Source organism: Mucilaginibacter sp. NFR10 (assembly GCF_900100445.1).
GTDB classification, from domain to species: Bacteria; Bacteroidota; Bacteroidia; order Sphingobacteriales; family Sphingobacteriaceae; genus Mucilaginibacter; species Mucilaginibacter rubeus.
On sequence record NZ_FMTV01000006.1, the window covers coordinates 287383 to 345053 of the forward strand.

Sequence of the window (57671 nt, forward strand, 5' to 3'; positions counted from 1 at the left end):
CCGATAAACTTGATCCTAAAGTGGCGCTTATTACCGATACGATGAAAATCGGCAGCATTTCAAAACCTGATCTGTTTACCGGTGCCGATGGTAAAAAGAGCTACAAAATATTGATGCTTAAATCGGCCACAAATGCCCATAAAGCTAATTTAGAGCAGGATTTCCCTAAACTTAAGGAATATGCCTATAATGATAAGGTTAACAGAACTGTATCTCAATGGTTCGAAAAACGCCGCAAGGAAACTTTCATTAAAATTGATAAAGAATATCAGGCATATGATGTGTTGAAGAAATGGGTAAATACCAATCCCTCGCCTGTAATACCCGAAACCAAAACCAAATCATCATCTAAATAATTTATGCAACACAGCTCTGATGTAGAAGCCGCAAACGCTTTAAAACAGGCCTACCAGCAAATCCGCGCCGAAATAGGTAAGGTAATAGTAGGCCAGGATGAAGTGATAAAATTTGTGCTGATCTCTATTTTCAGTAACGGGCATTGTTTATTGGTTGGTGTGCCCGGGCTTGCAAAAACCCTGCTGGTGCAAACGGTATCGCAGGTGCTTGACCTTGACTTTAAAAGGATTCAGTTTACGCCCGACCTGATGCCTTCAGACATCATTGGCTCTGAAATATTAGGTGAAGACCGCAATTTTAAATTTATCCACGGGCCGGTTTTTTCAAACATTATCCTGGCCGATGAGATAAACCGTACACCGCCAAAAACGCAGGCAGCCCTGCTTGAGGCCATGCAGGAAAAAGCGGTTACCGCAGCCGGCGTAACACACAAACTTGCACAGCCTTTTTTTGTATTGGCTACCCAAAACCCTATTGAACAGGAAGGTACTTATCCATTGCCCGAAGCACAGCTGGACAGGTTTATGTTTAATGTAGCCCTCAACTATCCTTCATTTAAAGAGGAGCTGCTGGTTGTTAAGAACACCACCAGTATTACTAAAGCAGAAGTAAATAAAATATTAAACGCCCAGCAGATCATCTATTTTCAGCAACTGGTGCGCAATATCCCGGTTACCGATAATGTGATGGAGTACGCGGTGAAGCTGGTATCCAAAACCCGCCCAAACAGCGAGTTTGCCACACCACAAATTAACCGCTTGCTAAGCTGGGGCGCAGGACCACGAGCATCGCAGTTTTTAGTATTAGGTGCTAAATGCCACGCGGTACTTAACGGTAAATACTCGCCCGATATTGAAGATGTGCAGGCAGTGGCCAAACCTATTTTAAGCCACCGTATAGTGCGCAGTTATCATGCGGAAGCCGAAGGATTATCAGCAGCTGATATTATTGAGCAGTTGTTTTGATTTTAGTGATTAGAGGTTGGGGATCAGAGGTTTGGTTAGAAGTGGTTGAAGATTAGTTTTTAATAGTCGATAAAGTAAAAAGGCCTTGTAATTTATAGTTTACAAGGCCTTTCTATTACTTATTGCGCCCGCGTCCTTACGGGTAACCTGTTACCCTAATCTCTGATCTCCAGTCTCTAATCTCTCACAACAAACCTCTAATCTCTATTACTCATTCTCAATAGGTGAGAAAATCTCAAGAAGGATATTCCATTTTTTTGTTTTGTCAATTTCCCAAACCCTTACATAATTGTAGTTTCCAACAACATTGCCTTTGGTAATGCGGGCGTGACCATAGGTATAAGCAAGGTCATTACTCGCGGCGCGGCCGCCATCGGTAGTTTCGGCAGTGATGCTGATGGCTTCGTTATTGATAAACTTCATCACCACATCGGTACCGGTCATTGGCGGAAAGCCGGGGAAATAATAGCGGCCTTCGGGGCTTAAAAATTCCTTATAGCTGGCCATGGCTGATAATGTTAACCCATGATTAAATGTTTTATCGGTACCAATAATAACATTTTTGGCGCCGAATGGATCCTTACTTGGGCCTGAACGGTGCGCCGGGTCGGGTTCTTTAAAATCGGTAACAACTTCTTCCTCAGCTTCAGGATGCTGGATACCAAGGTCGATGAGTAGCTTTAATTTACCGTCGGCGTTAGTACGCCAGATAGATACATAATCGCCAAACACTTTATCATCATCAGTTTTGCCGTTTTGATATATATAAGGGCCCGCGGTGAAAGCCAGGTCCCCATTGGCCGAGATCCGGGCAAATTTGGGCTGCCAGCTAAGCTTGCCGGCCTGTTTATCAATCTTACTATAAAAATCAACAATCTTTACTACATCGGGCTTAAATATGATGCCATCGGGATCGGCAACTGCCAGGAAACCATCTTTTATTCCTTTACGTTCAACTAACTTATCAAAAGCTTGTTCAACACTAACTACCTTGTTTACATTAACAGCGTCCTGCGCCAGGGCAAAAGCACTATAACCAATAAATGTAGCAGCTAATATTATTTTCTTCATATTTATATTCGGGTTTTAGGGAGCAATTTAGTAATAAATTTTAAGTCGGAAACGCAATAGTCAAAATGCATTATACAGCATAGCATAATTTAACAATTGCATTATTTTTGTTTTATCCTGAAACGAAGATATGGGCAAATAATTGCAGGGCGCGGGTTTGATCATATAAAATACACGTAAATATTTAAATTTACTTAATAATGAAGTTGAATAAAAAAACACTTAACTTCATAACCCAACTAATCTGTTTTTGTTTAAATCAATATAAATTGCTTTCATGAAAAAGTATATGCTATACTGCGTATTTGTACTTTTATTACTGTGTGTAAAGGCAAAAGCGCAATATCTCTCTGATTATACCGGCCGTCCATATTATCTTAAAACCAATGATGGCATACAAGGCAGCGCCCTCCTTACCGATAACTGGCTGAATGGCACTGTTTATTTCGTTAACGGCAAAACAGCTAATGCAATATTGAACTATAATATTTACGGGGATGAACTTTTGTTTAAGAGCCCCCGGGATTCATCGGTACAGGCCTTTGTTGACCCGGTGAAAGGTTTTTCAGTAAAAGGCATTGCGCTTGAAGAAAGTGACCAAACGGATATGAACTTTAGCAGCGGCTTCCCGGCTGTGGATGATCAAACCCCAAAAACTTTTTACCAGGTAGTGGGAGACGGGAAGGTAAAACTGCTCCGTTATTACAAGAAAAAAGTACTTGAGTCAACGGGTTTTGCTTCGCAGGTGACCACCAAAACCTTCACGCTGGCCAACAGCTATTACATTTTTGCCAATAACCAAATGACAAAGATCAGGCCGTCGCAAAAAACCATCCTAGCAGCAATGAGCGACAAGGGCGATAAAATGCAGGAGTATATCAAAACCAACAAAGTTAATTTTAAAAGCGATGCTGCCTTAGCTAAATTATTCAGCTACTACAACTCGCTTTAAAATCATGTCCTGTTATCAGGCTTTGCTCCAGGTGGTACCTTCTTTACTATCTTTTAGCTGGAAACCTATCTGTGATAAACCGTCACGGATCTTATCCGACGTGGCATAATCCTTATTTGCTTTAGCACCGCTGCGCAGATCGACGATAAAATTTAACACTTTTGGCAGATCGTCATTAGCTGCCTGCTCATTTTGTAAACCCAGTACTTCAACCACAAATAAATTCATAAGCGCGGTTAACTGTTCAAGGTTAGCGGCATCAATTTTCAATTTACCATCATATACCGAATTGATAATGCGCGATGCTTCAAAGAGCTCGGCAATTAAAACCGGGCTGTTAAAATCGTCGTTCATAGCGGCATAGCAACGCTCCATTAATGATGCTATTTCAACTTCGGTAGTGGCAGATGCTTTCAATCCGTCGGTTAGCAGGGTAAAGGCGTTCATAAGGCGTTTAAACCCTTTTTCGGATGCTTCCATAGCTTCATTGCCAAAATCAAGTGTACTACGGTAATGGGCCTGCAGCATGAAGAACCTTACCGTCATGGGGCTGTAGCCTTTGTTAAGTATCGAGTTTTCGCCGCTGAACAGTTCATGCGGTAAAAAGCTGTTGCCTAATGATTTAGACATTTTTTGGCCGTTTACCGTAAGCATATTGGTATGCACCCAGTAATTGGCCGGGTTGGTACCGCAGCAAGCTACGTTTTGGGCAATTTCATTGGTATGGTGCGTTGGCACAAGATCAATCCCGCCGCCATGAATGTCAAAGTGGCTGCCCAGGTATTTCTGGCTCATGGCCGAGCATTCCAGGTGCCAACCCGGAAAGCCCACACCCCATGGCGAAGGCCATTTCATCAGGTGTTCGGGCTTGGCTTTTATCCACAGGGCAAAATCAAGCTTGCCATGTTTTTCCTGCTGACCGCCAAGCGTACGGGTATTATTTAAAAGGTCTTCGAGATTACGGCCGCTTAATATGCCATAATCCTGGCTTTTGTTATATTTTTCAACATCAAAATAAATGGTACCATCCACCTCATAAGCATAGCCCCTGGCAAGTATTTCCTTCACCATTTCTATCTGCTCAATGATATGGCCGGTAGCTGTAGGTTCAATACTTGGGGGCAGGTTGTTCAGGATCCTCATCACATCCCTGAAGCCAACGGTGTATTTTTGCACTATCTCCATTGGCTCAAGCTGTGCAAGCTTGGCCTTTTTTGCAATTTTGTCTTCACCCTCGTCGCCGGCATCACCTTCAAGATGGCCCGCATCGGTCACATTACGTACGTAGCGTACCTTGTAGCCAATAGCTGTAAGGTACCTGAACATAAGATCGAAAGATATATAAGTACGGCAGTTGCCTAAGTGAACATCGCTATAAACAGTAGGCCCGCAAACATACATGCCAACATGCGGCGTGTTAATGGGCTTAAATAATTCTTTTTTACGGGTTAAAGTGTTGTAAACAAACAAATTTTGTTGCATGAGCGCAAACTTACGATTTTTTCAATTTTAAGTTACTGCCTGCCGGCTTTCAGGTTTATTTTTACAAACGAAGAGCAATGACCTATGTTAATTCAGTACGAGATCGCTGCGTAAAGGATAATGGTCTGACAGTTTTTTCTCGATCACCTTGTAGTTGAAAACTGAGAATTGCGGGCTGCTCATAATGTAATCTATCTGGTAATTGGGAAAGTCGCCGTTATATGTGCGCCCTAAGCCTGAACCTTTTTCGCGGAATGAGTTGTTTAAGCCTTTGGCCATTTGGTTAACCGCGAATGATGATGGGGTATCATTAAAATCACCGGCTATAATATAAGGATATGGACATTGGGCAGCATGCGCCTTTACTTTAAAAACCTGCTCGGCCCTTTTCATAAAAGCTATTTTAAGCTTGCTCCCCAGGCGCTTGGTTGATTTAATGTCGGTTTTTCCTTTTTTTGATACGCTGTCGATATATTTATAATCGTCCGGGTTAAAATTGATGGATTGCAGGTGGATATTATAATACCTAAAAATTTTATCCCCCTTTTTTATATCAGCATATAAGCACTGGTTACCAGATGTTCTGTCGGCCGCAAGGCGGATCATCCCTCTTGATAGAATAGGGAATTTCGAAAAGATAGCCATGCCAATGGCTTCACGGCTGTTAAAACTAAAGGGTTCAAAGTAAAAGTTATTGCTGCCTAATATTTTGTTGATCGAATCACGTGTTTCATACTGCCCTTTATTGCGGGTATAAAACTCCTGGAACCCTATCACATCCGGCTGCTCGCTATTGATGATCTCCAGGATTTCATGCTTGGTTGATATATCGTTATTGAAGCCAAAATGTTTAAAGTTATGCACGTTGTAGGTCATGACATGTACAACGTTGAGCCCGGGGGGCAGCGAAAAACTTGATTTAAATCTGAACCCGATATTGTTATTAAGTACTCCCCAGCCAATTAAAATACTGACCAGCGAAAATAAAAACTGCCAGCGCTTGCGCAGCAGCCAATACAGCATCATGATTATATTAACCAACAGTATAGGAGGATAGGCAAGGCCGAAGAAAGCGAATAACCAATACTTGCGCGGATCAACCGAGGGGGCTAAATATCCTATTAGTAAAGCAAAACAGAAAAACAGGTTTATCCATAACAACACCCTGCTAAAAATACTTTGCTTTTTTTTTATCATTTATTCCTGTTTGCTTGCACGCGATAAAATTTCCCGCTCCTGTTTGCTTAAGCTATTATAGCCCGATTGCGATATTTTGTCTAAAATACGGTCAACTTCTTCCTGGCGCGGGTAGTCGGATGCGTTTTTACCCATATTATTTGAAACCACTTTTAACCTGGGTTTCCGTTTAAACAGCCCGGCTATTCCGCCCACCCAATCATGGCCTTTTTGTAATTGCTTAATATACACAAATCCCATTAAAGCACCACCAAGGTGGGCTATTTCGCCGCCCGCGTTTGCACCAACTATACCCAAAAAATCAATAACCAGAATTACAAATACCAGCCATTTTAATTTTACCGGCCCAAATAAAATTAATGATATGGTGTAGTTGGGCAACAGGGTGGCCGTTGCCACAACAATGGCCATTACACTGGCCGATGCACCAACAATAGTACTGTTCTGTGCAGCGTTAGCACTGGTAAATGCAGGCAGCACGTTTAAGGCCAGCAGGTATAACAAAGCACCGGCCAGGCCGCCCATTAAGTATAAGCCTATAGTACGTTTATTACCAAGGTACTCTTCAAATATTTGTCCCATCCAATATAGCCAAAGCATATTGAACAGGATATGAAGTATACCTGCATGCATGAACATATAGGTTAAAGGCGTCCAAAAACGCTTCAGCAAATCGGGCAGGTATGCCGGCATGTTTAAATATTTATCGGCATAAAGTAAAATGATGCTTCCCCCAAAATGCGTTAGTAACTGTTCAACTATTGCCGAAATGTTTATCGCCAGAAAAACAATCACATTAATGCCGATAAGCAGGTTCAGCCTATTGCCGGAGCGCAGCATTTTGTAGTGGATATTTTGCCAAAGGGTGCTCATAATAAAGCTGTATTACAAAGATAACTACTGTTATTAATAAAAATTGTTTGGCCGTTGTAATCGCCAAATTTTAACCAGTAAAAACCCGATAAGCGCGCCGCCAATGTGTGCAAAATGCGCCACCGAATCTCCGGAAAATTGCTTTACCCCTAAAAATAATTCTATCACTACATATACCGGTATAATATATTTAGCCTTGATGGGTACGGGTATAAACAATATCATCAGTTCAAGATTTGGGAACAGCATGCCAAAGGCAATAAGCAATCCAAATATCGCTCCGGAAGCTCCAACTATAGGTGTAGTATAAATATCAAAAAGTTTTTGCGCATTTGCACCATAGTCTAAATAAGATGACTGAAGCAAGGGATGAGCAATGGTAAAACCGCCAGTTATACCATGCACCTCTATAGCCTGTACCGCAATTTGAAACAGAATTGCCCCTATTCCGCATAAAAAATAGAGGTTAAGAAATCTTTTTGAACCGATAGCATATTCCACAATAGGGCCAAAAGAAAACAAGGCAAACATGTTGAAGAAAATATGCTCCCAGCCACCATGTAAAAACATATAGGAAACGATCTGCCAAGGCTCGAAGTAAGGAGAGTTAAAGTAAAAGCCACCTAACCAATGTACTACGGTTGTTTCATAAAATTGCCTGAACAATACAAATGGCAAAAAGCATATTACATTTATGATCAACAGGTTTTTAACAACAGGTGTAAGATTAGCAAAAGGCGATTGATTGTATCCGTTCATATATAATTTAGCCTGGGGCTATTTTTCAAATCGTTCCATTAATTCGTTCATCGTAAAGGTACTGATTACGGGCTTACCATTCAATGCCTGGTTAGGTGACTCACAGGCAAAAAGCTGGTCGATAAGCTGGTTCATTTCCTCCAGGGATAGCTTGGTTCCTGATTTAATAGCGCCGTTACGGGCCAGTGACCTGGCCAGGTTATCCCGTTTATCTAATTTAAGGATGGCCATATTGTTTTTAAAACCTTCCAGTAAATGTTCTAAAAGCTCATGCTCGCCAACGTTGTTCAGTTCGGCCGGGATCCCCTCTACTACCACAGTGTTTTTTCCAAATTCGCGGATGTCAAAACCCAGCGACCGGATATCAGGCAAAAGCTCTTTCAATAACTCAAAATCGGCACCGTTTAGTGTTACCGATTGCGGAAATAAGCTTTGCTGGCTCACCCCCGAATGATTTTGCAGCTGCTGCAAAAAGCGTTCGTACAAAATACGCTCATGCGCGGCCTGCTGGTTAATGAGCATAAAGCCCGATTTTATTTGCGACAGGATAAACCGGTTATGAATCTGGAACAGTTGCCGCTCGCTTGGTTTACTTACATCCTGCTCATCAACCGCTATGGTTTTTTCCTCGTGGATCTCGTGCTGAAAAAGGGTTTCCTTTTTACTGATCTCATACAAAGTATCCCAGTTTTGTGGAATAGGGTCTTTTTTATAACCTCCGCTCTCCCTTAAAAATGGGTGCTCCTGCCTGGGTTTTTCTGCTTTATCGGCAAAGGGATTAAAGTTTGGATTGAAAGAAATAGTAGGGGCGATGATCTCCTCAAATGGTTTGGGGGTTATCAGGTGCTCGATACTGTTTTCCTGGTCAAAATCCAGGCTGGGCGTAATGTTATATCTGCCCAATGACCGCTTCACTGCCGACCGGATTATGGCATAAATAGCCTTTTCATCCTGGTATTTGATCTCAGTTTTGGTAGGGTGTACGTTGATATCAATTTTTGAAGGGTCGATATCGATGAACAACACATAAAACGGAAAACAATCATCCGGCAATAGTTCTTCAAACGCTGTTGTTACAGCATGATTAAGGTACGAATCGCGGATGAAGCGGTTGTTTACAAAAAAGAACTGCTCGCCGCGGGTTTTACGTGCAAACTCAGGCTTACCTACAAAGCCGCGGAGCTTAATAATGGTTGTATCTTCTTCAACCGGTACAAGCCGCTGGTTATAATTATTGCCAAACAGGTGTACTATCCTTTGTTTAAGCGTTGTGCCCGGCAAATGATAAACTTCCTGGCTATCATGGTGAAGGGTGAAAAAGATTTCGGGATGTGCTAAGGCCACACGTTGAAACTCGTCAATAATATGCCGCATCTCTACCGGGTTGCTCTTTAAAAAATTACGGCGGGCAGGGGTATTATAAAACAGGTTTTTTATAGAGATTGATGTGCCCGCGTTAGCAGCACATGGTTCCTGGCTTATCACTTCAGAGCCTTCAATAGTTATACAACTGCCCAGTTCGTCTTCATGGCGGCGGGTTTTCAGCTCTACCTGGGCAATAGCGGCGATAGACGCCATGGCTTCGCCCCTGAAACCCATGGTACGGATCGCGAACAGATCTTCGGCCTTGCGTATTTTTGAAGTTGCATGCCGCTCAAAGCACATGCGGGCGTCGGTAAGGCTCATCCCGCAGCCATTATCAATAACCTGGATCAGTGATTTACCCGCATCTTTAATAATAAGCTGGATCTTATCTGCACCTGCGTCAATAGCGTTCTCAACCAATTCCTTTACCGCAGAAGCCGGTCGCTGCACTACTTCGCCCGCGGCAATTTGGTTGGCAACGGCATCCGGTAAAAGCTGAATAATGTCTGACATCTAAAAAAAACTCCCTCCAATTTCTATTTCGATGCTAAATTAAATATTTGAAGGCATAACTTTATGATTTGATAGTTGTATATACTTTTGTGGTTTAATACAATTACAATAAACATACAATTACTTTATGAAGAGACTATTGCCCGCGCTGCTATTATTGGCAGCGGCCTGCAAACAAAAGGAATACAATGCCGATATGCTGGTAAAAAACGCGGTTGTGTACACCGTAGATAGCAATTTTACAACAGCAGGCGCATTTGTAGTAAGCGGAGGAAAGATACTTGCAGTAGGCAATGCCGATTCCCTTGAACAAAAATACAACGCCCGCGAAGTAGTTGACGCGCAGGGCGCCGCGGTTTATCCCGGCTTTATTGACGCCCACGCCCATTTTTATGAATATGGTATGGGCCTGCAGGAAGTAAACCTGGTAGGCACCCACAGCTGGCCCGAAATTATTGACTCGGTAAAAGCTTATGCCGAACGTAATACCGATGGCTGGATCATCGGTAATGGCTGGGACCAAAACGACTGGACTAATAAACATTTCCCCGATAAGGCAAAGCTGGATTCGCTGTTCCCGATGAGGCCGGTGATCCTTAGCCGCGTTGACGGGCACGCCGCAATAGCCAACCAGGCCGCACTGAACATTGCCGGTGTTAAACCGGGGCAAACCATTAATGGCGGCGAAATAGAAACCAGTAACGGGAAACTTACCGGCATTTTGGTTGATAACGCGGTAGGTATAGTTACCCGTAAAATTCCGGAACCTACAGCCGCTATTATAGATACAGCCTTGCTATCGGCACAAAAAAATTGTTTTGCCGCTGGCTTAACTACCGTTGATGATTGCGGGCTGCCTTATACAATGGTAAACACCATTGCCGAGCTGCAAAATAAAGGCGACCTGAAAATGCGCCTGTATGTGATGCTGGCCGACAGGCAGGAAAATTATGATTACCTGTTTAAGAAGGGAGTTGTTAAAACACCCCGGTTAAATGTAAGGGCTTTTAAAGTTTATGCCGATGGCGCCCTCGGTTCAAGAGGGGCCTGCCTGCTAAAACCTTATGCCGACTCGGCCAAATGGAGCGGCTTTTTACTGAGTAACCCAAAACATTTTGAAGAAATAGCTCCCAAAATAGCGGCCCGCGGTTTTCAGATGTGTACCCATGCCATCGGCGATTCGGCAGTGCGGGTAATGCTTAAGATTTATGCTGCTAACTTAAAAGGTAAAAACGACCTGAGGTGGCGTATCGAGCACGCGCAGATAGTATCACCGCAAGACCTGGACATGTTTGGTCAATACAGTATTGTTCCATCGGTACAGCCTACACACGCGACATCAGATATGTACTGGGCCGGTAAAAGACTGGGCCGCGAACGGCTTAAAACGGCTTATGCCTATAAACAATTGTTAAAGCAAAACGGTTGGATCCCTTTGGGTACCGATTTCCCGGTTGAGAACATTAATCCGCTTTATACGTTCTATGCAGCGGTTGAGCGCAAGGATTTGAAAGGTTTTCCGGAAGGTGGTTTTCAACCTGAAAACGCTCTGAGCCGGGTTGAAGCGTTAAAAGGTATGACCATATGGGCTGCCAAAGCCAATTTTGAAGAAAAGGAAAAAGGCAGCATCGAGCCTGGTAAATACGCCGACTTCGTGATACTGGATAAGGATATTATGAAGATAAAAGGCAGCGAGATCCCGGCAACCAAAGTGACAAAGACCTATATAAACGGAGTTAAAGTATATGATAAAAAATAAGTGGGGCCGTGTTCCTTTAGTACTATTAGGATTTGCTTTATTTAATACCGCTTGCGCGCAAAATCCGCCGTTAACAGGACAGGCCTTCATTGCCGAAGAAAGGTTGGTTGGCAACTCTACTGTGTTGCTTAACAATGCCTCATACCTGGTGCCGCTGCAAAAGCTGGAGGATTTGAAAATTGCCAGTGTACATTTCAATAACCAGTACGCCGCCGTTTTTGATAGCTTACTTAATAAATATGACAATGTACAGCTGTTTGATGGTGCCGCTTATTCGGGTAATAAAACGCTGGCCAATCTTACTTCCGACCTGAAGTTTTACAACACCATTATAGTACAGGTAAATGATGCCGATTTAAGCAATCCGGATGTGATTGACTTTATCAGCACCAATCAAAAAAACAAGAACATAATTGTCGCGGCTTTTGGCAGCGGTTCGCTATTGAGCAAGCTTGATGTTATAACCGCCCCCGTGATCTGGGCGGAACGGGTATCTCAGGTATCGGCCATGTACAGTGCCGAAGCAATATTTGGCGGGGTAAGTATCTCTCAAAAATTAGCAAAAAACTATAGTCCCGTTTATAAAACCGGGATGGGTTTTGCTACCGAGAAAACGAGACTGCAATATACTGTCCCTGAAGAAGCTGGCATAAATACTGCCAACCTGCAGGGAATAGATAAAATAGCACAGGAAGCCATCCGTGAGCATGCCACCCCCGGCTGCGTGGTGTTGGTTGCCAAAGATGGCAAGGTGATATTTAATAAAGCTTACGGTTATCATACCTATGATAATGTAATACCCGACAAGCTGACCGATATATTTGACCTTGCCTCCATGACCAAAGTATCGGCAACCACTATGGAAACCATGCAGCTTACCGACCAGGGTAAATTAAGCCTGGAGAAAACCCTTGGCGATTATATTCCCCTTGCCCGTAAAAGCAATAAAAACGATATCCGGATCCGCGAAGTGCTGCTGCACCAGGCGGGCCTGATCCCCGATATCCAGTCGTTTGAGAAGGTAAAGCCAACTGATCACAGTACAGATTCGTCTGCCGCTTACCCGACAAAAGTATCTGATCATTATTACCTGCGTAAAGACTATTACAAAGATGTAATGCTGCCCGACATGCTGAACTCGCCGCTGAAAACAAGGGGGCAGTACGTATATAGTGATGTAAGCATGCTATTTATGCAGGAGGTTGTTGAAAACATTACTGCCGTACCGCTCAACGTTTATGTACAGCAGCATTTTTATACCCCGCTGGGGATGCAAACCGCAGGCTTTTTACCCTTATACCGCTTTACGCCCGACAGGATAATCCCTACCGAAAACGATAAGGAGTACCGCATGTCATTACTGGATGGATATGTACATGACCCAACAGCGGCGCTTTTGGGCGGTGTTGCCGGGCATGCCGGTCTGTTTGGCAGTGCCAATGATGTGGCTATATTATACCAGATGGTTTTAAACAAGGGGAGTTATGGCGGTGCCCAATATTTTAAGCCGGAGGTTGTTGACCTGTTCACGTCCAAACAATCGCCGGTGAGCCGCCGCGGACTGGGTTTTGACCGCTGGGATCCGATAGCCGAAAGACATTATCCTTCAAAACTGGCATCAGACCAGGCTTTTGGACATACTGGTTTTACCGGCACCTGTATCTGGGTTGATCCTAAATATAACCTGGTATATGTATTCCTGTCAAACAGGGTGAACCCATCGGTAGCCAGCAAGCTGCTGAGCCTTAATATCAGGCCGAGGATTCAGGACGTGGTATATGAGGCTATAACTAAAGGGTTGTAAGGGAATTTCGAAATTAGGGATTTTGATTTCGGATTTGCCCCCTTATTTGCAGGGGCTGTATCGGGTTGTATTTTAGACAGATTTGACGGTTGAAATAAAAACGGGTATATTTGATATATGACAACATTAACCATACATCCTGCAGATGCAGATCAGGAAACTGCTATCCGGATTTTTTTGGATGCCCTGCATGTTGATTATAAAACGAGTGAAATAACGGATGATACTGCTTACTTGCTTTCTTCAGAAGCAAATGCTCAGCATCTGCAAAAATCAATTGAGCAAGAGCATCAAGGTAAAGTCACCAAACTTAACCTTGATGACATATGGAAACTATAAATTTTACTGACGAAGCGCTGGCTGATCTCGAATACTGGAAGAAGAGCGGAAATATCATTATTCTTAAACGGATTCGTCAATTGATGCAGGCAATACAAATTGATCCGTTCAAAGGTATCGGTAAACCTGAAGCACTAAAACACAACCTTTCGGGTGCATGGTCAAGACGCATTAACCAGGAACATCGTATTGTTTACAAAGTAGAAGACCATATTATAACAGTTTACTCACTTAGATTTCATTATACGAAATAATATCCCACATCTTGGGAGAGAAGTTATCCTGAAATAAAATACCTCTGGATTTTTATCATATAACTAAACTGGCTGATGGTCATCTTTTAAATAAAAACCCTAAATTTATTTAATTCCGAAATCGAATATCCGCAATCCCAAATCAGAACGATGCGCTATTTCACGATCCAGCCACCGGCCGAGTTGAAACCCTATGTAAGATTTTACTGGGTGCTTGAGCATGAGCTGGAGCCGGATCATTCGTCATATATTTATCGTTCTGTTGCTGATGCCTGTGCCGAATTGGTATTTCACTACCATTCATCGTTTAATGAATTGAAGGAGAAGAATGAGCAAAGCCCAAGCTTATCAGGCATTCAATTTCAAACTACACAATACCGCAGGTTTATAACAACCGAAAGCTTTGGCATTTTTGGCGCCTATATTTATCCTTTTGCCGTGCCTTATTTTTTTAATACCCCCAGCAGCCAAACCAGCAACCTCGCATTTGATTTCGATACGTTTTTAAGCCGGCCCGGCCGGGAGCTGGAAGAGCAGATCATGTTAGCCGGAAATAACTATAAACGAGCAGAGATATTGTCTCGTTTTTTAATTGTGCGCTTACGTCAAAATGTGTTAAAGGATGAACGGATGGCGATCGCTATCAGGGATGTGATCCACAATAAACAGTACAGAACAGTTGGCGAGCTGGCCGAGGCCTATAACTTGTCTTCACGGCAGTTCGACCGTAAATTTAAGGAGTCAGCGGGCTTTAGCCCTAAAACTTATATGCGGCTGGTGCGCCTTCAGGATGTTCTGACTCAATATAATGCAGATAAAACATTAACGCAGATAGCACTGGAATGCGGGTATTATGACCAGTCGCACTTTATTCATGATGTGAAGGAGTTTACAGGCTATCATCCGGGCTTTTATTTTTCAGGCAAGGCTGAGGGAACTGAATACCGGAACATATAATGTCCGGTTTTTACAATTTTGAGAACAGAGGGACAGCTAATTTTGAGAAAAAAACAAATTATGGCAACAATAAACATTCCCGAAAATTACCAGGCTGTAATGCCTTACCTCATTGTTAAAAATGGCGCTCTGTTTATCGGGTTTACCCAAAAGGTTTTTGGTGCAACGGAACAGTTTAAAACCATGCGCGATGAACACACCATTATGCACGCCGAGGTTAACATCAATGGCAGCACCATCATGTTTGCCGATTGTACCGATACTTATCAGCAGCAAAATGCAGGTATGTTTGTATATGTAGAAAACTGTGACGAAACTTACCAGAAGGCCATTGATAGCGGGGCCGAAAGCATTATGCCGCCGGCCGATCAACCATACGGCAGGAGCGCAGGGGTAAAAGATCCGTTCGGAAATACATGGTGGATTACTAACCCGTTATAAAAGGGTTTAGTCGCCCGTTAATTCATATATCTCAACAGATTGCATATCAGAGCTTAGTGCAATTACGCTATATAATGCCCCTTTTTGGGAAATACGGTAATACCATGAATCAGCTCTGTTTTGGATAAGGGTTATTTCCTGCGAATAATATTTATGCTCAAATGGATATAATTTAAAGATTCGTTTTCCATCGCTTTTATCTACCATAATATGAACATACCATTGGTAGTGGTCGTTCCTAACTGATTTTATTTTATAGTGATTGGTGTGTGTATACGCTCTAATCTGCTTGTCGTCAAACATAGAATATTCATAGTATATATAGCAGAATAGTGCAATGAAAAATAAAGCAAAACAGATCAAAAGGGCTTGAATCTTATTCATATTTAAGGCCAGGTTTAGTAGAGCACTAAAATATCAAATTGCTTTCTTTTAATTAATTTAATTTATGGAAATTACACAGCGCCTGCATCTTATCCGTAAAATCACAACATGAAAAATCTCTTGGCTGTTTTAGTGTGTTTATTTTATGGAATTACCGCTTTTGCCCAGGCAGTCCTACCTCAAACGCCACCGCCGCAAAGCAAATCAGCTCAACCTTTGCAGGCAAAGCCAGATACCGGCAAAGCTTTGTTAAACCCCAATCAAAGCCCCTCGTTTAAAGACACAACTAATACATATAAAAGCTACCAATCTAAGTCTCCCGCCGATTCCTTATACCGCCATTTACCTGATGCAAAGGAACGGCAGCCATTAATTATTGTTAACTCCAAAATCATTACCGGTCTTGGCCATATAAATCCAAATGATGTTACCTGGTTGACCGTTTTTAAAGACAAGGATGTTCCGGCAAACGTCGCCAACCTAAGCAGGTTTGGTATAATAATGATAACCCTTAAAAAAGGAGTGAAAATTGAAACAAATACTTTTGAAGATATAAAAAGGAGGTTTGGAGTAAGTGGTAATGTGAGGTTTGCTGTTGACGGCTATTTTGTTGACGATGAAAGTACGCTCATTTCAGCGCAGGACATCAACGAAATAAACCTAACCTGGAAAAAGAATAAAGATGGGTCGCCGGATGTAACGATCAACATATGGATGCTGGCGCCTGAAGCCCGCAAAGGCCCTGTTGCCGGAAGGCGCCCAACTGATAAACCCGGTGAAATTTATATAAGGGGATCGGCATCAAAATAATTTTATTTCGGATAAAATCTTTTCCTTTGCCCGTCGTCATACATTAATATATGTACGCTTTTATTTTAGCATTACACTCTCTTACACGCTGGTTTGTTTTGGCCAGCCTGCTTTTTGCCCTTTATCGCGCTTACAGCGGATGGCTTACTAACAAAAGCTATTCAAAATTCGACGACCGCGTACGGGTTATTACCACCAATATTGCCCATATCCAGCTAACTATTGGGCTCTGGCTGTATTTCATCAGTCCGATAGCCAATTACTTCATCAGCCATTTTAAAGAGGCGGTGCACGAGCGGCAGATCAGGTTTTTTGGCATGGAGCACGTTACCATGATGCTGATCGGCATTACGCTGATCACCATTGCCTCATCAAAAGCCAAACGAAAAACACTTGATAAGGACAAATTTAAAATCACGGCCATTTGGCTAACCATTGCCCTGCTGGTTATTTTAAGTTCCATCCCCTGGTCGTTTTCACCATTGATCAGCCGCCCGTTATTCAGGCCGTTTTAAAGCACAGGACTTTTAAAATGGAGAGGTCAGCTTATTTTAGGGCGAGCCACCTTACTCCGCAACGTCAATCACCAGCTTACCGTTCGTCTTACCATTCTCTAAGATCTCGTGGGCTTGATTGGCGGTAGCCAATGTAAATGTACGCTCATCCACCAGCGGAACAATTTTGCCGGCCTCAGCAAGTTTTGTAGCCTCCTGCATAATTTCACCATGATGTTTGCGGCCTCTACCGGTGAGCATCGGCATCAAAGTAAACACCCCGGAATATGTAGCTCCCCGGAATGATAAGGGCGCCAGCTTATGCTCACCCCAACCCAGGCAGCTTACCACATGACCGGTATAATAACGTACCGCATTAAATGATGCATCTAAAGTGGCTCCGCCCAGGGTATCATATACAATGTCAAACCCTTCGCCGTTAGTATAATTGTTCACATATTCGTCAACAGTTGAGGCACGATAATCGATAAAAGTAGCGCCAATGCTTTCAATATATTGTTGCTGGGCCGCGCTGCCGGTAGCATATACATCCGCGCCAAAGGCTTTCGCTACCTGAACCGCTAAATGGCCAACGCCTCCGGCACCACCATGTACCAGCACTTTTTGTCCCTCACGCACATTTGCTCTGTCTACGAGGCCTTCCCAGGCAGTAATAAAGTTAAGCGGCATCGAAGCCGCCTGTCTGAAACTTAAGTGAGATGGTTTAATGGCAAGCAGGTCTGCATCAAAGGCAGCATATTGCGCGTAAGTACCCAGTAGCCCACCAATACCACCGGCAAGGCCATACACTTCGTCGCCAGGTTTAAAAGTATTTACATCAGCACCAACTGCTTCAACTATGCCGGCAAAGTCCATCCCTAAAATGGCAGGTAAGGGCTGCCTGGCATGCCCCCCTTTACCTGTACGGATCTTATTATCCAATACGCTGACGCCACTGGCTATAATACGCACCAGTACCTGGCCTTTGGAGGCAATTGGGCGGTCAACTACGGTTATTGTGAAAGGCGCATTTGCTTCAGGAGCGATAAGGGCCTGCATTGTTGTATTTTGAGTTTCCATTGTGTTGTTGTTTAATTACAATACAAAATTATACAAGGAGGCGGCCATATTCCTTGTACAATCCCTCGTAACATTTGTACATTTACACTATGGTAAAAGATAATTTATACCAGCCTTTTGAAGTTGTTTTGCGCGAACCACTCAGCGCCTGTCCCCGCAGCGAACACTCACACAGCTTTTTCGAGTTTATTTATATCATAAGCGGCACCGGAAAGCAGTGCATAAACAAAAGCAAGTTTACCTATAAACCCGGTCACCTGTTTTTACTTACACCTGATGATTCACATTATTTTGAGATACTAACCGAAACACAGTTTCTGTTTATCCGTTTCAACCCACTTTACATTAAAGATCGCGGCCTTAGCAGCGAAACAGCCGAGCATCTCAATTTTCTGCTAAAAAACGCAGGCCAGGCACCGGGATGCATATTAAAAACCGATGAAGACAAAGCCGTTGTAAAACCCATTATGCAGGCCATCATCAGTGAAAAAGAAAAAAAAGGGCTTTACAGTAAAGCGCTCCTTCAGCAATATATCAATACGGTTATAGTAATCGCCGCTCGTAATGTGGCTATGAGCATGCCCGATGATGTTAGTGAGAACACCGAAGAAAAAACGCTTGATATCCTGCAATACATCCAGGCCAACATCTACTTCCCCGAAAAACTAAAAGCTAAAGTCATAGCCGATAAAGCCGGAATCTCTGAAAACTACCTTGGTCAGTATTTTAAAAAACATACCGGCGAAACTATGCAGCAGTATATCATCAATTACAAACTGAAGCTGATTGAGAACCGTTTACTGCACAGCAACATGCGTATGGTTGAAATTGCCAATGAGCTTGGTTTTAATGATGAAAGCCACCTGAACCGCATTTTTAAAAAATACAGAAGTATGAACCCTTCGGATTTTAGGAAAGCGGGAGGAGAATTGAATGCCCTTGTTTAATACGTTAAAGCCCGTCATTTTTATATTAACGCCCCGATAAACACAAGAATTATATTTTAAAAACCACCACGAATTGAAAATTTGGTTAAAATATCTTCAAAAATTTCAAAATAATTTGCTTTTTTATCAAAAACACTTCATAAATTACAATTCTGAAAGATAACTGATTGTCAATTTTTAATTTATTGTAATTTTTTCATGGAAGAATCAGCTTATTTTGACAAATACAGCCCAATTGATAATGTTTGGGACGAAATGTATGGCTTGGACGCTAATGTTCGGGAACATTACCGTAAAGTTATTGACTACATTTCGAAGGAATCGGCCGACGACCTGAACAAAAAGGAAGAGCTTGCCAAGCGCCTTTTCATGAGCCAGGGCATCACCTTTACCGTTTATAACAGCGGCGAAGGCATCGAAAAGATCTTTCCTTTTGATATTATCCCCCGTATCATCACTGCCGATGAATGGGCTTTTGTTGAGCGTGGCATCAAGCAGCGCCTTAACGCGCTTAATTTATTTCTGAAGGATATATACCATAATCAGTTTATTGTAAAGGACGGCATAGTACCTATTGATATTATTTATTCGTGTCCGCACTTTCTGCGCGAGATGTACCAGCTCCAGGTGCCTTATGATATTTATGTACATATTTCGGGCATCGACCTTATCCGTGATGAAGACGGCACTTTTTACGTGCTCGAAGATAACCTGCGCACCCCATCGGGCGTAAGCTATATGCTCGAGAACAGGGAGATCACCAAACGCTTATTTCCCGACCTGCTGCCGCAATGCAGTGTGCGCAGCGTTACCGAATATCCGTCAATACTATATAAAAACCTGCTGGCGCTTTCACCCCGGCAGATCCATAACCCAACTATTGTTTTACTTACGCCGGGTATTTATAATTCGGCCTATTTTGAGCATACCACGCTGGCCCGCCTGATGGGGGTTGAATTGGTAGAAGGACGCGACCTGGTAGTGAACAACCATAAAGTGTACATGAAAACCACCACCGGGCTGCAACAGGTTGATGTGATCTACCGCCGGGTGGACGATGAATTTCTTGACCCTCTGGTATTTAACCCGGCAAGTATGCTTGGCGTGGCAGGCCTTATGGGCGCTTACCGTAAAGGAAACGTAGCCATAGTAAATGCAACAGGCACCGGCGTAGCCGACGATAAGGCTGTTTATGCCTATGTACCGGATATGATCCGCTATTATCTGAACGAAGAACCCATACTCAAAAACGTACCAACACACCAGTTAGGCAATCCGGATGAACGCGAAATGGTATTTAAAAACCTCAATAAAATGGTGGTTAAAAAAACCAATGGCAGCGGCGGCTACGGGATGCTGATGGGACATGCGGCAAGCGAACAGGAAATAGATGAATATAAAAAGGAAATCCTGAAAGATCCGCGTAACTTCATAGCACAGCCAACCATCAGTCTTTCGGCGGCGCCTTGTTATATGCAGGGAGAACTGAAGCCACGCAGGGTTGATTTAAGGCCATATGCGCTGTACGGCCCCGATGGCATTGAAATAGTACCCGGCGGTTTAACCCGTGTGGCTTTAAAAGAAGGTTCACTGGTGGTAAACAGTTCGCAGGGTGGCGGCAGTAAGGACACGTGGGTGTTAGCCTGAGAGGTAAAAGGCTTTTAAATCAAAATAAAAAACAAGAAGGATGCGGAGCCAAGTAAATCCGAAATTGAACATCCTAATTCCGAAATTCAGATCATATGTTAAGCAGGGTTGCAGCAAGTTTTTATTGGTTAAGCCGTTACATTGAGCGCAGCGATGGTATGCTGCGGATGCTCAAAATTAATTATGCGTCATCGCAGGATACGGTGCAGGAATTTACCTGGGAACCCGTAATGCGGATCTTTGCCGGACTAAACGCCGGTGAAGCCGAAAAGCTGGACAACGACAGCCGGTCGGTTTTAAAGTATATGGTTACCGGGAAAAACAACCCTAATTCCATACTCAACATCATTACACTGGCGCGTGAAAATGCACGCGGCGTACAGGAGCACATTACCAAGGACCTTTGGCAATGCCTGAATGAATATTACCACACCGTAAAAGATCCGCGACTGGAACGCGCCCTGCACCGGGAAGACCCGATAGGGGTACTGGACGTGCTGATAAAACAAGTAATGCTTTATTACGGCACAGTGGAGATTACTATGGAGCGCGGCGAAGGCCGTGCATTTATGAACATTGGCAAATACCTGGAACGGGCCATCCAGTCGGTTGATATTTTGGATACTAAATTCAGCTCGATAAGCGACAACCCCGATCTGCTTACGGATACCACTTACTGGAAACACCTGCTGCTTTCATTGGGTGGGTACGAACTGTATTTAAAAACCTATCGTGAGGGGTTTGAGGCCGAAAATGTTTTGGAGCAGGTTGTTCTGAACAACGATTTTCCGCGCTCGGTTATTTATTCGGTAAATAATATTCAGCGTTATTTCGACAGATTGAAGAATGACAGCAATGCCGATGACTACAGGGAAATGTCGTTTCAGATAGGCCGGTTGCAAAGCCGCATAAAGTATAGTTCGGTAAAAAGTATCAAGCAGGAGGGCTTGCACTTGTTCCTCACCCAGATCAGGAGTGAGCTATACGGCATAGGCAATTCATTAAACCAGCATTACTTTGCTAATTCATGATCACAATTTGAAGATTTGAAAATGCCGGTCTATCTTTTCATTTTCAAATTTTCAAATCCTCAAATTAAAAAATTAAAACAATGCCTGAATTTAAGATCCAACATATCACCAAATACACCTATGAAGGCCCTGTTCGTGACAGTGCCAACCAAATCATCCTGTTCCCGATAAAAGATGAATACCAGGAAGTGGTAAAACAGGAGCTAAATATAACAGGCAGCCCGGTTGTTGATACTCATATCGATTACTATGGCAACGAGGTTGGCAGTTTCACCTACAGCAACCAGCATAATATGCTGGTTATAAACTCAAAGCTGGTTGTCATTACCCGACAGCGCCCCCTTCCGGTTAATGATATTTTTCCGGAGCAGCAATGGGAGGACCTTAAGCGGCTTCAATACATGGTGCCCTATATTGATTTTTTAAAGCAGGAATATTTTGAAGGCCTGCCCGAGCTACAGGAAATAGTTGAGCAGGAACGGCGTAAAGATGAAACGCCCTTTCAGATAGCACTTCGTTTTTGCGGCTGGGTTTATAAAAATTTTGAGTACATCAAAGGCGTTACCACTGTTGAAACTACACTGGATGAAGTATGGAAGCTTAAAGCCGGCGTTTGCCAGGATTTTGCCCATATATTAATGGTGATGCTCCGCCAGCTTAAAATACCATCCCGTTATGTAAGTGGTTATATCTGTACCCATAGCAGCGCTATGCGCGGCGAGGGAGCAACCCATGCCTGGGCCGAAGTGTATGTGCCCGACTATGGCTGGCTTGGCATCGACCCTACAAATAACTGTATTGCCAATGAAACCCACGTACGCCTGGCCGTGGGCCGCAATTTTTCAGATTGTTCGCCGGTTAAAGGTGTTTATAAAGGCGCCTACGGCCACAAGCTGGAAGTGTCAGTAATTGTTGACGATGCAGATACTATTGTTTTTGAGGATAAAACCCACGAATCGCCGGCTATGCACACGGTAGCCGAATTTCCTAAAAACAGCTATCAGCGATATATGGAGATCATTCAGCAGCAACAACAACAGCAACAGTAGATTAGTTGGCAGTGGCAGTTTTCAGTGGCAGTTGGCAGCGGAGAAATTGTTGTCACACCAACAACGGTATAGGGAATCTCTTATTCAGGTAAATCAACGTTCAGGCTTTGATAAAAAGCAACAAGGCCCGGTGCTATTACATGTACATCGTGCTGTTCTTCAATTAAACGGCGGGCGTTGAGGCCAATATTACGGCAAAATTCTTCGTCGGTAATACAGCGTTCAATGGCATCATAAAACTCCTGCCGGTTATTAGCAATAAGGATATTAGTGCCATTGGTAAAATTGATGCCTTCGGCACCTAATGAGGTAGAGATAATGCATTTTTCCATCGCCATACCCTCTACTATTTTAACCCGCATGCCACCACTTGAAAGCAAGGGCACTACCATAATAGCCTTACTATTCACAAACTCAGATGCATCGTCAACCTCACCCTGGATAAAGATCTTTCCCATCGCTTCATAATCATCAAAGCTATCGGGGATGTTATGTCCGGCAACATAAAATTTTACGCGCAGATCGCCCTCGGTAAGGTCTTTATAAAAATTCTCAATAAACCATTCAATCCCTTCCCGGTTGGGCATCCAATCTAACGAACCTAAAAAAAACAAACTTGGAAACTCCGTTTTATTATAGTCCGGCTTATAATCGGTCAGGGAAATACCTACCGGAAAAATATCAACCGGAATGGTAACACCGTAGGATAACAGCGTTTTTTTATCTTCATTGGTAAATACAGCAATGGCATCAAATTTATTAAGCTGCTGCAGTTCATAATCTTTCACCCGGCGGGCCAGCAAATGCAGGTACCACTTCTTAAACAGGTCGCTTTTTCGTTGTGCCAGCCTCATCCATACCTGGTGTTCAATATTATGCGACCGGTAAATCAACCTGGCTTTGGTATGCTTACGCATAGCGGCCAGGTAAGGCGTTACAAACAGGCCTTCAAACTGGATAACATCGTATGATGTCTGGCGCAATTCGCGTAGCAGGAGTTTTTCAAATTCGGCATTGTAATAACGATCAACGTCGTTTGATTTTTTGCTGAACAGATTGGTTATGGAATCAAGTACAGATATATTAATGTTAATGTCATATGATGTGTACCTGATCTTCTGCATTAGCTCATCTTCGTCTGTTTGTACACTACCATGATATCTTTTCCCGTTTAAAGCCACCAATGCAACTTCATGCCCAAGTGCAATCAGCCCTTTTATGGTATTGCAAACCACAATAGCGTAACCGCCATTCTGCGGAAATGGGACACGATGTGTTAAAATTAGGATCTTCAAACGGTGGATTTGGTTTTTAACAAAAATACCATCCTGAACGTGGTATTCAAAACTTCATTAAAAAATACTTAACTGCGGATCGGTAACCCTGAAAGTGCGGCGGTGATAGGGCGTAAAACCAATCTTCATTACGGTTTCGCGGTGCCTAATGGTTGGATAGCCTTTATTGGTATGCCATTCATATTCCGGGTGTTCGGCCGCTATTTGCATCATATAATCGTCGCGGTAGGTTTTGGCTAGGATAGATGCAGCCGCTATGCTGAAATATTTTCCATCGCCTTGTATAATACACTCATGTGGGATGTTCCGGTATTTTTTGAAGCGATTGCCGTCGATGATCAGAAACTGGGGTTCAAGATGTAATTTTTCGATGGCCCGGTGCATGGCCAGGAATGACGCGTTGAGAATATTGATCTCATCTATCTCCAGATTATCAACAGATGCTACGGCATAAGCCACCGCTTTTTCCTCAATTTCGGCCCGAAGCTGGTACCTTATCTCTTCAGTAACTTGCTTAGAATCGTTTAGCAGGTGATGATCAAAATCAGGCGGTAAAATAACTGCGGCGGCAAAAACAGGCCCGGCCAAACATCCGCGTCCCGCTTCATCGCATCCTGCTTCCAAAAATTCGTACTGGTACCTGGCTGATAACATCCGGCAAATATAATAAGAGTTGTAAACGTGTTAGTAAAACAATTAGTATGATGAGTTTTTCAACATGTGGTTAACGCATCCTTTGCTTAAAAAATTTTTAGCGTAAGCAGGGTAATATCATCAATAGGCTTGCTTTTATAAACGTTGCTCAAATAATCCAACAGCGCCTGGTTAAAATTATCGGGCGATAGCTCGCCATGCGCAAGCACAAAATCAAGTAATTTATCCTCATTCCATATTTTGGTGCTGGGCGATTCAAAATCCATGAGCCCATCTGTATAGTTAAAGATCAGGCTGCCGGGCTCCACATCAACTTCGCCCTCGTTTAAAAAAGGCAGATCTTCAAAAACCCCAATCATGGTGGTACCCAGTTTAAGTGGAATGGCCCCGCCTTCTGAATAAAGTATAGTTGGGTTGTGCCCTGCATTGATATAATTAAGCCGCCGTTTTTTTTGATTATATCGCGCAAGGAACAGGGTGATAAACCGTTCGCCTTTGGTATTGCTGAGCACGATCTTGTTTAAACGGTCAATAATATTGGTCAAATCATCCTCAACCGCCGCCCAGGCATGCAGGCTGGCCTGGAAATTGGCCATCAGCAAAGCAGCCGAAATACCCTTACCCGATACATCGGCAATACACCATAAAAACTCATGCTCATTAAGGCGGATAAAATCAAAATAATCACCGCCTATGTTTTGATGCGGAAGATACTTAGCCCCGATCTCCACACTGTCGTCTTTATGCTCACGCATGGGGATCAGCATATTCTGCACTTCTACGGCAAGCTCCATCTCGCGCAAAAAACGTTCTGATTGCAGCCGTTCGCGGAAAAGTTTTTTATTTTCAAGTGCCACAATGATCACGTTCATCAGCGTTTGGATGAAATTGAGATCATTATTAAGCATCTCGCCCGAGGTATTAAAATCGCCGATAAGGGCGTAGGCAAGTGCCTTGCTTTTGTGATATACCGGGATAAAGTAATTATATTTTTTAAGGACAGGGTCGCGGTGCCCGGCAATAGCTATAGGTGCTTTAACCTTACTCAGCTTTTTACACGCACGGGCCAGCACTACCGACGATTCAACGTCGCCGCCATACTTGGCTATACAGGCAAATTTATCATCTTTTTCAATCAAAAACCTGAGTTTACCTACCTGCAAATAGTTTTGCAGGATAACTTCCAGCATTTGAATGAGGATAGGAGTAGCGGTGTTTTTGTTTATGGCCCGCGTAATTTCCAATAAAGAATTTAATTCCGACTGCCGTTTGAGCAAAAGCCTGATCAATTCGTCTTCGCCGGAACCGTCGTCTATATTCAGCATATTGATATAAGTACGCTGACTAAAATAGAAGAAATAATTTTTAAATACGAGTACTTTGTGATTTTATATCAAAGGCATCGCGCAAGCCAACAGTAACCAGGTTAAAAGCATAAACCAGCAGCATAATTGCCATACCAGGAATGATAGCCAAAAAAGCCGAATCCATAACAATATAACCATAATGTTCCTTGATCATGCCGCCCCAGGTTGGCATAGGTGGTTGTGCACCAAAACCCAAAAAACTAAGGCCCGCCTCTAAAAGTATAGCTGAGGCAAAGTTTGAGGAGGCCAAAACCAGTATTGGCCCGGTTATGTTGGGCAAAATATGTTTAGCTATAATGCGCTTGTTGCTAAAACCCAATGCCCTTGCGGCCTCGATGTACTCCACCTGTTTAAGGCCCATTACCTGACCGCGCACCAGGCGCGCCACTTCAACCCACATGGAAAGGCCAACGGCTATAAATATTTGCCATAGTCCTTTACCCAACGCAAATGATATGGCTATCACCAGTAACAGGGCCGGCAGCGCCCATAAAATATTCATCAGCCAGCTTAATGAGGCATCAACCCATCCCCCCAAATAACCCGCTACCGCACCTACAGTTACGCCCAGCAGCATACTGATGATAACCGACATTAAACCAACAGCAAGCGAGATCCGTGTGCCCAGCAGCAGGCGGCTTAGCATATCCCGGCCATAACCATCAGTACCAAGTAAAAAGGTTTTAGCCCCGATATTCTCCTCCCGTAAGCGGGCTTCAAACTTTTGATAAACAGCCGGGATTGCAGGCAGGGCAACAATTTGGCCGTTATAATTAAAAGTAACCCTCCCGTTTTTATAAACCGGCTTTTGCCCGGTCATTACCTCAAAAATATTGTAGGCTTTTTTCTCGGGCTTATCTTCATCGCCAATATATCCGTTAACGTAAATAGAATCTTTAACGAAATGATACCCGGTAACGGGAACTTCTTTATAAAACGACGGCTGCCCATACAGCATCCTGCTGAACAAATTTACGGTATCAACAGCCTCCGCTTTCCTGAGCTTTAACATCATATAGGTTGAGCCTGGCTTTTTTATACTGAGCTGTATGACCATATTATTGGCCAGGGGCGTATCATCGGGCATAATGAGGTAGCCCAGTATCGCAACAAGCAGCGTAAGCAGGATAAATGCAAGCCCGCCTAAAGCAATTTTATTACGCTTAAAAACACGCCAGGTGCGTTTTGCTGGTGTAATTTTGGCCAATGTGTTAATAGTTCATGTGTACTGGCTAAATATCGCTTAAATAGGTGCAATTAGCAATAAGGACGGCTTTCTTTACATTTAGATAGCTGAAAGCTCAAAGCAGAAAGCTGAAGGCCGAAAGCATAAAGCTTACGAGCCTGGCATGACTAAATCCAGTACATCTGGTCTGCTTTGGTTAAGCCCCAATTTCAGCTTTATGCTTTTAGCCTTGAGTTTTTAGCTCATTTAACGATTCTGCCTTTCCAGGCATACTTCTTATTTTTTCCTAAAAAACCGATAATGACGAAATAAAGGATATTAAGCGGCAAAACAAAGCTTACGTACAGCAGCAGTTCGCGTCGTTTTAAGAAGTTCATGATCGGTGTCATGTATAACAAGTCTATCGCATATTTAATTCCGATAGTAAGCAAAAACAATTTCAGGAAACAGCTATCGAAAATACCCAGCACGGCGGTTAACAATAGCATAAAATTACACAGCCAGATACTAAGCGCAAAGGCAACCATTTTTTTATTTTTGTACTTGGTTGATTTTGATGCCCAGCGGCGCCGTTGTTGCATAAACTCTTTTAAATTAGGCTTTGCGTGGGTATATACAATTGCCTCGCGCCGTTTTAAAAAGGCTATCCTGCCGGGATAACGTTCTCCAACCTTGTGCAACAAAAGTTCATCATCGCCCGAGGCCAGGTCATCAATGCCGGTAAAACCGCCAACTTCATAAAATACATCTTTACGATAGGCAAAATTTGCCCCGTTGCAGGTGGCGGCAAAACCATGGCCTAAAAACGCGCCCCCCATGCCAATAAGCGATGAAAAATCAAGCGTTTGCATGCGCTCAAATACCGATTGCTCCTGGAAATAAGTTACCGGCGAAGAAATCATAACCAGGTCATGCTGCTCATAAAATCCAACTATAGTACGCAGCCATTGATTACCCATGCGGCAATCAGCATCTGTTGCTACCATTAAGTCGCCTGTTGAAAGCTTAATGGCTTCGGCTATCGCTTTCTTTTTATAGGAGTTAAGTGTTTCGCCAAGCCTAAGCTGCAACAGCTTTACGCCCTGTGCCGCATAGCTGCTGATGATAGCTGCGGTATTATCGGTTGAATGATCGTCAACAATAATGACCTCCACCAGGTGTTTGGGATAATCCTGGGCCAAAATATCTTCAATGGTAAGGTGAATCTTCTCTTCCTCATTACGGGCCGCAATAAGCACAGTAACTTTGGTGCTAAATGTTTGGGCAATAACCGGAGGGGTGGTGACCTTTGCCCAGCCTATCCGGAGATAGATGAGCAACAGCACATAAAGGCCCATGGAAAATAATGAAATAATACTAATCAGCGCGGTCAAAAGAATTTGAGTTTTAAAACAAAAAACGATCCTAAAATAGCAGGAATAAATAAATTAATAAGCCATATTGACGATACACCGGCTATTACGGCGATATTTTGATCGGTCACATACACAAACAGGTGCGAAGCAGTAAAGCCGCGTACACCAATATCAAAAAGATCAAGCGAAGGGATAGCTGATGATACCACGAAAAACAGCATCAGCATCAGCATCATCGGTACAACAACCATATGCGGCATCAACAACTGAAAAACCAGAAAATACTGCATTGAAAACGTGATATACCGCGCAATGCTAAAACCCATGATCTTGATAAGCTCGTGGGTGTGATACCGGCCCATTACTTCAAAAAAGCGGTGATATTTTTTGATGAACGGAACCCTGTCAAGCAAAGTAACCGCCCACTTGATATGAAAATAAAATATCAGCTGCATAGCTGCAATTACAACGCCGATAGCAACTACCCCCCAGGCCAGCAATAAATTGGCATGAATAAAATTGACTACGAACCAGATCATGGCTATTACGCCCAAAACATTGGTTACCGAACCCTGGCTAAATGAACCTACGCCCATGGCAAAAATACCCGGAATACGTTTGCGGGGGGGTAAAAACATCACACGTCCGCCATATTCGCCCAGCCTGTTTGGTGTGGTTACTGCCCATGTAAGGCCGCAAAAAACCGCCTCAACAGCTTCCCATAAAGAAATATTGATTAATGTTTTGGTTACATAGCGCCATTTAAGCGCTTCCAGAAACCAGTTTAAAAACATCAATATAACTACCAGTCCCATAACAATAACAACATGGGTAGTACTTATTTGCGATGCGAAATGTTCAAACTGCTTTAGGTCGTTATTCTTTTTGTTGAACTGCCGGTAAATAAACCACCCTGCAATTATCAATATACCGGCCTTAAGAAGATACGAAACAACCTTTTTAGCAGAACGTGTCAAGTAGATAAATTTTTATGCAATGTTACAAAAAAATGGGGCATGCCAAAGCTTGCCCCATACAACACGATACTGTTAATTTTGTTTACTTCAATCTTGCTTTTAAAAACACCAGCGTATTTGCATAAGCGTATTTGGTAGCATCGCTGTTATAAATAGGATTGCTCGGGTTTGCAAAACCATGGTCGGCATCATACTGGTGCAGATAAACCTTTTTTCCGGCGGCTTTCATATCAGCATCAAATTTGGCTACAACCTTAGGGTTAATCCACTGATCTTTATTGGCGAAGTTCCCCAGCACATCGGCGTTTAAGGTTTTTAGTTTATTTACATCCTGCTCGGGCATGCCATAATACATTACACAAGCTACCGCCTTTTTACCCGCAAGTAAGCTGGTTTGCAAACTCCACCCGCCGCCAAAGCACCAGCCAATAGTAGCGATATGTGCTTTGGGGCCGGCATATGCTATGGCTCCGTTTACTATAGCACGAGCCCTGTCGTCATTTACCGCCTGCATAAATTTCCCCGCGTCTTCGCGTGTGGCAGCTACCTTGCCGTCGTATAGGTCAAGGTCAATGATGTTGACGTTACCCAGGTCATTATAAAGCTTTTCTGATTCTTTTTTTACATAGTCATTAAGGCCCCACCATTCATGTATCACCAATAGATAATTGTTAGTAGGTTTTTTAGCTTTCATAAAAAATGCTGATGCCTGTTTCCCGTCGGATGTTTTGTAGGTGATGACCTCGCCTATACTGCTTTGAAAGCGGATTGGCAAAGGATTTTTGTGCGACATTTTGAACCGGGTATCAGAGGCCAGCATGGCAAACTGCTGTGTTGCCGATGGATTACTGCAGCAAACTATTTTGCGCTGCGCAGAAGTTATAGTGGCTATGCCGATAAATAATGTAAATAAGAGCAGTTTTTTCATAGGGTTCAATTTTATGTTAATTAACGCTGATGTGCGTTAAAACAATTACGTTGATAATATAGTTTTAGTTGCGGGGGTTAATGTGATTAACCGGCATAAATTTACGATAATGCATACACAATTACCTAAAATTTAATGCACGCCTGTTTATTATCCATTGAATCTTATGTGGGTAAAAGCACGTATATAATAATTATCAATATATATTAATATGCCTGTCCCGCCAATTCCTGATAATGAAATGGAAAGGCTTTTAAGCCTGTCGGAGTTTGATCTTGATTATACCGAACACAAAGACAGTTTTAAGGACCTGGCCAAGCTGGCAGCCAAGGTTGCCGGTACGGAGGTTTCGCTGGTTAACCTTATCGACTCCTATACCCAATGGAGCATCAGTGGCCATGGTTTAGAAATCGAACAAATGCCGCGTGAGGATTCGGTTTGTCAGTATACTATTATAGACGGAGAGTATTTTGAGGTTGAAGACTTACGGAATGACGAACGTTTCCGGGATAAATTTTATGTAACCGACGGACCCAAATTAAGATATTATTATGGCATACCGCTAAAGGTAGGCGACGATCATAATATCGGGGCCTTATGTGTGCTTGATAAAAACGTTAAAGAACTCACTCCCGAAAAGGTTGAACTTTTAAAGATCATTGCTAATGAAATACTAAGCAGGTTAAAAGATCTGAAAGTAATTAACAAATTAAAAAGTAAGCTTGCTGAAGCCGGCGAAATTCAAAAAAAGGTGGCTCATGATATCCGCGGGCCGTTAAGCGGGATCATCGGCCTCGCCCAGCTGATCAGCGAACAGGGAGAGGCAAACCAGATAGAAGAAGTGCTGGAGTTTACCAACCTGATCCATAAAAGCGGGCGGTCGATACTGGAGCTTGCAGATGAGATCCTGAGTGCTGATAAAAACGATCATAAACGCATATCCAATGGGGCGGAATTTAACCTGCTGGTATTTAAAGATAAAATTGAACGGCTTTTTATTCCACAAGCCCGCAATAAAAACATTTTGCTTACGGTTACAACCTCATCCGAATCGGAGCGGGTTCCCTTTGCCCGGAATAAACTATTACAAATAACGGGGAACCTCATCTCAAACGCCATAAAATTTACTCCGGCCGGCGGTTATGTTAATGCAGACCTGAGTCTCGAACTGAACGACCATACCCACATACTGCAAATCCAGGTGAAGGACAGTGGTGTTGGCATAGATGAAAAAGGTATCGAAAAAATACTGAAAGGCAATGCAGCGTCAACAGCAGGCACAACTGGCGAAGCCGGCTTTGGCTTTGGGCTGGCACTAGTAAAACATCTGATTGAAACCCTTAAAGGGACAATCAGTATCTACTCAAAACCTGGCGAAGGGACTGTATTTGAGGTAAGGCTGCCGCAAAAAATGCAATAATAAAAGAACCTGTCCGGAGGATAATAGGGCATAAAGATTTGCGTAGGCAAAAAAAATCCCTAAATAAGTTATTTTCCTGAAGGTAGATTATAGATGCAATGCTTAAGGTAAAATACCGGCCTAAAAGCCCGGTATTTTACCTTAGATTATATTTTTACCAGCTTTTGCCGCCGCCGCCACGGTTATCTCTTGAATAGCCGCCACCGCCACCGCGGTTGCCGCCACCGTAACCACCGCCGCCACGGTTACCACCACCGTAGCCACCGCCACTGCTTCTGCGGTCACCGCCTGGTTTTTTCTCTTCTGCCTGGCTTACTGCAATTGATCTACCTTTAACTTCAGAACCGTTTAGGCCGCTTATAGCTTGTTGTGCTGCCTCATCATCTGCCATTTCAATGAATCCGAACCCTTTGCTTCTTCCTGATTCCCTGTCAATAATAATTTTTACGGAGTTAACTTCACCATAAGCTTCGAAAAGCTGCTTTAAATCGGCTTCCCCTAAAGAAAAAGGAAGACTTCCTACGAATATGTTCATTAATATTTAGTTTTTAATGGGCATGCTTTGTTAATTACCCACGTTTTGTTAACATCAAATATAGTAATAGATATTTGATGATTACTGCATGTTTATGTGAATGAATGCTTTTATTTTAAAAAAAATTATTTTTTTGACCCTTTTGAGGAAATAAATGGTGAAAGCCAATCCATTAATACAAAGGCCAATCCGTTTTGTTTTGAAAATATAGTGTTTTCGTAAAATAAATATAGAAAGAATGGGCCGCCCGTATTTTTTTAATATTAAAGTAACATAAAGTTATTTTCCGAAGATAAATCGGTATTAAAAACCTAAACAACCGACTCAATTTTATAGCGTTTTCCATTTAGCGCAAACTCATCTCCGGCTTTTTTGCCGTTAAGTAAATTGCCTATTGGAGATGCGGGCGAAACCGCGAAAAATGTTTTGCCATTGAGTGTCAAAACACCGGCGCTAATGGCCAGGTAAAAATTGCCGTTATTGGTAATTATCACACTGCCGGATTCGGCATGCATCGATACCCCGGTGGTATTGATGCGGTTTAAAGCCACCAATAGTTTGTTGGCTTCATTTAGCTGCGCCATATTGCGGTTGGTTTCCTGCTGCATCATTTCACGCCCGGTTTCATATTTATCACCCGCGCTGCTTTTGGTATCATCGGTTGACGCCCTTTGGGCATCGGCTATGGCAAGTTCCGCGGCCTCCATGATTTTACGCACGTGATTAACACATAATTGATGTAATTCTTTCTTCAGATCGCCCATTTATGATATCAAACAAAAGACTAAAATAGGTGAAAAGATCAAATTTTATTGGCAAGAAAAACTGCTGTAAAATAAAAGCCCCCTTGCACTCGCTGCTTGGGGGCTTTAAACCTAAACCTTATCACTATTTGCAGGCGTTAACCTACAAAGTAGATAAACGTTACGAAGTGCAATAATGGTATGTATGCCTAATTAAAACTGACAAAATAATGATATTCGCACATTACAAGCCAGTCCTTAGTGTATATTAACAGCCTCATCTACAGCTTACCGGCAAAAAATTTAAGGGTTGAAATAATATGTTTTGCCCAGTATGACCACTCGTGTCCGCCCTGGTTTTCCTCATAAACATGAGGGATCTTTTCCTTATCCAGCTTTTTATGCAGGTCACGATTGTAGTTAATCAGCAGATCATTAATACCGCAATCAAACCGAACAGGCGGCAGTTGGGCCCTGTATTTTTTAAATGTTGCAAACACATCTTCGTCGGCCACAATATCCTGGGCATAGGTTTTTAAGGGCTCGCCGGCAAAAAGTTTGATTTGCGGCAAGCTTGTTATAGATGAGAGGCCCGAGATAGCTTTAAATTTATGCCCGTATTTTGCGCCGATCCTCAAAGCGCCAAATCCTCCCATAGAGAGGCCAGCTATAAACAGCGGTGAATTTTCTTTTGCACCCGGAATATTCTCCATTACAGCCGTAGGCACATCCTCGGCTATCCACTGTTCAAAATTAAAGCCGCTATGCGGCAAATAACCTGAGCCATCGCCCCAAAGCCCGTCTGACGGCATGGCTAATATCATTTTTGGCAATTCGCCTTTTTCAATCAGCTCATTAGTTTTTAAATGAACGCCCCCGCTCATGGCCCAGCTCCAGGCGCTGCCATACACCCCGTGCAGCAATATTACAATAGGTAAAACCTCGTTTTTATTGGCTCCGGGCGGAACGTATACACAAATATCACCCCGGCCCTTTAAATTGGGCGTTTTTACAGTTATAAACCGTAGCTGATTACTTTCATATTGCGGATTGGAAATTTCTGTTGTTTTAAATGGCATGAGCTTTTTTAGTCGAACACGATAACCCCTTTGGCATTCCTGCCTTTCAGCATGTCGTCAAAAGCTTTATCAAGTTCGTTTATAGAATATGTACGTGTAATCATTTCTTCAAGTAATAAGTGCCCGCTGGTATAATGTTGTACTATATCCGGAAAATCAATTTGCGGGCGGCACTTACCATAAAGCGGGTTAATGTAAATCTTATCCCATTCAAAAAGGCGCATATCAATGGTGATTTCCTGTTCAATTCCGCTTACCTGTATGGCCGTACCGGCATTGCGCACCATTGCTAAGGGGGCTGCACCTAATTCGGGTATGGCAGTGCATTCAAAAGCGTAATCTGCCCCGCGGCCACCGGTAAGTTTTTTTACTTCTTCGGCGGCTTTAAGCAGGCCTATATCATCTTTCGTGGCTAAAACAGTGTGTGTTGCACCAAACTTAACAGCCATTTCAAGCCGGGTGGGGTTAATATCAATAGCTATGATCATACCCGCGCCGGCAATTTTTGCACCTTGCATCACATTAAGGCCAACACCGCCGGTACCCAATACAACTGCTGATGAACCTGCTTTTAGCCTGGCTGCATTTACAACTGAGCCGTAGCCTGTCATCACCCCGCAGCTGATGATACTTGCAGCAGGGAATGACATGGTTTCCGATGTGTTTTTTACCACCGCCGACTCTTTTACCAAAGTATATCCGGCTATGGTACCAATATTAAACGACCTTAAAATGGGATCGCCATTAAGCGTTGTTCCGTCGAGACTGGCATGGCCCGGAGTGTAGCCATTGCCGCCGGCTGCAACCGGCGAGGCTACTTCACACAAATGCAGATTACCCTCCAGGCATTGAAAGCATTTGCCGCAATGCATGGCCCAGTTTAAGATCACCTTATCCCCGGGTAATACACTGCTAATATTTTTCCCAACCGAAACCACAATACCAGCGCCTTCATGCCCTATAATGAGCTGCTTTCCCCAGCTTAACGAGTCATGATCGGTATGGCAAAGTCCCGCCGCTTTTATTTTAACCAGCACTTCATCTTCTTTCGGTTCGTTCACCACAATATCCTGTACCGAAAAACCACCCTTTCCATTGGCAATACCCGCCTTGCATATTATAGCCATAATTGGGGGATATGTTAAACGCTTTTCATACGCCGTTAAACCAGTTGAGCAAATAATAGCAATCACGATAGCTTGCCATATTAACAGTGCTGAATGCAACAAAAATAGGTTAAGCTATGATTCTAAAACTTTAGCAAATTGTCCAAAAAGTAGCCTATATTATCCGCGCAGGCGCTTTTTATAGCATTTGACAATATTTTTAAAGGATCCCCGGATAAAATACACCAGTTTTTCACACCTGTAGTTATTGTTAATAATCAACTCTTTAGGTTACTTTAAACTCCAATTATAACAACCATGAAACTAAATAAGCTTATTATCCTGGGCCGTTTATTGTTCGGCTTAATTCCCTCCGGTGTTAAAGCCCAAACGGGTGCGCCGGGCAACAACGAAATTATTTACCATATATTCCAGCGAAGTTTTTACGATAGCAATGGCGATTATCACGGCGACCTGAATGGCATCCGCCAAAAACTTGATTATTTGCAGGAACTTGGCGTAACATCCATACTGCTTACACCGCTTTACGAATCTGCTTTTTATCATAATTACTTTGCCGTTGATTTTGAAAAGATCGACCCGAAATACGGCTCCCTTGCCGATTATCTCAAATTGATCAAAGACTTGCACCGCCGGGGCATGAAATTTTATATGGATATGGAAGCCCAGTATGTAACCCAAGATTCCCGCTGGTGGAAGGAGGCTTTCGGAAATCCAAAATCACCGTACAGCGATTATATTTTATGGGACGACAAGGACAACAAAAAGCCGTCAACCATAGTATATAACCTTACCGGGCTGACAGGTTACGACAGCGTATCCCGCAAAATAACTACCGCAAATCTTAACAGCGCGGCCTCAAAAGCTTACAACCTCAAACTGTTCAGCTACTGGATAGACCCCAACGGCGATGGCAAATTTGATGATGGGGTAGATGGTTTCCGGCTTGACCATATGATGGACGACCTGGATAATAAAGGCCGTCTTCCACATTTATTTGATACTTTCTGGAACCCTTTACTAACCAAGCTAAGAGCCATCAACCCTAAAATTAAAATAGTAGCCGAACAAGCCAATTGGTTTAGCCTTGGCACCGAATACTTGGAACACGGCAGTGTTGACCGGGTATTTGGGTTACGGCTGTGTTTTGCTATCCGGTCGTTTGACAAAAAACTGCTGTTGGCCAATGCCGATTCAACACTGGCCATGCTGCCGCCCGGTAAACAACAGGTAGTTTTTATTGAGAACCACGATGTGCCGAGGTTTAGCTATGCGGTTAAAGGCGATCTGGCTAAACTAAAAGCCGGCTGTGCATTTAACCTGTTAATGGGCGGCATTCCATCCATTTACTACGGGCAGGAGTTGGGCATGACCGGCACTACGACAAATTTTGGCGCTACCGATGCCAATGAAATTCCCGACAGGGAAGCTTTTGAATGGTACAAAAGCGATGCCGGCAAAGGTATGGCCCTGTGGTATAAACAAACCGGCCCCTGGAAAGATCAGTTTAATAACGATAAGCCTAATGATGGTATCTCCCTCGAAGAAGAAAAACAGGACCCAAACTCATTATGGAATTACTATAAACAGGTGATCGCTATCCGCAAAGCAAACCCGGCATTTGTTGATGGCAGCTATAAAACCATCAGCAATGATAATGACCATGTTTTTAGCTTTATAAGGAAGGGTGCCGGGCAAACAATATTGGTGGCAATAAACCTGTCGGATAAAGAAACAGGAGCGACTTTTGAAGCCGGAGGCAATCCGGTTAACATTATTGGCGATGTAAAACCGACATTGAAAGAAGGAAAGCTGGCGGTTAATTTGCCGGCGCTTGGGGTGGGAGCCTGGGAGTTGAGGTAAAAACTTGCGCTCGTTTGTAACGAGCGCAAGAATAGTTTTTTTAAGCCCTCCCCATGCGGGGAGGGTTTGGGTGGGGCTGCTTACATCGAAGCCGAAGCTTTCACATTTTCCATGCCGTAATGTTTCAGGATATCTTCAGGTACACCTGTCCACTTGCCGGGTTGGTTACCTGCGTAGCCAATATCTTTCACCCCGATTTCGCTGGTGAAAAAGCCTGAAGCGGTAAGATCACGCATGCGGTTGAAGAAAGCTACACCCTGGGCCATTTCTGGTTTGGCTTTTTTAGGGTAAGCGATCATATCAATTAGCTGGATCTGCTGATCTTTAGTGCAGTCGGTAAATGGCTTGCCGAAACGGTTAAGGCATTGCAAATCGAGCCAGCGTAAACCACCGCGCATCGGAGTTTGATGATCGGGCATATCTTTTACAATAAACTCAATAAAATCCGGCACCTTGGCATCAGATGCGCTGCCCGATTTTTCATCTTTTGGGATAATGATATCGGCCAGTACAGTGATGGTAGCCATTTCGGCAGCGGTAAAAAATTTATCAGCATGCAGTTTTTTATCCCGCTCAACCTCAAACGGCTGGCGACCAACTTCGTCACCGGCAGCTGCGGTAGTTGTTTCTTCTGCACCTTTTTTAGTATCGGTTTTACAGGCCTCCAGTAATAATCCTGCCGAAAGTGTTCCTAAGCCCAGGGCTTTAAGGGAGTCACGTCTGTTCATAAAATTGTTATGTTAGCTTGTTAAACGTTTAATTTTTTTCTTTCCTGAATAATGTATTCTGCAGTACGCATTGACAATGCAAGGATTGTCCATGTGGCGTTTTTATCACCCTGCTGCACAAATGGAGCAGCGTCAACCACAAACAGGTTTTTACAATCATGCGCCTGGCACCATTTATTTAAGGCCGATTTTTTAGGATCGTTACCCATACGGATAGTACCTACTTCGTGAATGATCTTACCCGGAGCTTCCAAACCGTAGTTGGTTTCAGGGCCTTGCGGCGGACCGTATATTGCACCGCCCATATTGTGCATAATTTCCTGGAAGGTTTCCTGCATGTGTTTGGCCTGTTTAATTTCATCAGGCGCCCATTTGTAATGGAAACGCAATACCGGGATCCCGTATTTATCAACTACGTTAGGATCAATTTCGCAATAGTTATCATAACGGGCAATAGCAGTACCACGACCGGCCATGCCAAATTGGGTACCATAAAAACGACGGTAGTCATCTTTCAATGATGCTCCGTAACCACCGGCCTCTTTCATTTTACCATCGCGGCCCGGCACTACACCGTTCATATTCTGGATACCACCGCTAAAACCATATGACGGCATGTGTAAGCCACCGCCATACTCAATGTGATAACCACGCGGAAAATCCAGCTTTTTATTATCTAACCACCATGGCGAGTAGATGTGCACACTGCCAACGCCGTCTTCATTGTAACGCTTGCGGTCCATCAACTGTGGAAGGAAACCACCGGCGCTTGAGCCTGTTGAGTCATGCAGATAATGCCCTACAACACCGCTGCTGTTAGCCAAACCGCCCGGATGCTGGGCCGATTTTGAGTTAAGCAGGATCCTGGCCGATTCGCCTGCGCTTGCACCAAGGATAACTGTTTTAGCGTTTACCTGGTACTCCTGCAAATCTTCTTTATTAACGTATGATACACCCACAGCCAGGCCTTCGGCATTAGTTATTACCTCGCGTACCATAGCATTGGTAATAACTTTTAAGTTACCGGTTTTAATAGCCGGGATTACCAAACATGACGATGCCGAGAAGTCACCATAAACTTTACAGCTGCGACCGCACTGCCCGCAGAAGAAACAAGCGCCACGGTCTTTATTACCCGGTAAAGCTTCTGTTAATACCGAACCACGGCCCGGGATAATTTTAACGCCAGCTTTTTGAGCACCTTTTACTATATAAAGCTCATTAAGTCTTGGTTTTGGCGGAGGTAAGAAGATGCCATCCGGCTCATTCTCCAAACCTTCTTTGGTTCCGTAAACACCTATCATACGGTCAACCTTATCATAGTATGGCTTAACATCATCATAGGTGATTGGCCAGTCGTCGGTAAGGCCGTCTTTGGCCTGGAAATCACGCGGGCCCATTCTTAAGGAGATCCGGCCCCAGTGATTGGTACGGCCACCCAGCATCCGCGAGCGGAACCAGAAAAACTCGGTTTTATCTTTGGTAGTGTAAGGTTCGCCGTCGATTTCCCAGCCGCCATAGGCCGCGTCAAAATCGCCGAAAGGACGGGTAGTACCGGCGCCGCGGCGTGGCGATTCCCACGGCCATTTCAACTGTTGTGAATCTTTAGCAGGGTCAAAGTAAGCACCGGCTTCAAGCATTAAAACTTTTATGCCGGCGTTGGCTAATACGTAACCGGCCATACCTCCGCCGGCACCCGAACCAACAATCACCACATCATAGGTGGCTGATGATTTTTTAATTTGCAGATCGCTCATATTATATTAAAGTATCCTTCTTTCTTATACGAAGAGAAATTACACATGCCAGGAGCATGTTAAAACACAATTTAAGTTATGGTATAAAGATATGAACAGGGCACTATATCCGTACCCTGTTCATAAAAAATATTAAAGCTCTTTCAGTTTAATGTTACGGTAGCTAACCAGGTGACCGTGATCCTGCAAAGCAATGTGGCCTTTAGGATATTGGGCAAAACCTTTCCAGTTTTTAAACTTGCTATCAGCTAATACTTTGTTCCATTCGTCGCTGCCCATTTTTACATCAACAATTTGGGTACCATTAAGCCAGAAAGTAAGCTGACCATCTTTTTTGCGCAATTTTACTTTGTTCCATTCGCCGGCCGGTTTGCATACATCTTTTGAAGGGGCAATCATATCATATAATGAGCCCGCAAGGTGGTTAGCTTTTTTGTTGTCGCTCGCATCTTTGTTATCAAGCACCTGCATTTCCATGCCGGTTAAGTAAGTTGCGTCAAATTGAGGGTCTTCATGCACCCCGAAAATAATACCGCTGTTACCCTCTTTGCTGATATTCCACTCTAAGGTAAGTTCGTAGTTTTCGTACTCGCCATCGGTAACCAGATCGCCATGGCCTTCTGCTGCCTGCGGATCGAGTTGCAAAGCACCGTCAACAACCTTCCAGCCCACAACTTCCTTTTTTAAGTAGGTGTGCCAGCCATTGGTGGTTTTCCCATCGAACAGTTTGGTTTGTGCCGATACCGACAGGCAAAAAGCCGGGATGGCCATCAGGCCAAGCATGATTTTTTTCATAAAATTATAGTTGTTTTTATAGTATCAGAACCGCCATTAAAATAGCGTTGGTTGGTTGCGGCGGCTCCTGTTGGTTTCATTGTTTTGCTTTGTACAAGGTATCTGACTTAAAAAGTATAAAACTGTTTAAGGGCATATTTTGATAAAACGTTTTAATTGCAAATTAAGTGAACATTTTTTTAGGTTGGGCTAAATATATTGGCTTTTTTTCAATGCTAAAACGATTATCGCAAAAATAAAGTATAAGCCCGCGAAAACCGAGGTAAAAGCTTGGTTACAATGGACAATTTATGTTAGATGGATAACATAGAGCGGCATCTGAATGTAACAAATAAGGTGTCCCAATTTTTTGATTCCCCACAAAAAAGTAAAAAACCGCGGCCGCTTTTTTTTTAAAAAAACAGTAATGTTCCATTTTTTGAGAGTGAAACAGCGGAACGCCTTTTTTGTGAAACACATTGATAATCAGCCACCTAAAAAACAAAGCGAAACAACATTAAGCAATTGATTATCAATAAGTAAAACCTAAAGGAATAATCAAAGGTGTTTCAAATGCAGAACAGGAGGCAGCGAATATTTCAGCGATTTTTTATCCGTTTTTTAAGTTTTTCCATATCAGCGGATTGAGCAATGCTAAGCACTGACAAAATAGCGCCACCATATTTTCAGATTGATATGTGTTGTTTTGCCCAAAGGGCAAAATAAGCCTGCGTTTAGCAAAACCCGATTGATAATCTTCGTTGATCAAGAAGTCACGGGTACCCGGCCTGCAAGCCAGCGCCATGTACTTGTGCCGGTTCGCGAAAAAAAATCGCGGTTAGAAATTTTCACACGAATTATTTTTCTCACTTAACACAATTAATCGAATTACACGAATTTCAAATTTATGCAAGTAAAAAATTCGTGTAATTCGATTAATTTGAAAAAATTAGTGTAAAAATTTCTTATTCGTTCGCCTCCCGACAGCATATATTTTTTAATGCAATTTTTCTGTGGCACACCCGCGCCGATTTGATAAATCTACCACAAAACAGCCAACAAGTGCCCATAATTTCCGGTTAATGTCACAAGATGCCGATTACCGATACATTTACTTAATGCTGACATATGCCCAATTGCAAAAAAACTTATAATAGGTAATATTGCGCCGTTGTGGTTAACCTTATCTTAACGCATAAGATTATCCATAAATAACTATAACCCAAGCATTATCGGTAATTAACACTTACTACATTGATCAATTTTTATTTTATAAAACCTGGTTTCAAGAAATCTGGTTTAACGTTTGCATTAAAAGCAATTTGCATACTTTTTATTTTTATTACTGTTGACAATTTGACGGCGACCGCGAATATCCGCACTATTACCCCGGCCGATACACTGTCCGACAGCGCACTGATGAAAAAGCGGCTGATCAACCAGGCATTCGATCACATTTACGAGCAAAACCTACGGGTATCCGAAGGGGGAAACGATTACTTTAACAAAATAAAAACCCAGCTCACCGCCGATCTGGCGCCGAACTTCGTTTTATTCAGCACGCCAAAGTCGCGTTTCTTTTTTGTGTTTACCCCAAGGGTGAAGATCCGCCTCCTGGCCTCACATGGCGCACCGGTAAAATCGCCAAGCTTTATGCCGGGCGGTACGGTGTATTTCAGGGTGAACGAGGACACTTACAATCCAAAGTTCTTTTCGTTCGGTTACTCGCATCATTCCAACGGCGTACGCGGACCATCACTTAATCCCGACGGCAGCTTTAACCGGGATAGCGGCAAGTTCACCACCAACTTTTATACTTTAACTTATTACAGCGGTAAACGCTTTGATAAAAAAGACCTGATCATCAACCGCTATGATAACCTGGGTTTAGAGGTCCATGCCGGTTTGTTTAACCTTGGCCTGTCCGAAGGCTTGAAGGATCATTATGGCTTTATCCGCATCAACGGCAGCCGCATGTATAATTTTGCCAAAGCCTATACCGACCCTATTGATAAAAACAAAAAAGTATACCAAAACTGGCAGCGCATCCGGTTCGACTTTACTTACATCGCCGATAAGTACGATAATTACTCGACTTTTGATTTTAAGAAGCGTTTAAATGTAAGCCTGAAATACTATTACCAGTTTCCGTTTATGCCTGATGCCGCCCTTATGGTTGGCGGAGGTTATCGCGGACAGGATGATTACAACCAGTTTTTTGAAGATAGCTATGGTTATGTTACCATTGGCTTTGCAACGAGCTTAAGCTTTCATACGCATAAGTAAAAAAACTAAGCCGCCGCTCGGCTCCAGCCGGGTGGCAACTATTTCCAGGCCTCTGGCCTGTACAACGGGCTTCGGCGGCTAGAGGCCGTTTGATAGTCAACACCCGGCAAGAGCCGGGCGTTAGCAAAGGGGGAAAAGAAAAGCGGTTCGCAGGCGAAACCGCTTTTCTTTTTTTAATCGCTGCCGCAAGCCTCCCGGCTTGTGGCCCGCATGCTTAGCAACAGGCATGCAAAGCAAACGCACAACACGCATAACCCTCTTTTTTGTACATTTGCCGCATGGCATCCATTAAACCATCAGTACCCAAAGGCACCCGCGATTTTTCACCCGCCGAAATGGTGAAACGCAATTATATTTTCGACACCATTAAATCTGTTTTCCGCAAATACGGCTATCAGCAGATAGAAACACCGACCATGGAAAACTCGTCAACCTTAATGGGGAAATATGGCGAAGAAGGGGATAGGCTGATTTTTAAAGTACTTAACAGCGGTGATTATCTGGCCAAGGTTGACGAACAAAAACTTATTGAACGCAATTCTAATTCTGTTGCGTCTGCTATCTCCGAAAAAGCCCTGCGCTATGACCTTACCGTGCCATTCGCGCGTTACGTAGTGCAACACCAAAACGAGATCACTTTTCCGTTCAAGCGTTTCCAGGTGCAGCCGGTTTGGCGTGCCGACAGGCCCCAGCGCGGCCGTTACCGTGAGTTTTACCAATGCGATGCCGATGTAGTTGGCTCTGATTCACTACTGAACGAAGCCGAGTTTATCATGATCTATGATGAAGCTTTAACCAAACTTGGCCTTAAAGATTTCAGCATAAAGATCAATAATAGAAAAATACTATCAGGAATTGCCCAAGTTATAGATAAAGCCGATAATATTATTGATTTAACTGTAGCCATAGATAAACTGGACAAGATAGGCCTTGATGGCGTAATTAAAGAACTCCTTGAAAAAGGTTTTACCGATGCCGATATCGACAAACTAAAACCCGTTATCCTGCTTGAAGGTGATAACACCGAAAAGCTGGCAAGTCTTCGTGAAGCATTAGCCCAGTCAGAGATCGGCCTAAAAGGCTGTGACGAAATAGAAACCGTTTTTGGCTATATAGATCGCTGTCCGCTGCAAACCGCCAAGTTGGAGTTGGACATTACCCTTGCCCGCGGCTTAAACTATTATACCGGCGCCATCTTCGAGGTAAAAACCAACGAAGTTAATATGGGCAGCATTGGCGGCGGCGGCAGGTATGACGACCTCACCGGCATGTTTGGCTTAAAAGGCCTTACCGGTGCAGGGATCTCCTTCGGGGCCGACAGGATCTATGACGTACTGGAAGAGCTAAACCTGTTCCCGGCCGGCAGCAATCAAACCACGCAGGTACTTATATGCAATTTCGATAAAGATGGCGAACTTTATAGTTTACCTCTATTACAGCGGCTCCGTCGCGATAATATCAACACCGAACCCTATCCGGCAGGCGCGAAAATTAAAAAGCAGATGGAGTACGCTAACAATAAGAACATCCCTTATGTGGTGGTTATCGGCGGCGATGAAATGCAAACCGGGCTATTGACATTTAAAGACATGGCAAGCGGGGTTCAGGAGAAATTGACGGCGGATGAGATCGCAGCAAAACTAAACCGGGATTAAACGGATTTTTTGGATTGGCGGGATTTGATTTGTACGCAGCTTATTTTCATTTCCTTTTATAGTTTAGTGCAAATGACAAATCCGGGGAAGACTTACGAAGTTTTGGAAACTTGGTAAGTCTGGATTCTACAACATATCATGGCACCAATTGAAGGATCGCGCGCAAAGCCCTACCCACCATGCTTCGACAGGCTACCCATGACATAATAAAAATCAAGGTCATGCTGAACTTGTTTCAGCATCCCACTCGCTAAGCGGCCATGCTAAGCAAAACGGCCACCTGTCCTATGGGGTGCCGAAATAAATTCGGCATGACGGCAGGTATATGTAATCTTTTCTACTCCTTTTTCTCTCCCTCATCCTTTTTCAAATGCCCTTCAAGCTGCGGGTTTTGAGGTGGAAGGGTTTTTACGCGGTGTTCAACCTCGGTTTGTTGAACATGAACGGCGTAATCTGCCGGCTCGATATGGCTCCCGCTGGCTTCGGCAAATACCTGGGTAAACTCGGCACCGATGTACAATATGGCCGATGTATAATAGATCCAAACCAATATCACAATAATAGAACCCGCCGCGCCATAGGCCGACCCTTGCGCTGTATATTGGATATAAAGGCTGATGAGATACTGCCCTATCATAAACAGGATAGCTGTAAATACCGCGCCGCTGCGCACATCGCGCCATTTGATTTTAACATCGGGCAAAAACTTAAATATGATGCCAAACAAGATAGTGATCACCACCAGGGTAATACCCAGGTTTAGCACCTGTACAAATACTTTCGTAAAAGAATCGATACCGGGAAAAAAATGCTGGACCTGATCCTTCAGGGCACTTATGATCAGGTTGATAATAAGCGATGCCAGCAATAGGAAGCCCAGGCTGATGATGAGCGAAAAGGACACAAATCGGTTTTTCAGCAATTGCATCCAGCCGCTTTTGGGCTTGGCTTTGACCCTCCAGATTATGTTAAGCGAATCCTGGATCTCGATAAAAATACTGCTCGCGCCCAATAAAAGCGTAACCACGCCAATAACAACTGCTATGCCCGATTTCCCGGATAGCGCAAGGTGCTTTAACGCATCCTGAATTTGTGCCGCCGGTGTTTTGCCAACATAACGGACAATTTCGGGGTACAACCGCTCGGTTGCGGCATCCTGTCCAAAAACCAGGCCGGCTACCGATATTACAATAATTAATAAAGGGGCAATTGAAAAAACGGTGTAATAAGCCAGCGAGGCACTTAATTTTAAGCCATTATCTTTTGAAAAGCCCGTGAACGATGCCAGCAGCACCTTCCATAGTTGTTTAAAGTATGCTTTGCTTAAAAACTTCATGCCTGTATTTTGTGGGTTAATGCTTATTCGTGAATGGTTAAGCAATATTGATGCCTTTTGTAGGGCTATTTAAATAAAAGTTGTGAGTTTTGGATGGGCTTAAAATATTTAGAGGGCCTGTACCGGAATATCCAGCAGCTCGTATTTTTCCCAGCCCGTAAAGTCATAATGCCACCATTCGGTTGAGATCACCCTGAAGCCATATTTGGCCATTATTGTTTTTAGTAATTCGCGGTTTGTAATTTGCTGCGGCGGTAAATCCATATAGTTTGCCCCGGCCTTACGGCTAAAGCTATCAAAGCCGGTTGGCATATCCAGTTCTTTGCCGGTTTTAATGTTGATAAGGGAAAGGTCAATAGCGCAACCACGGTTATGCTTTGAGCCTTTGCGCGGATCGGCTACAAAATTGGTATCGGGGGCCATTTCATAAAAATTAACGGTAACCGAATAGGGCCGGTAGGCATCATAAATTTTAATACCAAGTCCCTGCATTTTTAATTCGGCTTCAACCTGCTGAAGCGCTTTTACAACCGGGAGCCTTGCATAAGCTTTGGCCCTTGTGTACATGCGGCGATGCATGAAATTGTTGGTTGTAGCATACCGCAGATCTAAGATAATTTCGGGGATATATTTCTTTATTTCAACCAGCTGTTTATCCGGGTTTGCTTTAACCTGTAGTTTATAGCGGGCAATACCATAAATTTTTGTACTGTCGATATATTTATAATGCTGTGCATTAACGCGCAAAGTACACGCTACAAATATCAGCAATATCAAGTACCGGTGATTCATATTACCTGTTTACCTGTGCGATACGATCAGCAAATCGAGGTCTTTGCAGGGGATCGAGAAACGCTCGCCAATGTGTTTATTGGTAAGCTGGCCCTGGTAAATATAAACCGCGTTACGCACCCCTGATTTTTGCCAGATGAGGTTTTTGATGCCGCCCATATCACCAATATCAAGCAGTATCGGTGCAAAAATATTGGTGAGCGCATAGGTAGCGGTACGGGCTACACGAGATGCGATGTTAGGCACACAATAATGAATTACATCATATTTGCGAAAAACGGGGTGGGTATGATTGGTAACTTCGGATGTTTCAAAACAGCCGCCCTGGTCAATACTTACATCAATGATCACCGAGTCGCGTTTCATGCGGCTAACGGTAGCTTCAGAGATAATGCAGGGGCTGCGGCCATCTTCGGCACGGAGCGCACCTATGGCCACATCGCAGGTGGTGATGGCTTTTTCCAATACAATAGGTTGCACCACCGATGTAAAAACGCGGTTGCCAATATTGTTTTGCAGGCGGCGGAGTTTGTATATCGACGGATCGAATACCTTAACCTCGGCACCCAATGATATGGCGGTGCGTGCCGCGTATTCGCCCACGGTTCCGGCACCAAGAATCACGATTTCAGTTGGCGGAACGCCGGTTATGCCGCCCAACATCAGGCCTTTGCCCTCAAAAACATTGCTTAAATATTCGGCTGCTATAAGTATGGAAGTAGCGCCCACAATTTCGCTCATTGCCCTTACCACCGTAAGGGTATTGCCCTCATCACGCAAATGCTCAAAACTTAGCGCGGTGATCTTTTTGGCCATCAGCGCCTGAATGCTTTCGGCCTTGAGGGTAGCGATTTGCAGGGTAGAGATCAGGAGCTGCCCGGGCTTCATCAGCTCAATTTCATGCGTGGTAGGAGGGGCTATTTTGATAATGATATCGGCCTCGTAAACCTTTTTGGTATCATATACTATCTGCGCGCCTTGTTCACTGTAATCCTTATCCGAAAAATTGGCGGCCTGCCCGGCATTACTCTCCAGCATCACCTCGTGGCCGTTATTAACCAGCAACGCTACCGACAGCGGGGTTAAGGGCACACGGTTTTCCTGGAAGGAAACCTCTTTGGGAATGCCGATGTATAGCTTGTTTTTTTTGCTTTTTACCTCCAGCAACGACTCCTGGGGCTGCAACATTGCTTGCTTGGCAATATCCGAAAACCCGCTATATATCCCTGAACTCATGATGTGTTTTTTTTAAGGCTGTTGAAGATAAGAAAAAACGATGTATGATAAAACTAAATATTTTCCATGCTGATGCTGCGCGAGGTGCTGTCCAAAACCCGGATCCGGATGTTGGTGTAACGGTTGGGAAGCAAGTCTGGAATTTTTTCGGGCCACTCAATAAAGCAGTAGGCATCGCTGTAAAAATATTCCTCATAGCCCATATCCAATGCTTCTGTTTGATTTTTAAGACGATAGAAATCAAAATGAAAGATCCTGCTGTCGCGGCCGGTGTATTCGTTTACAATTGAAAACGTCGGACTGGTTGCTTGTTCTGTTACGCCGAGCTCTTCGCATAAAGCTTTGATGAGCGTTGTTTTGCCCGCCCCCATTTCGCCATAAAAAAGAAAAATTTTATTCCCCGCCGAGTTGGCCAGGATGGCTTCGGCAGCCTGCGGTAATTGAGATGTTGAATTTACAGATAGTTGCACGTGTTATAATGTTGTTCTATACCATGTCATTTTGCGAGCGCAGCGTGTCAACCGCATGCTATACAGGGCCGCTTTGCTTCCATGTAATTGCTTTATTTTATAATGACGAGATCGTAAATTATTGTTTATTAAATATATTTTTTGATCGATAGTAATATGGGCGTTGCCTGCGGCCCGTGCTATCCGCTCATACTGCACGGGCCTTAATCACAAGGCCGGTATCCGCTCCTATCACTAACGCGCCCCCGCACCTGATCGCTAAAATCCATTTTATACGCCATCACGGTTTTTTAGTAACCCGCCCAGTGGTTACCCGCCATGGCACCCTTTTAGTTGTTCAAAAATACTCAAAATCCCTAAATTATAAATTAGCCATCAGGGCTTTAAAAAAAGCCTCCTTAACCTCTATATGTGGGATATGCCCGCAATTATCAAACTCGATGAGTTTGCAGCCGGGGATTTTTCGAGCCGTTTCGGGCCCTAATATTTTATATTGGCCATGTTTGGCTTTTTCTTCGTCACTAAGCAGGGCCTTGCCTACTATGGTTTTATCCTCTTTGCCTGTAAACAACACGGTAGGCACTTTAATGAGCCCAAATTCGTAACAAACCGGCTGCTCGTAAATCATTTCAAAAGTGAGCGCGGCTACTTTGGCATAACGGGGAAAATCGGCACTTTTACTTACGCCGGCGCCAATCGCAACCCAATAATCGTATTCGGGTTTCCAGGTGGTGAAATATGATGTTTGATAATACTTCTTAACACTTTCGTAGCTGGTTTTCAATTCGGTTTTGTAATCGTCTTCGGCACTTGCATACGGAACAAATGTGCGGTAATCTTCCAGGCCGATCGGATCTTCAAGCAGCAATTTTTCAACCCTGCCGGGATACATGAGCGCAAACCGGGTGGCCAGCATCCCGCCCATGGAGTGGCCCATTAAAGTAACCTTTTGAACCCCTAAGCTATCCAGCAGGTTTTTGTTAAACCTTGCCAGTTGATGAAAGCTATAATGAATAAACGCTTTTGATGATTTGCCAAAGCCGATCTGGTCCGGCACAATCACCCGGTAGCCTTTGCTACTGAGCACGCGGATTACATCTGCCCAATAATAGCCGCCAAAGTTTTTGCCGTGAAAAAGCATTATTGTTTTGCCGTTGGGAGCAGCTGGTTTTACATCCATATAGGCCATGCGCAGATCCTGCCCTTCAACTTTTATGGGCATAAAGTTTACCGGGTAGGGGTATTTTACATTTTCGAGCGTAATAGAAAGCGTATCGGTTTGGGCATTTGCCGCGATGATCGTGGATATCAGGAGTAAAAGCATTAGTATTTTACGCATACAGAAAAATACAGAAGACAGAACTAAATGTTTGCCCCCCGGCCTGCCAAAGGGCGAGTTTGACCTGGTGATGACCAGGAAGGCGCAAGCAATCCCAACATAGGCAGCCGCACAATACATGCACCAGTCAGGCGAGGGGCAGGAAAATAAAAAAGTCCCGCCGGGTGGCAGGACTTTTTATATGAACATCATTAATGATTAATTGATGGACAATGGCAAATAAATACCGAAGGTAATATTGCGCCCCATGTTATAAATACCAAATTCCGGATCTTCCGAGCTTATCCGGCCGGGCTTGAGGCGGCTAAGCGCATCGTAGTACTTGATGTTGGCCAGGTTATTCCCCGACACATATAGTTTAACAGGCTGTTTGCCAAAGTTAACCGTTGTGCCCAGGCCTGCATTTAACAGCGTGTAGCCTTTGGTGCCGGTTTCAAAGGCGGAATCATAACGATACTGGTTAAAGAAGTTATCAATCCCTACCGAAATGTATGATTGTTTCAACCCTTTAATAGTTGGCTCAAAACGCAGCGTGTTTTTCAGCGTACCGGCGGGGATGAACGCCAGCGGCCTGTCGAGCGTGTTGTTACGGGCATAAGTGTAGCCAAAGGTATTTTCAAAATGGATGAAGCTTAACGGGTGCAGGGTAAAGTTACCTTCAACACCATACAGGTTAGCATTAACCTGGTTGTAACGGTACACATCAAACTGGCTCAGGCTGCCGCTTTCGTTTTCGGCCTGTGCTACATCCCCCTGTTTGTGCGACGCATAAATATAGTTGTGGATGTAGTTTTCATAGATCCCTAAACTGGCACTTACAATTTTGTCGTCGTATTGCAGGGTAGCGTCAACCTGGTAACTTCTTTCGGGCGCCAGGTTAGGATTGCCTATTTCATAGCGGAAAGTACCTTCATGTACACCGTTGGAGCCAAGTTCGGCCGGGTTTGGCGCACGGAAAGCCGAGCCGGCGTTGGCCTTGAAATTCAAATTGTCATTAAACTCATGCGTATAACCCAACGCTCCGCTTATGTTCGAAAATTTGTTGGTAAAAGGGGTAAATTTGGTTTCGCCATCCTCAACCAGGCCTTTGCCCTTGTTTTTACGATAATCATACCTGATACCGGCATTAAAGGTGTTTTTATCCCAGGTTTTTTTGATGTATGCGAAAGCGCCCACGCCATAAGTATCATAAGCAGGGATCAAAAACTCCGAGCCTTTGTTTAAACTATGGCCGATGTCCGAACTCGCGCCAAAAACAGGCTGCCATCCATTTGTTTCGGTAACATAATATTTTACATCGCCCGAGTACGTATTCAGATCAAAGAACAGGGAAGGATCCGGTCCGTCGAGCTCGCGGCGTTGGTTTTTCTGGTAGCCGAGGTTCACTTTCAGGTTGCCCCCTTCGGTAATGAAGTTGTTATCCCAGTTTATTTTATAATGGCGGATATCCTGTTTAGGGTATTCAAGCGTACGGCTTTTATATTCATCCTGCGTAAATGGTGTGCCATCGTCATGCAAAAAGTTGAGGCCATTAGCAGGCTCCGGATCGTAAAAACCGATATTGTTTTTAAAGTAGCTAAGGTTGATGTGCGAGTAACCCCATGATTTATTAAGACCGATCATACCGCTCAGATCGGTTTCATTAAAACCGGAGTTAGGGAAATAGTAATCGGGCGTTTTAAAGGAGTAGGCATTTTTGTAGCTGCCGCGGGCACGCCATACCAGTCCGTTTTCGTTACCGGTAAGCATCAGTGAAGTTCCGGTTAGGCCGTTATTGGTGGAGTAGTTAGTTAAAAACTCACCTTTGATCTGCCCGTCGGGCGGGGTAAGTGGTTCAAGCAGGTTAATAACACCGCCCAGCGCGTCTGATCCGTATAGCAGTGAAGCCGCCCCGCGAAGCACCTCTACTCTGTCCGAGCTGTATTGATCAATCTCGATACCATGCTCATCGCCCCATTGCTGGCCTTGTTGTTTAACCCCGTCGCTCAAAGTAACTACACGATTATAGCTTAAGCCACGGATAACTGGTTTGGAAATAGAAGGACCGGTAGTGATCTGCGACATGCCCGGCACCTGGTGTGCAAGCGCATCGATGAGGTTGGTTGACTGTCTTAACAAACCATCGCGCCCCACAGCCGATACTGATGTGCTGTTTTGTTTATTATTAGCGCTGATAGCTGTACCGGTAATAACTACTTCGTGGGTTTCGATAATGCTCGACTGCAATTCAAAAACCAGCGGAGTGCCGGCCGAAAGATCAACTATTTTGGTAAGGGATTTATACCCCACATATTCTATCGAGAACAGGAACCTGCCCCTGTTGGGTAATGATTTAAAAGAAAACTCGCCATTAGGATCAGTTATGGCAGATATTTTTAATTCGGGTATAGTGATCACAGCACCCGGTAAGGTTTGTTTTGATTGCGCGTCGACCACACGGCCTTTAACAATAATAACATCTGCAAATGCGGAAACCTGCACCAACAGCAATATAATGAAGCTTATAAGCTTTAATTTCATGATGAAAGATTAAGAAAATCAATAAATACCGTTATGATCAACGGCTGTGTTTTGAAGAAAGCGTAAGGTAACCTTAAGCAATAACCGGAGGGGCCCGGCCGGCGGCAAGGATAAGCGCAAGGCTTACAAAATTATAATCGCCGGTTTTAAAAAAATGATCAGATGTTACAAGAGGGATAAAAAATGAACTATTGCTAACGGCCACAGCATCGGTATGGTGCATGGCATCGCACAGTAAACATTTTTCTTTAACGGTTGGCTGACCAACGGCCGTATGGCTGTGTTTGGTAATTCCCTTGATCAGCGCGTGCTGGTGCGAATAAACCATATATTGCCCGGCCGCAAAGCAAACAAGCAGCAGCCACGCAAATACAATATGTAAGCGGTTTTTTTTCACAGTCAACATCCCTTTAACGGAATACGGCAAAAATAAGTATTAAAACGGGAATATTAATGCAACATTGTAACAATAATATGGTGTTTATAGTTCATAGATGATGGTTCATGGTTTAGTGTTTGATAGAAAAAGGCCACATTGCACATTTTACTATGAACTATCATCTATGAACCATGAACTAACATAAAATGATAGGTCATGGCTTTGGCGTTTGTTAGGAAAAAGCCATTTGCCAGATTTTTACTATGAACCATCAACTATGAACCATGAACTAATCTATCTTTGCCAAATATGACACCTGCCGAGATCAATAAAAAATGGGATGCGCTGCAGCAGCGGATAGCTGAGGATTTTGATAACGAAAAGCCCGATATAAAGGTGATGCTTTTTTTGATCGGGGTACAGGAGCTGGGCCAGGGCCCGCGGAAGTTCAGCAAACGCCAAAAGGAAGAGCTGATGCATATTGCCACCTGTCGCTTAATGAGCATGATGGGCTTTTACGAGTTGGAAGGTCTTGATCAGGATGGCTGGCCGCATTGGAAACGCGTAAAAGTAATCCCGAACTATACCCTGCTTGAACAGGAAATGATGATGAAATCGCTCATTGTAAATTACTTTGAGGAGATGGAGGGGGCTGAGTAGTGAGTGGTTTATTGGGTTGATTAGGTGAGTGGTTGGAAATGGGTTGTTTTTTGTTTATAAATCACTTTTGAGTGGGGATTGCGCGATTCCCTCCCCTGGGAGGGTGTGGGGAGGGTTTCTTCACTATGCAAGTCTGTAAGCATCGCGTATAAACCCCTTCCTGCCATCACACTTGCCTGCCGCACCCCTCCCCAGGGAGGGAATTAGAACATTCGGAACTATTACTCTATCTTCATAAGTCAAAAATCAACGTAATCATCGAAATCAAAAAAATCAACGGTCTATGAAGAAACTTTTTACCCTAAGCATTCTTTTACTAACCCTTACAGCCGCGTTTGCCGGGCCGCCTAAAAACCAGTATGTGCGCATCCATACGGTTTATGGCGATTGCATCATTCGCCTGTATAATGAAACACCATTGCACCGGGATAACTTTATCAAGCTAACCAAAAAGGGGTTTTATAATGGTACGCTGTTTCACCGCGTGATCCAGAATTTCATGATCCAGGGCGGCGATCCGGATTCAAAGGACCCCGTAAAAGCAAAACCCGGCGCTGAACTGGGTAACGGCGATGTGGGTTATACCATCCCGGCCGAATTTCGCGATAGCCTGTTTCATAAACGCGGCGTACTTGCCGCCGCACGGGATGATAACCCTAAAAAAGAATCAAGCGGCTGCCAGTTTTATATTGTGGAAGGCAAACGCTTTACCGACGGCAAACTGGATACGCTGGAAAATACCCGCCTTAAAGGCCGCAAAATTCCGGCCTGGCAGCGAGACTGGTATAAATCAGTCGGCGGTTCGCCACACCTTGATCAAAATTATACCGTTTTTGGCGAAGTTGTTTCGGGGATTGATATGGTCGACAGGATTGCTGCCGTAAAAAAGGATGGTAATGATCGCCCCAATGTCGATGTGCCTATGACCGTTGAGTTGCTAAGCAAAAAAGAATGTAAGCAGCTGGATGCCATTCTTTTTCCGGAGAAGAAATAAACCAAACTGCCGCGGGTTTAGCGATAGCGTAACCCGTGGTTGGCACAATGTAAGCTTTCAGCTTACACAAATTCAGCTGAAAGCTGAAACCATGGTACACCAAGGATTAAAAACCCGCGGCAGAAGGAATGACAATTTTGTTATAGTTTAGTAATTAAATCCGAAATCAAACATCCGAAATCCCAAATGAAAATACTTACATATAATGTTAACGGTATCCGTTCGGCAATAAACAAGGGTTGGCTTGCCTGGCTGCAGGCTACTGATGCTGATGTTGTTTGTTTGCAGGAAATTAAAGCAACGCCCGATGTGCTCACCGACCTTGGTTTGGTTGACCAGATGGGTTATCAGCACTACTGGTTCCCGGCCGAAAAGAAGGGTTATAGCGGCACGGCCATTTTCACAAAAATTTTGCCCAACCATATTGAATACGGCTGCGGCATTCCTGATTTTGACCGTGAGGGGCGCTGCATCCGGGTTGACTTTGATGAGGTTTCGGTGATGAGCGTTTATTTCCCATCGGGCTCAAGCGGTGATGACCGGCAGGTTTTTAAATACCGTTTTTTAGATGAGTTTGGCAAGTACCTTACCCTGCTTAAAGTGGAGCACCCTAACCTGGTGGTTTGCGGCGACTATAACATTTGTCACCGCCCTATTGATATTCACAACCCAAAATCAAACGCGAACTCATCGGGCTTTTTACCGGAGGAGCGTGAGTGGATGGAAAACTTTATTGAAGGCGGATTTATAGATACCTTCCGCCACCTGAACAAAGAACCGCATAACTACACCTGGTGGAGCTTCCGTGCCGGATCACGCGGTAAAAACTTAGGCTGGCGTATTGATTATGCCATGGCCAGTACCCCGCTTGAAGATAAGATCCGCCGCGCGGCTATATTGCCCGAGGCAAAGCACTCCGATCATTGCCCGGTATTGCTGGAATTGGAGTTTTAAGCCCCTCTAAATCTCCCCTAAAGGGGAGATTTTAATAAAGTTTTTTAGCCCTCTCCTTTGGAGAGGGGTGGGTGAGGTCTTTACTTTGGCCCGTAAGTAACCACCGGCACTATCATTTCTTCCAACGAGATCCCTCCATGCTGGAAAGTTTCATTATAGAAATTCACAAAGTGGTTATAGTTGTTCGGGTACACGAAATAGCTGTCTTCCTTGGCAAAAACAAAGCTTGAGCTGATGTGCAGTCTCGGCAGCATGGCATCATGCGGATTACGGATATGAAAAACCTCCTTAGCATTATAGTTCAGGTTTTTGCCTTGTTTATAGCGCAGGTTAGTGTTAGTATTCCTGTCGCCCACAATTTTGCTTGGGTTTTTTACGCGGATGGTACCGTGATCGGTAGTGATCACTACACGTACCTGTTTTTGAGCTAAGAATTTTAACAGGTCAAACAAAGGCGAATGCTCAAACCACGACAGGGTTAACGAGCGGTAAGCTGCGTCATCACTTGCCAGCTCGCGGATCATCTGCATATCGGTACGGGCATGTGACAGCATATCCACAAAGTTATACACCACTACGTTAAGTTCGTTGTTCATAAGGTTGTTCACCGACTCGTTCAGCGCCCTGCCTTCATCAATATTGAGGATCTTGTGGTAGGAGTGCTTACAATCTTTTCGTAATACACGCTTGAGGTGATCTGCTAAAAAGTCGGCTTCGTATAAGTTTTTACCGCCTTCGTCCTCGTCGTTTTGCCACATAGATGGATAGCGGCGTTCCATATCCAAAGGCATCAGGCCCGAAAAAATGGAGTTACGGGCATATTGCGTAGCTGTTGGCAGGATACTATAATAAGTGTCCTCTTCCTCCAGCCTGAAATATTCGGAAATAATAGGGTTAATGATCTTAAACTGATCATAACGCAGGTTATCTATCAAAATAAAAAACAGCGGGCCTTTGCCATCCAGCTTTGGGAATACCTTCTTTTTAAATAACTGGGGCGATGAAGTTGGTGCCAAATCCGGGTTTTTGATCCAGTTAAGGTAGTTGCGCTCCACAAACTTGCAAAACTGCATGTTTGCTTCGGCTTTTTGCAGTGTCAGGATCTCGTGCATGCCTGCATCTTCCAGCTTTTCCAGCTCAAGCTCCCAGTAGATCAACTTCTTGTAAACATCAACCCATTCCTGGTGGCTCAGGTTTTCGTTAAGCGTCATGCCGAGTGTACGGAAATCCATCTGGTAGGCCATGGTGGTTTTTTCGGTAACGAGGCGTTTGTTTTCGGTCAGTTTTTTTATAGTAAGCAGGATTTGCTTAGGGTGTACCGGCTTAATCAGGTAGTCGTCTATCTTTGAGCCGATGGCATCTTCCATCAGGTACTCTTCCTCATTTTTGGTGATCAGTACAATGGGTACATCGTTGTTAATGTTCTTGATCTGCTGAAGCGTTTCCAGGCCGGTAAGGCCGGGCATGTTTTCGTCAAGGAAAACCAGGTCGAAATAATTGTTCTTAAAAGAGTCGACGGCGTCGTAGCCATTGGTAACCGTGGTTACTTTGTAGCCCTTTTCGCCCAGGAAAAGTATATGTGGTCTTAACAGGTCAATTTCGTCATCGGCCCATAAAATGGTAGTGTCTTGCATAGTATATGTATATTAAGTATCTGAATCAGAATTTTCAGAATTTAAAAATTTTCAGAATGATCCGGTATAAGGTTAAATGCTTTTCAAATATCAATTTTTTACCATTAAATTCTGTGAATCCTAAAATTCTATGAATTCTGATTCAGACAGTAAACCCCAAATAGATGCTTTTGTTGTTACACAGTAAAGGTATTAACAAAATTTAACAAACCTGTCGCGCTTATTTTACCTTTGTTTTACATTTTTGCAATTATTAGAAGCGGCATTGAATAAAAAGAAAATAATTAACGACCCGGTTTACGGTTTTATCAGTATCCCAACCGAACTGATCTTTGACCTTATATCCCATCCATACTTTCAGCGGCTGCGTTATATTAAACAGCTGGGCATGACCCACCTGGTATATCCCGGAGCATTGCACACCCGTTTTCATCACGCTTTGGGCGCCATGTACCTGATGGATACAGCGCTTGAAACCCTCCGAAACAAGGGCCATCAAATTTCTGCCGAAGAGGAGGAGGCAGTTACCATTGCCATATTATTGCATGATATTGGTCACGGGCCATTTTCGCACGCTTTGGAAAACACCATTATCGACGGGATAGCACACGAGGATATTTCATCAATGCTGATGAATAAGCTTAATGCCCGGTTTGAGGGCAAGCTTACCATGGCTATCAATATTTTTAATGATACCTATCCGCGTAAGTTCCTGCACCAGTTGGTATCCAGCCAACTGGATATGGACAGGCTGGATTACCTTAACCGCGACAGTTTCTTTACCGGTGTATCCGAAGGGGTGATCAGTTCAGAACGGATCATTAAGATGCTCAATGTTAAGGATGACCATGTAGTTGTTGACGAAAAGGGAATCTACTCGATAGAAAAATTTTTGATTGCCCGCCGCCTTATGTACTGGCAGGTTTATCTGCATAAAACAGTAATAGCAGGCGAGGAGGTATTAACCAAGATCTTCAGGCGCGGCCGTGAACTGATTTCGCAGGGTAAGGAATTGTTTGCCACCCCGGCCCTGCTGCATTTTTTAAAGAACCGCATCAGCAGGAATGCTTTCATGAACGAGGACCATCACCTGGAAAC

53 protein-coding genes (2 of these 53 only partly in view) are annotated in these 57671 nt (G+C 43.8%); 23 read left to right on the plus strand and 30 right to left on the minus strand.

What is annotated here, in order from left to right; genetic code table 11:
- Both BLP33_RS20345 and BLP33_RS20350 read left to right on the plus strand, forming a co-directional pair.
- Positions 1–356 carry the end of a peptidylprolyl isomerase gene (locus tag BLP33_RS20345; protein WP_090532560.1) on the plus strand. It extends 1114 nt beyond the left edge of the window, so the window shows 356 of its 1470 coding nt (coding positions 1115–1470); the start codon falls outside the window, past its left edge; its stop codon occupies positions 354–356.
- Between the two features lie 3 nt (positions 357–359).
- Positions 360–1322 carry an AAA family ATPase gene (locus tag BLP33_RS20350; protein WP_090532562.1) on the plus strand — a complete coding sequence of 321 codons (963 nt, stop codon included), beginning with the start codon at positions 360–362 and terminating at the stop codon, positions 1320–1322.
- 207 nt (positions 1323–1529) lie between these two features.
- On the opposite strand, the gene BLP33_RS20355 is transcribed toward BLP33_RS20350, so the two are convergent.
- Entirely contained in the window at positions 1530–2393 is an 864-nt protein-coding gene (locus BLP33_RS20355) for a Cif family virulence factor (protein ID WP_090532564.1), read from the minus strand.
- Positions 2394–2670: 277 nt separating this feature from the next.
- Here BLP33_RS20355 and BLP33_RS20360 point away from each other — a divergent pair, with 277 nt between their 5' ends.
- Positions 2671–3345 carry a hypothetical protein gene (locus BLP33_RS20360; protein ID WP_090532567.1) on the plus strand — a complete coding sequence of 225 codons (675 nt, stop codon included), beginning with the start codon at positions 2671–2673 and terminating at the stop codon, positions 3343–3345.
- A 15-nt stretch (positions 3346–3360) separates the two neighbouring features.
- On the opposite strand, the gene cysS is transcribed toward BLP33_RS20360, so the two are convergent.
- From cysS to mutL, 5 genes are all read right to left on the minus strand, one after another.
- Positions 3361–4827: a cysteine--tRNA ligase gene (cysS, locus tag BLP33_RS20365; protein WP_090532568.1), complete on the minus strand. Its 1467-nt coding sequence runs from the start codon at positions 4825–4827 to the stop codon at positions 3361–3363.
- 87 nt (positions 4828–4914) lie between these two features.
- Positions 4915–6024, minus strand: coding sequence for an endonuclease/exonuclease/phosphatase family protein (locus tag BLP33_RS20370; protein ID WP_090532570.1), 1110 nt, complete (start codon positions 6022–6024; stop codon positions 4915–4917).
- Positions 6025–6897, minus strand: a complete 873-nt coding sequence (locus BLP33_RS20375) for a rhomboid family protein (protein ID WP_090532572.1) — start codon at positions 6895–6897, stop codon at positions 6025–6027.
- Positions 6898–6930: 33 nt separating this feature from the next.
- Entirely contained in the window at positions 6931–7656 is a 726-nt protein-coding gene (locus tag BLP33_RS20380; RefSeq protein WP_090532574.1) for a rhomboid family intramembrane serine protease, read from the minus strand.
- 18 nt (positions 7657–7674) lie between these two features.
- Positions 7675–9534: a DNA mismatch repair endonuclease MutL gene (gene mutL, locus BLP33_RS20385; RefSeq protein WP_090532576.1), complete on the minus strand. Its 1860-nt coding sequence runs from the start codon at positions 9532–9534 to the stop codon at positions 7675–7677.
- 127 nt (positions 9535–9661) lie between these two features.
- Between mutL and BLP33_RS20390 the strand changes: the two genes are divergently transcribed.
- The 6 genes from BLP33_RS20390 (at position 9662) to BLP33_RS20415 (ending at position 15088) form a co-directional block, all read left to right on the plus strand.
- On the plus strand, positions 9662–11293 hold the full coding sequence (locus BLP33_RS20390; protein WP_090532577.1) for an amidohydrolase: 1632 nt from the start codon (positions 9662–9664) through the stop codon (positions 11291–11293).
- Entirely contained in the window at positions 11280–13097 is a 1818-nt protein-coding gene (locus BLP33_RS20395; protein WP_090532579.1) for a serine hydrolase domain-containing protein, read from the plus strand. Before BLP33_RS20390 ends, BLP33_RS20395 begins: the two co-directional genes overlap by 14 nt.
- A 117-nt stretch (positions 13098–13214) precedes the next feature.
- A complete protein-coding gene (locus BLP33_RS20400; RefSeq protein ID WP_090532581.1) occupies positions 13215–13436 on the plus strand; it encodes a DUF2683 family protein in 222 nt (73 codons plus the stop codon).
- Positions 13424–13690: a Txe/YoeB family addiction module toxin gene (locus BLP33_RS20405; RefSeq protein ID WP_090532583.1), complete on the plus strand. Its 267-nt coding sequence runs from the start codon at positions 13424–13426 to the stop codon at positions 13688–13690. Before BLP33_RS20400 ends, BLP33_RS20405 begins: the two co-directional genes overlap by 13 nt.
- Before the next feature lie 150 nt (positions 13691–13840).
- Positions 13841–14647: a helix-turn-helix domain-containing protein gene (locus tag BLP33_RS20410; RefSeq protein WP_090532585.1), complete on the plus strand. Its 807-nt coding sequence runs from the start codon at positions 13841–13843 to the stop codon at positions 14645–14647.
- Between the two features lie 60 nt (positions 14648–14707).
- Positions 14708–15088 carry a VOC family protein gene (locus tag BLP33_RS20415; RefSeq protein WP_175490074.1) on the plus strand — a complete coding sequence of 127 codons (381 nt, stop codon included), beginning with the start codon at positions 14708–14710 and terminating at the stop codon, positions 15086–15088.
- A 6-nt stretch (positions 15089–15094) separates the two neighbouring features.
- Here the strand turns inward: BLP33_RS20415 and BLP33_RS20420 are convergent, their stop codons facing one another.
- Entirely contained in the window at positions 15095–15391 is a 297-nt protein-coding gene (locus tag BLP33_RS20420; protein WP_139160032.1) for a hypothetical protein, read from the minus strand.
- A 189-nt stretch (positions 15392–15580) separates the two neighbouring features.
- Between BLP33_RS20420 and BLP33_RS20425 the strand changes: the two genes are divergently transcribed.
- Positions 15581–16282: a hypothetical protein gene (locus tag BLP33_RS20425; protein WP_090532588.1), complete on the plus strand. Its 702-nt coding sequence runs from the start codon at positions 15581–15583 to the stop codon at positions 16280–16282.
- Positions 16283–16332: 50 nt separating this feature from the next.
- Positions 16333–16797 carry a hypothetical protein gene (locus BLP33_RS20430; RefSeq protein WP_090532590.1) on the plus strand — a complete coding sequence of 155 codons (465 nt, stop codon included), beginning with the start codon at positions 16333–16335 and terminating at the stop codon, positions 16795–16797.
- A 51-nt stretch (positions 16798–16848) separates the two neighbouring features.
- On the opposite strand, the gene BLP33_RS20435 is transcribed toward BLP33_RS20430, so the two are convergent.
- Positions 16849–17856, minus strand: coding sequence for a zinc-dependent alcohol dehydrogenase family protein (locus tag BLP33_RS20435; RefSeq protein ID WP_217633197.1), 1008 nt, complete (start codon positions 17854–17856; stop codon positions 16849–16851).
- 89 nt (positions 17857–17945) lie between these two features.
- Here BLP33_RS20435 and BLP33_RS20440 point away from each other — a divergent pair, with 89 nt between their 5' ends.
- The 4 genes from BLP33_RS20440 (at position 17946) to BLP33_RS20455 (ending at position 22530) form a co-directional block, all read left to right on the plus strand.
- Positions 17946–18803: an AraC family transcriptional regulator gene (locus tag BLP33_RS20440; RefSeq protein WP_090532592.1), complete on the plus strand. Its 858-nt coding sequence runs from the start codon at positions 17946–17948 to the stop codon at positions 18801–18803.
- Positions 18804–19001: 198 nt separating this feature from the next.
- Entirely contained in the window at positions 19002–20450 is a 1449-nt protein-coding gene (locus tag BLP33_RS20445) for a circularly permuted type 2 ATP-grasp protein (RefSeq protein WP_090532594.1), read from the plus strand.
- 95 nt (positions 20451–20545) lie between these two features.
- Positions 20546–21481, plus strand: a complete 936-nt coding sequence (locus BLP33_RS20450; RefSeq protein ID WP_090532596.1) for an alpha-E domain-containing protein — start codon at positions 20546–20548, stop codon at positions 21479–21481.
- An 80-nt stretch (positions 21482–21561) separates the two neighbouring features.
- Complete coding sequence (locus BLP33_RS20455; protein WP_090532598.1) at positions 21562–22530, plus strand: transglutaminase family protein; 969 nt, start codon at positions 21562–21564, stop codon at positions 22528–22530.
- 80 nt (positions 22531–22610) lie between these two features.
- Here BLP33_RS20455 and BLP33_RS20460 read toward each other — a convergent pair whose 3' ends face one another.
- The 7 genes from BLP33_RS20460 to BLP33_RS20490 form a co-directional block, all read right to left on the minus strand.
- Positions 22611–23825 (minus strand): glycosyltransferase family 4 protein, encoded by a 1215-nt coding sequence (locus BLP33_RS20460; RefSeq protein WP_090532600.1) that lies wholly within the window; start codon positions 23823–23825, stop codon positions 22611–22613.
- 57 nt (positions 23826–23882) lie between these two features.
- On the minus strand, positions 23883–24479 hold the full coding sequence (locus tag BLP33_RS20465; RefSeq protein WP_090532602.1) for a ribonuclease HII: 597 nt from the start codon (positions 24477–24479) through the stop codon (positions 23883–23885).
- An 86-nt stretch (positions 24480–24565) separates the two neighbouring features.
- Positions 24566–25804, minus strand: a complete 1239-nt coding sequence (locus tag BLP33_RS20470; RefSeq protein ID WP_090532604.1) for a PP2C family protein-serine/threonine phosphatase — start codon at positions 25802–25804, stop codon at positions 24566–24568.
- Between the two features lie 40 nt (positions 25805–25844).
- Entirely contained in the window at positions 25845–27053 is a 1209-nt protein-coding gene (locus BLP33_RS20475) for an ABC transporter permease (protein ID WP_090532606.1), read from the minus strand.
- A gap of 221 nt (positions 27054–27274) precedes the next feature.
- On the minus strand, positions 27275–28405 hold the full coding sequence (locus tag BLP33_RS20480) for a glycosyltransferase family 2 protein (protein ID WP_229701675.1): 1131 nt from the start codon (positions 28403–28405) through the stop codon (positions 27275–27277).
- The gene (locus BLP33_RS20485; protein ID WP_090532608.1) at positions 28402–29364 is read right to left on the minus strand and encodes a lysylphosphatidylglycerol synthase domain-containing protein; all 963 of its coding nucleotides are present in this window, start codon (positions 29362–29364) and stop codon (positions 28402–28404) included. Before BLP33_RS20485 ends, BLP33_RS20480 begins: the two co-directional genes overlap by 4 nt.
- Before the next feature lie 82 nt (positions 29365–29446).
- On the minus strand, positions 29447–30292 hold the full coding sequence (locus tag BLP33_RS20490) for a dienelactone hydrolase family protein (RefSeq protein ID WP_090532610.1): 846 nt from the start codon (positions 30290–30292) through the stop codon (positions 29447–29449).
- Positions 30293–30503: 211 nt separating this feature from the next.
- On the opposite strand from BLP33_RS20490, the gene BLP33_RS20495 reads away from it, so the two are divergent.
- Positions 30504–31712, plus strand: a complete 1209-nt coding sequence (locus BLP33_RS20495; RefSeq protein ID WP_090532612.1) for a sensor histidine kinase — start codon at positions 30504–30506, stop codon at positions 31710–31712.
- A 154-nt stretch (positions 31713–31866) separates the two neighbouring features.
- On the opposite strand, the gene BLP33_RS20500 is transcribed toward BLP33_RS20495, so the two are convergent.
- The 4 genes from BLP33_RS20500 to BLP33_RS20515 form a co-directional block, all read right to left on the minus strand.
- Positions 31867–32247: an RNA recognition motif domain-containing protein gene (locus BLP33_RS20500; protein ID WP_090532614.1), complete on the minus strand. Its 381-nt coding sequence runs from the start codon at positions 32245–32247 to the stop codon at positions 31867–31869.
- 311 nt (positions 32248–32558) lie between these two features.
- Positions 32559–32954 (minus strand): GreA/GreB family elongation factor, encoded by a 396-nt coding sequence (locus BLP33_RS20505; protein WP_229701676.1) that lies wholly within the window; start codon positions 32952–32954, stop codon positions 32559–32561.
- A 317-nt stretch (positions 32955–33271) separates the two neighbouring features.
- Positions 33272–34069, minus strand: a complete 798-nt coding sequence (locus BLP33_RS20510; protein ID WP_090532618.1) for an alpha/beta hydrolase — start codon at positions 34067–34069, stop codon at positions 33272–33274.
- 8 nt (positions 34070–34077) lie between these two features.
- Complete coding sequence (locus BLP33_RS20515; protein WP_090532863.1) at positions 34078–35196, minus strand: Zn-dependent alcohol dehydrogenase; 1119 nt, start codon at positions 35194–35196, stop codon at positions 34078–34080.
- A 297-nt stretch (positions 35197–35493) separates the two neighbouring features.
- Between BLP33_RS20515 and BLP33_RS20520 the strand changes: the two genes are divergently transcribed.
- A complete protein-coding gene (locus tag BLP33_RS20520; RefSeq protein WP_090532620.1) occupies positions 35494–37059 on the plus strand; it encodes an alpha-amylase family glycosyl hydrolase in 1566 nt (521 codons plus the stop codon).
- Between the two features lie 80 nt (positions 37060–37139).
- Here the strand turns inward: BLP33_RS20520 and BLP33_RS20525 are convergent, their stop codons facing one another.
- From BLP33_RS20525 to BLP33_RS20535, 3 genes are all read right to left on the minus strand, one after another.
- A complete protein-coding gene (locus BLP33_RS20525) occupies positions 37140–37787 on the minus strand; it encodes a gluconate 2-dehydrogenase subunit 3 family protein (protein ID WP_090532622.1) in 648 nt (215 codons plus the stop codon).
- A gap of 20 nt (positions 37788–37807) precedes the next feature.
- On the minus strand, positions 37808–39544 hold the full coding sequence (locus BLP33_RS20530; RefSeq protein WP_090532624.1) for a GMC oxidoreductase: 1737 nt from the start codon (positions 39542–39544) through the stop codon (positions 37808–37810).
- Between the two features lie 132 nt (positions 39545–39676).
- Entirely contained in the window at positions 39677–40339 is a 663-nt protein-coding gene (locus BLP33_RS20535; RefSeq protein ID WP_217633198.1) for a 3-keto-disaccharide hydrolase, read from the minus strand.
- A gap of 1335 nt (positions 40340–41674) precedes the next feature.
- On the opposite strand from BLP33_RS20535, the gene BLP33_RS20545 reads away from it, so the two are divergent.
- A complete protein-coding gene (locus BLP33_RS20545; protein WP_139160033.1) occupies positions 41675–42604 on the plus strand; it encodes a hypothetical protein in 930 nt (309 codons plus the stop codon).
- A gap of 278 nt (positions 42605–42882) precedes the next feature.
- A complete protein-coding gene (gene hisS / locus BLP33_RS20550; protein ID WP_090532629.1) occupies positions 42883–44259 on the plus strand; it encodes a histidine--tRNA ligase in 1377 nt (458 codons plus the stop codon).
- Positions 44260–44596: 337 nt separating this feature from the next.
- Here the strand turns inward: hisS and BLP33_RS20555 are convergent, their stop codons facing one another.
- The 7 genes from BLP33_RS20555 to BLP33_RS20585 all read right to left on the minus strand — a co-directional run bounded on the left by BLP33_RS20555 (position 44597) and on the right by BLP33_RS20585 (position 52349).
- A complete protein-coding gene (locus BLP33_RS20555; protein WP_090532630.1) occupies positions 44597–45595 on the minus strand; it encodes a YihY/virulence factor BrkB family protein in 999 nt (332 codons plus the stop codon).
- A 108-nt stretch (positions 45596–45703) separates the two neighbouring features.
- Positions 45704–46387 (minus strand): M15 family metallopeptidase, encoded by a 684-nt coding sequence (locus BLP33_RS20560; RefSeq protein WP_090532632.1) that lies wholly within the window; start codon positions 46385–46387, stop codon positions 45704–45706.
- A 9-nt stretch (positions 46388–46396) separates the two neighbouring features.
- A complete protein-coding gene (locus tag BLP33_RS20565) occupies positions 46397–47623 on the minus strand; it encodes an alanine dehydrogenase (protein ID WP_090532635.1) in 1227 nt (408 codons plus the stop codon).
- 53 nt (positions 47624–47676) lie between these two features.
- Entirely contained in the window at positions 47677–48093 is a 417-nt protein-coding gene (gene tsaE, locus BLP33_RS20570; protein WP_090532637.1) for a tRNA (adenosine(37)-N6)-threonylcarbamoyltransferase complex ATPase subunit type 1 TsaE, read from the minus strand.
- A 361-nt stretch (positions 48094–48454) separates the two neighbouring features.
- Positions 48455–49432 carry an alpha/beta fold hydrolase gene (locus BLP33_RS20575; protein ID WP_090532866.1) on the minus strand — a complete coding sequence of 326 codons (978 nt, stop codon included), beginning with the start codon at positions 49430–49432 and terminating at the stop codon, positions 48455–48457.
- A gap of 198 nt (positions 49433–49630) precedes the next feature.
- Positions 49631–51952, minus strand: coding sequence for a TonB-dependent receptor (locus tag BLP33_RS20580; protein ID WP_090532639.1), 2322 nt, complete (start codon positions 51950–51952; stop codon positions 49631–49633).
- Between the two features lie 73 nt (positions 51953–52025).
- Positions 52026–52349: a hypothetical protein gene (locus tag BLP33_RS20585; protein WP_139160034.1), complete on the minus strand. Its 324-nt coding sequence runs from the start codon at positions 52347–52349 to the stop codon at positions 52026–52028.
- 291 nt (positions 52350–52640) lie between these two features.
- Here BLP33_RS20585 and BLP33_RS20590 point away from each other — a divergent pair, with 291 nt between their 5' ends.
- The 3 genes from BLP33_RS20590 (at position 52641) to BLP33_RS20600 (ending at position 54939) form a co-directional block, all read left to right on the plus strand.
- On the plus strand, positions 52641–52991 hold the full coding sequence (locus BLP33_RS20590; protein WP_090532643.1) for a hypothetical protein: 351 nt from the start codon (positions 52641–52643) through the stop codon (positions 52989–52991).
- A gap of 283 nt (positions 52992–53274) precedes the next feature.
- Positions 53275–53985: a peptidylprolyl isomerase gene (locus BLP33_RS20595; RefSeq protein ID WP_090532644.1), complete on the plus strand. Its 711-nt coding sequence runs from the start codon at positions 53275–53277 to the stop codon at positions 53983–53985.
- 186 nt (positions 53986–54171) lie between these two features.
- On the plus strand, positions 54172–54939 hold the full coding sequence (locus BLP33_RS20600; RefSeq protein WP_090532648.1) for an exodeoxyribonuclease III: 768 nt from the start codon (positions 54172–54174) through the stop codon (positions 54937–54939).
- 80 nt (positions 54940–55019) lie between these two features.
- On the opposite strand, the gene BLP33_RS20605 is transcribed toward BLP33_RS20600, so the two are convergent.
- On the minus strand, positions 55020–56573 hold the full coding sequence (locus BLP33_RS20605) for a T9SS response regulator signal transducer PorX (protein WP_090532650.1): 1554 nt from the start codon (positions 56571–56573) through the stop codon (positions 55020–55022).
- A 265-nt stretch (positions 56574–56838) separates the two neighbouring features.
- Between BLP33_RS20605 and BLP33_RS20610 the strand changes: the two genes are divergently transcribed.
- Positions 56839–57671 carry the 5' portion of an HD domain-containing protein gene (locus BLP33_RS20610; RefSeq protein WP_090532868.1) on the plus strand. Its footprint extends 400 nt past the window's final position, so the window shows 833 of its 1233 coding nt (coding positions 1–833); the start codon lies at positions 56839–56841; its stop codon lies off the right edge, out of view.

Excerpts from the sequence above, each read along its gene's own strand:
- BLP33_RS20580 (WP_090532639.1), bottom strand. The coding sequence starts at position 51,952 with ATGAAATTAAAGCTTATAAGCTTCATTATATTGCTGTTGGTGCAGGTT.
- BLP33_RS20565 (WP_090532635.1), bottom strand. The coding sequence starts at position 47,623 with ATGAGTTCAGGGATATATAGCGGGTTTTCGGATATTGCCAAGCAAGCA.
- BLP33_RS20450 (WP_090532596.1), top strand. The coding sequence starts at position 20,546 with ATGTTAAGCAGGGTTGCAGCAAGTTTTTATTGGTTAAGCCGTTACATT.
- BLP33_RS20600 (WP_090532648.1), top strand. The coding sequence starts at position 54,172 with ATGAAAATACTTACATATAATGTTAACGGTATCCGTTCGGCAATAAAC.
- BLP33_RS20430 (WP_090532590.1), top strand. The coding sequence starts at position 16,333 with ATGTACGCTTTTATTTTAGCATTACACTCTCTTACACGCTGGTTTGTT.
- BLP33_RS20605 (WP_090532650.1), bottom strand. The coding sequence starts at position 56,573 with ATGCAAGACACTACCATTTTATGGGCCGATGACGAAATTGACCTGTTA.
- BLP33_RS20590 (WP_090532643.1), top strand. The coding sequence starts at position 52,641 with ATGACACCTGCCGAGATCAATAAAAAATGGGATGCGCTGCAGCAGCGG.
- mutL (WP_090532576.1), bottom strand. The coding sequence starts at position 9,534 with ATGTCAGACATTATTCAGCTTTTACCGGATGCCGTTGCCAACCAAATT.
- BLP33_RS20410 (WP_090532585.1), top strand. The coding sequence starts at position 13,841 with ATGCGCTATTTCACGATCCAGCCACCGGCCGAGTTGAAACCCTATGTA.
- BLP33_RS20505 (WP_229701676.1), bottom strand. The coding sequence starts at position 32,954 with ATGGAGGCCGCGGAACTTGCCATAGCCGATGCCCAAAGGGCGTCAACC.
- BLP33_RS20355 (WP_090532564.1), bottom strand. The coding sequence starts at position 2,393 with ATGAAGAAAATAATATTAGCTGCTACATTTATTGGTTATAGTGCTTTT.
- BLP33_RS20515 (WP_090532863.1), bottom strand. The coding sequence starts at position 35,196 with ATGGCTATAATATGCAAGGCGGGTATTGCCAATGGAAAGGGTGGTTTT.
- BLP33_RS20415 (WP_175490074.1), top strand. The coding sequence starts at position 14,708 with ATGGCAACAATAAACATTCCCGAAAATTACCAGGCTGTAATGCCTTAC.
- BLP33_RS20425 (WP_090532588.1), top strand. The coding sequence starts at position 15,581 with ATGAAAAATCTCTTGGCTGTTTTAGTGTGTTTATTTTATGGAATTACC.
- BLP33_RS20495 (WP_090532612.1), top strand. The coding sequence starts at position 30,504 with ATGCCTGTCCCGCCAATTCCTGATAATGAAATGGAAAGGCTTTTAAGC.
- BLP33_RS20350 (WP_090532562.1), top strand. The coding sequence starts at position 360 with ATGCAACACAGCTCTGATGTAGAAGCCGCAAACGCTTTAAAACAGGCC.
- BLP33_RS20395 (WP_090532579.1), top strand. The coding sequence starts at position 11,280 with ATGATAAAAAATAAGTGGGGCCGTGTTCCTTTAGTACTATTAGGATTT.
- cysS (WP_090532568.1), bottom strand. The coding sequence starts at position 4,827 with ATGCAACAAAATTTGTTTGTTTACAACACTTTAACCCGTAAAAAAGAA.
- BLP33_RS20455 (WP_090532598.1), top strand. The coding sequence starts at position 21,562 with ATGCCTGAATTTAAGATCCAACATATCACCAAATACACCTATGAAGGC.
- hisS (WP_090532629.1), top strand. The coding sequence starts at position 42,883 with ATGGCATCCATTAAACCATCAGTACCCAAAGGCACCCGCGATTTTTCA.
- BLP33_RS20500 (WP_090532614.1), bottom strand. The coding sequence starts at position 32,247 with ATGAACATATTCGTAGGAAGTCTTCCTTTTTCTTTAGGGGAAGCCGAT.
- BLP33_RS20465 (WP_090532602.1), bottom strand. The coding sequence starts at position 24,479 with ATGTTATCAGCCAGGTACCAGTACGAATTTTTGGAAGCAGGATGCGAT.
- BLP33_RS20380 (WP_090532574.1), bottom strand. The coding sequence starts at position 7,656 with ATGAACGGATACAATCAATCGCCTTTTGCTAATCTTACACCTGTTGTT.
- BLP33_RS20555 (WP_090532630.1), bottom strand. The coding sequence starts at position 45,595 with ATGAAGTTTTTAAGCAAAGCATACTTTAAACAACTATGGAAGGTGCTG.
- BLP33_RS20440 (WP_090532592.1), top strand. The coding sequence starts at position 17,946 with ATGGTAAAAGATAATTTATACCAGCCTTTTGAAGTTGTTTTGCGCGAA.
- BLP33_RS20405 (WP_090532583.1), top strand. The coding sequence starts at position 13,424 with ATGGAAACTATAAATTTTACTGACGAAGCGCTGGCTGATCTCGAATAC.
- BLP33_RS20370 (WP_090532570.1), bottom strand. The coding sequence starts at position 6,024 with ATGATAAAAAAAAAGCAAAGTATTTTTAGCAGGGTGTTGTTATGGATA.
- BLP33_RS20375 (WP_090532572.1), bottom strand. The coding sequence starts at position 6,897 with ATGAGCACCCTTTGGCAAAATATCCACTACAAAATGCTGCGCTCCGGC.
- BLP33_RS20360 (WP_090532567.1), top strand. The coding sequence starts at position 2,671 with ATGAAAAAGTATATGCTATACTGCGTATTTGTACTTTTATTACTGTGT.
- BLP33_RS20445 (WP_090532594.1), top strand. The coding sequence starts at position 19,002 with ATGGAAGAATCAGCTTATTTTGACAAATACAGCCCAATTGATAATGTT.
- BLP33_RS20400 (WP_090532581.1), top strand. The coding sequence starts at position 13,215 with ATGACAACATTAACCATACATCCTGCAGATGCAGATCAGGAAACTGCT.
- BLP33_RS20575 (WP_090532866.1), bottom strand. The coding sequence starts at position 49,432 with ATGCGTAAAATACTAATGCTTTTACTCCTGATATCCACGATCATCGCG.
- BLP33_RS20595 (WP_090532644.1), top strand. The coding sequence starts at position 53,275 with ATGAAGAAACTTTTTACCCTAAGCATTCTTTTACTAACCCTTACAGCC.
- BLP33_RS20520 (WP_090532620.1), top strand. The coding sequence starts at position 35,494 with ATGAAACTAAATAAGCTTATTATCCTGGGCCGTTTATTGTTCGGCTTA.
- BLP33_RS20525 (WP_090532622.1), bottom strand. The coding sequence starts at position 37,787 with ATGAACAGACGTGACTCCCTTAAAGCCCTGGGCTTAGGAACACTTTCG.
- BLP33_RS20510 (WP_090532618.1), bottom strand. The coding sequence starts at position 34,069 with ATGCCATTTAAAACAACAGAAATTTCCAATCCGCAATATGAAAGTAAT.
- BLP33_RS20535 (WP_217633198.1), bottom strand. The coding sequence starts at position 40,339 with ATGAAAAAAATCATGCTTGGCCTGATGGCCATCCCGGCTTTTTGCCTG.
- BLP33_RS20420 (WP_139160032.1), bottom strand. The coding sequence starts at position 15,391 with ATGTTTGACGACAAGCAGATTAGAGCGTATACACACACCAATCACTAT.
- BLP33_RS20390 (WP_090532577.1), top strand. The coding sequence starts at position 9,662 with ATGAAGAGACTATTGCCCGCGCTGCTATTATTGGCAGCGGCCTGCAAA.
- BLP33_RS20530 (WP_090532624.1), bottom strand. The coding sequence starts at position 39,544 with ATGAGCGATCTGCAAATTAAAAAATCATCAGCCACCTATGATGTGGTG.
- BLP33_RS20490 (WP_090532610.1), bottom strand. The coding sequence starts at position 30,292 with ATGAAAAAACTGCTCTTATTTACATTATTTATCGGCATAGCCACTATA.
- BLP33_RS20435 (WP_217633197.1), bottom strand. The coding sequence starts at position 17,856 with ATGGAAACTCAAAATACAACAATGCAGGCCCTTATCGCTCCTGAAGCA.
- BLP33_RS20560 (WP_090532632.1), bottom strand. The coding sequence starts at position 46,387 with ATGAATCACCGGTACTTGATATTGCTGATATTTGTAGCGTGTACTTTG.
- BLP33_RS20470 (WP_090532604.1), bottom strand. The coding sequence starts at position 25,804 with ATGCTGAATATAGACGACGGTTCCGGCGAAGACGAATTGATCAGGCTT.